Source organism: Paraglaciecola sp. QJM3NY_14, assembly GCF_056173245.1.
Genome location: NZ_JBWBUI010000002.1, coordinates 1 through 57,671, shown reverse-complemented (window position 1 = coordinate 57,671; position 57,671 = coordinate 1). Strand labels below are relative to the sequence as shown.

Below are 57,671 nucleotides of genomic sequence, written 5' to 3'. Positions count from 1 at the left end.
ATGGCGTTTGGCTGCATTTAAAGATGAACAGTGGGAACATAGTTTACCTATGCCCAACACAGTAAATCGCACACTTCGCGGTAAAAGTAACGAAGAAGTATATAAAATTTTAAGCTTAGAGCCGCTTCAAGGTGAGCACAGCAATCACGAGGCTGTGGTTATCTACCGTGATAAAAATAAACACACAGCATTCGCAAAAGCAACGAGTCAAAATGGTGTGAACTGGCGCGTATCAGATATCTACCTTTCGCTTAAAAACACCCGCATTCAGATGGATGTCATTCACGATGACTCTGGTGAGGGGGTAGAGCTTATACTAAATGTCAAAAAAGGCGCTTCTCAACGCTTATATTTGTGGCACGATGGGGCCTTTAGAGCTCCCCAGAAAGAGGAAGCAAACCTTGTTGCCCTTTCTGAAAGCACGATGGGCATATATGAATCTTTTGAAGCGGGAGGTTGGAATGCCGCATCTCCCAGAGGGTTTACGCCGGGGTTAAATGCTGCGCTTCCCAAGAATCTCATGTTCAATCAACTACAAAGTGAAGACGCATTCGATTTGGAAACAGAGGTTGTTCGCTCTGGTCAGTACGCAGCAAAACTAACATGGCATCACGAAAACCCAGCCGCTTATAATGGCGATCCTAAAAAGATGGATAACGTTGATAGAAAAGCCATGTTCCACGGCTTCAAAACGCAAAAAGTTCGAGGCGCAGAAGCTTGGTATGGTTTTAGCTTTTTCTTTCCACACGAGGGAACACAAAGTGAACCCAATGAGTGGCTATTTTTTCAAATACACGGCAGTGCTGATAAGCGGTTAAAAGAACACTCAAGAAACCCTCCATTTAGCTTAACCCTTACTGATAAAGGCATGAAAGGGAATTGGAAATGGGATCCACATGAGCTTAGCCCCACCCGCCAAGGCGACGGTACCTCATACTTTAAAATACCCGGCAGCAAAGCTGAATATCTAGGAAGATGGGTAGACTTCGTCCTGCATGTAAAAGTGGATTACTCGGACGAAAAAACTGGTTTTTTAGAGCTTTGGGTAGACGGGAAAAAAGTCCTCAATGAACAAGGTATTCAGTTTGGTTATAATGACGATAAAGGGATTTATCCCTCTTGGGGAATGTACTTCAATGGTGATTTAAGCGGTATGCAGAATGACCATTACCTCTATTTAGATGAAATACGTATGACAGACTATCCCAATGCAACTTACGAAGATGTCGCACCTGGGCAGTAAGAACTGGTGCTAAGGTAGTACAAGTATCAATTTAACGAGTTAATTACCTGTAAAGCTAGAAGAGGGTATACCTCTTTTTACTATTATCTTGAAAGAAAACATAAAGAGTGTCGTCAATGTCGTGTCTTGCTACCAGCTTACCCAAAGCATGCGTCGCAGAAGAAATTGCTGGGATAATAGCCCAATGGAGCGATTTTTTAGAAGTTTAAAAACGGAATGGGTAGCCACATCAGTACAATCGTGGTTTAACCGCAAACGAGTCAGATGAATAATTGTTGTCTATCACATGCTGGCTACAAACTTTCACCTAGATAGAGACGGTGAGCTTCACCGACCTCTCTCACTAATCGAGACATATCAACAAAATCAGTTAAGCCGGACGTTTTTGCATAGTACGGCCAGTTAGCTACGGTGGTAACCACTTTTTTTATTATCTTCTTTGCTTTAGCTTTGGGCACGTCTCCATGAAGTGCTACTGCAAGCAAATCATCAATTTTAATCTCTTTAACCTTACCATTAATGGTCATTTGGTGACGGCTTGTCCAACCCGCGCCATTGCAATAAGTGATGTCATACGCTGGCGACAGTGACCAGACTGATCCATCAGGAACGAAATGTTCTTTGTATGATCGTCTTGGTTGACAGCCACTACATTGAAGACCATACGAACATAGAACTGCTCAATCTCTATCGGTGATAACCTTTTTTAAATTCAGTCTTTACTTTCAAGACATTCACAGCATAAACATTAAAGCTCAAAACGCCCGCGAATAGAATGGTAGAGTACTTTTTCAAACTAAACATACTAACTCTCCGTTACTACAACGTTCGCAGCTCTACCTCACTCAGTGTATTATCAATACACTGAGTGGAGTTGTCGCTTTACTCGGAAACACCTAAATTAATAATTTGTAGATGAAGCGGTAGGGCGTTACCTGCGCCTTTCTCCATCAAATAGTAGTAGGCTTTGCCGTTTTCAATATGAATAGTACCGTGGTCAAATTTAACGCCCGTATTTTGTTGGTAAACCACCTCAAAATCGTTCGTACCGCCTTTCGCTTGTTCAACGAACGGGTAGCCATTTTTAAGCCCAATTATGAAAATACTATCGCCCGAGGTATAAATAGAATCTGCACCGGTAAAATCAGTCGTAACCGTAAAGCTCTCTGTATTGGCTGGTTTAAAGGCATGTATCGACACCTCTTTGTAGTCACTTCGCTTTGTATCTGTAGAACGAACGTGAGTGATAAAATGGAGATCGTCGTTCTCAGTAACCGTCCAATCAAATCCCGTTACAATGTGCACAGAATTCGACTCTTGATGATCGATATAATCGCCAGGCTCGAAGATTTTTATTTCATCAGAGTTAACCAAGGGCCAGGTTATGTCCTCGTCGTCTACATTTTTCCAGTTACCCAGACCATCTGGGTGATCTGAGTACGCGTAGTAAACGCCGTTCTGGTACTTATAACGGTCATTATTGTCCGCGCTACGTTGTTGAAACCCTACACGTAGCTTACCGTTTAAATACTTCATCTGACCATATAACCCCCAGTTGTACGCATTTCCATGAGTTTTTTGGTCTTTATGATTGAAAGGTGTAAAACGAGTCCACACTTGTTTTTCGGCGTCGTACTTATTGAAATAATAAGCACCATTGTTGTTGCCACCCCAACGCATGTAATGCAAAAGTTCGCCATCTTTACTTGTGTAAAATTTAGGGTATGTCAGCGCAGAAAAATTATCTTTGTCTTCTAAGTTACCTGTCATGGTCAGATGTTTGTAATCGTCGGCGCCCTGACTTACTACGCTGGTATCTTTGACAAACTGCTCTAATGTGAATACCTCATCCGGTGCATCCGCAGCACCAGGCAATGAATAAGAATAACGGAAGAAGTCGTCGACAAACCGTCCCTTAAATCTGCCGTTTTCATCATCATCAACATAGGCGTGCATATCGTACACCATATGGATAGTGCCATTTTTTGGACTCACGGCTAAACCAATGGTGTTGTGCGATTCACCTACTCGTGGGTCTCCTCGAAAGCCAGTGTGTCTATGGGGAAACTGAATGGTTTTAACATTGCCAGTTTTTGTGTTGAATCTGGAAAGCATAACATTACGTTCTTCTTTCCCGCCTTTGTACCACGTCATAAAAACGTAGTGTTTATAAGGCTTAACAGCATCGCCGTGAGCCGAAATGTTCCTTCCAAAAAAATAATCGTACTCTCGCCCCGTTGAAGGGTTTTCAAAGGTTTTGTGATTGAGCTTTTTGCCATCGAAATGAAGCGCGCCGTCGGTTATTTTAACCTGGCTCTCTAAAAATACTCCACTTGCTTTTTTCATACCTGAGGGTACAGCCACGTTATTACTCGTGGCGCAAGCGGTTAACATTGACAGTGCAACCACAACTTTAACTGACGCACTCAATTGGCAGGCTATACCACGTATTTTTAGATTTAACTTCATCAGATTGACTCGCTATAAATTTACAAGCAGTGTACATTTAATTAAAACCATTTTCACTCAATAGTAACCACATTCAATCAACTTAAAGTCAAAAAGGGTTATAGATGGAACAGTTAATTTTCAAAACACTGCTATTTTCTTCGCTACTTTCAGTATTGGTAAGTAACTTAGCGTTCTCGCAAGACATCAAGCATGGATTGCGCGATAGCGCTGGAAGACACATGATCCCGCGCGGCTACGTCGTAAATACTAATGACGCCGCGGGAGAAGTTAACTTCACTCAAGAAGACTATGCACGTATGGTACGCATGGGCGCCAATGTACAAGTTGTCAGGTTAGAATTAGGTAAGTTGAGTACATTTGGCAATTCGAAATTTCAACCCGAGTATTTAGCACGTTTAAAACGAGCTGTTCGCCTTGGTAGAGAGGCAGGGGTAAAAACCGTCTTTAAGTTAACTGTGTATGGCGCCGAGGGCTTTTCATGGCCAGATTTATACATTGATAACAATAATGCTCAAGAAACCTATATTAATGCGTGGCGACATATTTGGGATGCGTTTAAAGACAACAATGCGGTGATAGGCTACGACCTGGTAAACGAACCACGTAAAAAGGAATTAGCGCAAACCTATGATGAGCTCACCAGCGACTATTTAATACCGCTTTATGAAAACATTATTGATGCTGCATTACCATACAGCGATAAAAAGCTGTTTTTGATCCAAACTATTTTCATGAACAAAGGCGAAGCAATTAACAAAAATCAGTACGCTGAAATAAAGAAAAGAGTAAACCGTAAAAATATTGTGTTCGCACCACACATATACCAAGAGTATATCGACTACATCGCACCTACTATGGAAAGGTTTGATAAAGAAGCTGACCTACTTCAAGCGCCAATTTTGGTGGGCGAATGGGGGTTTCCCACGCTATTTACTACCGACAAATCAGTGGAGGAACAACTGCACTATATTGAATTTTACATTCGCACTGCAGAAATTTTTGACCAAATGGGTGTAGGTTCAATTAAAGCTTGGTTTCTAGGCAATCGTAGCTACCAGAATTTCTTGCCTGGCGGAGAATCAACCTGGGCGATTTTCTCTGATAAACAAGCCGACGGTACTGTAGAACGAAAATATATCACCGATATTATTGCTCGCCCCTATCCGCAATATATTGCCGGTGATATTAAAAACTTCATGTTTCATTTCGCCACCCGCACGCTAAATCTCAATGTCAAAACCGATAACAGCAAAGGAGCATCGAGAATATTTGTGGCAGCAGATCGCCATTACCCTGATGGATTCTCCATTCACGTAGGCGACGATATAATTCTTACACACAGTCCAATGAGAACAGGTTTTCGCGTGTATTCATCCAAAGCCAACACAAAACCCAGCGATTTTATCTGGGATGCAGATAGGCAGCAGCTGATTGTACTCGCATGGCCCACAGACCAAGCGGTAGTAAATGTAAGGATAGAACCAGGGATTTATAGAGAGCCAGATCCGGCTGCAAAAAATTAGGCTTAGTTACGAATATCTGATTATTTTGGCCTAAATAAATAGGCCTCTATTTCAGCGGTCTGTTAGCTATAAGATACAAGGCGGACGTTTCGGGTATGTCTAACAAAAGTCCGCTGCAGACAAGGAGCGGACATTCAGGATTAAAGGCTTTGAGCTTACGAATGGTGCCAATTTAAGGCATTTAATTTGGAGCTTATGCGGTCTTTTGCATTCTGTATGAACTAAACCGTTCACTAAACTGGCCTAATCTTCTTTGTATAGACTCTAATCTCACTCCCTTGAATCTTGACCTTGCCCACACAATCAGCATCCTCAAGCGCTTCTACAAGCCGATTGTTCACTTCAGTATATGGGATCGAAGGCCGCTTTCCGTAGTTTCCAAGAGTATTAATTGCAGATGGGAATAGCTCTATAGCCTCCATAACAGTTTTCCTACTCCAACGCTTCACGACTCTAATGAGAAGCTCTTTAGCTTCATCTTCGGCCCAATTCTCAAGAAATTTTTTGAATAGTCCAATACCAACGTCCTGATCTTTTACGACTAACATCAAACGCTGTATCACATCCATCGACAAGCGAGAATCATCAACCTTCAGATAATAAGGTGATACAAGATTAGATAACTCAGCACTCGTACCAAGTGTTTCAATATTCAATATGCCACTCAGCTCTATCTTGAAACTTTCTGGTAGTTCTTGATCTTGGAATAACTCAAGCGCAACATCATGCTGAATTGCGCCTGCATAGATATCGATTTCTTTTTGAAATTTTGAATAGTGTTGCTTGATCAGCGCAACCCGAAGCTCAGGATTATCTTCGGTCTGTTCATAGATTTCTTGGTTAAATGACAATAGGCCCCGCACGACCAACAGCAATTTCTTGCTGTTGGATACTCTCGGAAAACCTCTCCATGTCGTATTTAAACCAAGATTTAGTCTTTCATAAAAATTGTCTGAAACTTCGTCCAAGTTATAGATGAACCGTTTAAAATTACTTATCTGCTCATCACTTCCTTCGACTCTAAACTTATCATTTCGCAGTGCTTGGCTGGCTTTGTCCTGATTTATAAATGCAACTACAAGAGCATTGTCTACTTGCTGCGACATATAGCATTGGAATATCGTGCTCCACGTAGGAGCAACCTTATTTTCTTGCAGAAGATGTTGCCAAAGCTCTTCTCTAACATTGTCGAGACTCTTGAAAATGTGATTTTGATGGGAGATTACCCTTCTTTTCAAATCAGGGGATAGCGAATGATCCTGAATGATCATGCTGACCACCCAATCAGGCTCTTCTCGGTTTTGCTCATTACACAACATCACCTTTTCTAGATATTCCGCCAAATTATCATTCACATAAGAAGTGACGTTCTCATCACACTCACTGAGTAAGCAATATGTATGCGAATGTATCTCGCTGGTATCTTTCGCATTTAAAACGATCGCTACGTGTATGTTCAACATATTGATTTTAAAGAGAAGATGGGCATGAATAAAACCTAAAAGACTGGAATTTTCTGAAATCGATGATAGATCTGAGACTTTAACTCCAATAATCTTAAGCACATCGTAACTATTTTTTCCCGGAGCCGATACGCTGCTATTGGCGTAAATTGCCGCAAGGTTTTCTTCAAGATACCGCCTTAATTCATCTACCCCTTCATGATTCTCTATTAGATACATATCAGCACAATCCAATATTTTAGCTAAGTGCTGATCAGAGTTGCTCCCACCAATAACAGCAGCAAAATATTCGGTCCATGTTTCGAGTAATGCGTTACACAATTCTCTTAATCGTTTGCCTTTCTTAAAATAAAGCGAAAAGAAATCCAGAGTTTCACTCGAATCAAACGAATTTTTGACATAATTAAGCGCTAAAAGTCGCCCATTTTTTTCAGATTCAGACGAATACAACAGATAGTCAAACAAATACACATTTAACACATAATTACTGGAAAAGTCGCTGTTGTTCAGGCGTGCACATACTTCTTTTGGGTGATCAATGACTAAATCCGGTTTTGCCGCATCACGTGATTTCAATATGGTATTGAATAGCCTGTCATTAGCACTCCATCCGTCTCTTTCACGGAAGATAGCAATATATAGTGCATAATCTTCATTTAGATAGCCACTTAAGATAAGGAAACGAAACAATCTAATTGGTGCGACATCAGATGTATCTTCTCCTCGATCCTGATAGCTATGAAAAAAAACCTTCAGCTTAGATGTATATTGATTCATTGACTCTGGTGATTCTCGCAGGAAATCAGCTAATTTAAGCTGTTCTAACTCTTGAATACGCTCTTCAATATCAGCAATCTCACTATAGATCGCAGCCTTGACCTTATATGACTTTTTTCCTACTAACTTGACTCTTTCATTAAATGATAAATTAGCATCTAATTTATTCTCTATTACTGCGAATGACTTTCCGCTATCCCATCCCCCGTGATTTGCGTGTTGTGCAAAAACAATATTATTTATTCCCACAAGTGGTTCAATATCTTTGAAAAAATTCATTCCCGAAAACGGATAAAAATGATTATCCACTCTTACCCCCAAAACAGCGTTTTTTGAGTGTTTTATCAACTCTCCAACGTAAGAGTTTACTAACTCAGCTTCGGAACTTACGCGCTCATTATCTACTCTCTCAATTAATTCTTTTTTTTCTGATAACTCCGCCTTAAAAGCTGATTTTCTATGTTCCAAAAGATCCTGTTTACAATTTACCAACTCATAGAAAACACCTTCAGAGTCATGTAGCGCCTCAAAATCTTTACCGAACAAATTTTTATAAATCATAAGTGCCAGAAGAAATGTAGGATCAATATTCTTATCGTTAATCTCCTGAATGTAGATGACAAACTCATTAAAAACATTGTGTATTAGACGTGCATCATTCAAAAAATCAGACACGTCCCGTAGAAAATCTTGATTTAGAGGCCGCTTAAGTTCGGGTAATGATTTGCAGCGTTCGGTTATGACGTCTAGAGAGTTTGCTGTGCCAATCACAGGAATAACAGGGATGATAAAATCAAAAAACTTGGTTCTCTGCCGCTCATTAAATGTGGAGTCTTTTAATGCATACAAAAACTGCACATGTCTGCTGTTACTGACACTGTGACTTTTGTTAATAAGGGTATTGAGTTCACGCAACTTTGTGAATATATCGGGCGAGTCAAAACGATCAAGGTCTTCAAAGATGACTAAGTTATATTCGGTCTGCTCAAAGAAATAGAGTATCTCATCCACATGTTTATTGAGAATGGATGCTGAATCCACATCTTTTTCTACCTCAATATTTTTTAGCGATATTTTTTTGAACGATGCACCGAATGCACTCAAGTAAAAATGTTTAATCAACCACCAACTGCTAAAAATGAATGCCGTGACAAAAAAGAACAGCGCATAAAATGCACCACTCCACAGTGGTATTGAAAATATTTGTTTATTGTACTGAAAAAGGATCAACGCACCAATGACCCACAGCGTCATGGCCGTTGCGTTAATAATAGGTTTCTTGGGTGTTTTAATCCGCTTAAAACGAGAATATGGTAAGGCATCAGAAGGAGCACTGTAGATCATTTGCTGCAAAATACTGAGCTCAATTTCAGCTCCAGTGGGTTGCTCATTTTCAAAAGAAGCCAGTGAAATCTCTAGCAATTTCACATCCTCAGGACAGTTTTCTTTATACCCCTTTATTACACTACTTTTCCCCGAACCGTATGGCCCTGTGAGAGCAATGTTGTAGATATCTTTATCCTTAATGCCGAAATTTAACGCCGATTGATAAATGCAACCATCTTTACTACGTGATACGGGCGCTAGATCAACAAACCATTCGTGCTTTTTTTTATTCTGGTCCATGAAATCCCTTAACTAATATTTCCAAAAAATAGTCATCCTAGGGTGGATTGAAATGCACCCACTGAAAATAGCGGCTGACTAAAATATTTAATATAGCTGATCGAGTCCACTGGTTGTACTAGTGCACTGACTAACCTACATTTTTCTCTTTTAAAAGAATAACAACAAATAAGGCAAGGTGGCAGATACAAATTAAAGCCCTACCATTCTTACCAGTTTGTGGCAAAGCGACAGAACTCCCCTTCCAGTGTCCGCCACTTCGCTGGTTGCAGAAGTCGGCTTTTAGTAACGCCAGCGTCCGCTATACGTACGCTGCCGACCTTTGGTTGTTACTGACTGGCACCGGTAGACAAGAAGCAGCTATTCCACCCTTACCTATGGGTATCATGATTTTAATTATGTTTTAGCTTCAGCACACGGCAACAAACATGATTGGGGGCTATATGGAGACTTCAAATAAATGAAAATGGCCACAATTTGTGGGTGAAAGAACAAAACCATGTGCAAAGCCAAGTTGATTATTGTAATGCCAGCAGCCATTCTGATGTTAACGTTGGGCGAATTGGTTTACGCCGCACGTTTAGCCGTAGGACTATCTGAAAGACACTCGTGTAACTTGTAAACAGTAAACAGTAAACAGTAAACAAATAGGCTGCATCACAGGCTGCGAGCCTGTGATGTATTTAAGCCCTCATTTTGCGTAATACAGCAATAAGTCTTCAGCGGGTAAAGTTGGCTTAACTTTGTTGTAAATATCATCAGGTACTGCATTTTTACCAAAATGAGCCCGTGTTATGTGCAGCATTGGATAGGTTTTTGATTCATATGCTTGTTCAACAGTTTTCCAAATTTGTTTGTACTGCCAAGTTTTTTCACCGCGTAAATAAGGGTAAAAATAGCTAACTGCTTTTGGCAAACTTTGGCCTTGAGTTCCTTCAAAATGCCACAAATCCTCCCCTAACTTTTCCGCTAAAAATGCCACTTGTAACAGTGCTTGCAAATTCATCGATGTATAATTAACCGATTTTGTGCGTTTGAGCTCATGTGGTTGAGAACCGTCTAATTGAAATTGTTCTTCAATACGTTGTTTAGTTTCAGCTAAGTAACTTTTCGCTTGTGCTTGTTTGTTTAAATACATCATTAAACCAACAACTTGATAGTCATACCATGAACCGTGGTTGTTTTTACGTGTTCTTTCTAAGTTACCTAACTCACTGTTTAACAACCAAGTTAAATAGTCATCTAACCAAGTGTTTACCTTAGTAATAAAACGGTTATCAACTGTATTGGTGGCTTGCAACAGTTGCATGGCTGTTACCACATTACTGATGCCAGTCCACTCAATTATCCCAAATGGAGTACCATTGTTTGTACCTGGCCAGCCTTGCGCATAGTTTAGATGCGGATTCATTCTGGTTTTGGGGTTAACCATCCATGTATCGATATAATTTTGCATGCGTAGCAAGTAAGTTGAATTGTTGGTGTTGGTGTAGGTGTAAGCTAAAGTCAAGGTTTGTAATGCTTTTAGAAACTTTGACGAACGCGCTTGGTCGGTATGTTTTCCGCGTGTCATTGGGTTAACTTGACCATCTTTATTTATCCAAGGCAAGCCATCTGCCGTATCAGAATTTGGCCAAAAATACGGAGCTAAACTGAGGTAGTCTTGTTTATTACCGCTAGGCCCAGCGTTGGGTTTATTGAGCACTGATTCGATGGATTGTGTTAGATCTTTTTGCGCGGCTTTTTCATAAGTTTTGACCGCTGTGATATACGTTTTATTGCCTGCCAAAACTTGTTGTTGAATGGTTTGAATATGCTGTTTGTTGTAATAAATATAATCTGGTACAAAAGCGAAATTGCTTTTAGCTTTCTGTGAAGAGGGTGTTGTGTTGGTGCAGCTAAAAATTGCAAAACTCAATGCAAGAGCCAGCAAACTGGTGATGACAATTCTTATTTTTCTTTGCATGTTCACGAACATTATAACTGTCCTATTAAAATGAATGGAATTTGCTAAGCCACCAGCAAGCGGTTCACTACTGCTAGATTTGATTGAGCGGTTTTAATTGAGGCTGATAGACTGCGTTAAGGCTTGCTCAAGTTGGGTGAGTTATAGCCTACAACCCGTGCGAAAAGCACGGGTTCGGTGACAGTAGCTAAAGCTCGTAATGCTACATTGCCTTACAGCGATTCAATGCTTGCAGATAATAGTAGTCTCCGTAATTTAACGCCGAATTTAACTCATCATTTGCAGGAAAATTACCCGTCGCCTGCTTTAACAAGAAGTGGCCGTTTTCGCCTATAGTAGCCAAGTACGCAGGTGAAGATAGTGTGCGTAGCATTTTCATCGCAGCATCGTAGTAACGCTCTGACTCCGCCCCTTCAACAAATGTTGATAACTCTAGTAACGCACTTGCAACCAACGAAGCAGCAGACGAATCTCGGTATAGAGTTGTACCCTCGTGTTTTGGTGCATCGTAGTCAAAATAAGGCACCAGGTCGTCGGGCATATTCGGGTGGTTAAGAATATAGTTTGCGATACCTCGAGCATGCTCTAAGAACTTTTCATTTTGAGTAAATCGATATGACATTGTGTAGCCATACAACCCCCAGCCTTGCCCCCGCGACCATGAAGAATCGTCAGCAATGCCTTGGAAAGTTTGTTTCCAATTAGGCTTGCCGGTTTCCCTATTGTAGTTAACTAAGTGGAAAGAACTGTAATCATCACGGAAGTGATGCTCCATAGTAACAGTCGCATGACTGGTAGCAGCATTGCGATAAACTGGGTCACCGGTTATTTCAGATGCGCGATATAACAACTCCAGATTCATCATGTTGTCGATAATAACCGGGAATTCCCATGTTCCCCAACTCCAAGAATAGGTAACACCAATTTTGGGGTTGTAACGTTCCATCAACGTTTTCGCCGCGTTGACAATAACCGCTTCATACTCTTTGTTGTCTGTTAAGCGAAGGCCGTTTCCGAAGCTGTCATAGATGATAAACCCAATATCATGGGTTTTACGATTAAATTGATTTTTCTCTAAAGCAACGGTCCACTTGTCTGCCGTGTCTAGCCAACTTTTATTTTGGTTGTGTTCATATAGATTCCAGTAACTGCCAGCAACAAACCCGCTCGTCCACCCTAACATGGGCTCTAGCCTCGGCTTTCCCTGGCTATAAGACCTAGGAACTTTCTTAGGGTCGGTATACGTTTTTCTAAAGCCGTCGTATTGAATAGTTGCGTGATCTAATGCTGCCTCACAAAACTTAGCGTTGTTTTCCGGCCAATCAATCTTTTTAGAATAAGCAACTGAGTTAGGCACTTTTTCTTCTATGGCCGGCGCGCTAGCTTGCTTATCCGTAGCGCTGCATGCAGATATAATGCACGCGGCTAACATGGAAGTAATAATCTGTTGTTTTTTGTTCATCCAATACATACCGTTGTAACTAATCTTGCTCAACAGAATAACTAATAATCCAGATTGAATCATCAAAAACAATCATATTAGGTCATACGTAACTTTAAAAGCACATTTCTGATTCAGCGGATAACGGTAATGTGCGTCAATTATTGCATTACACCATTTTTATAAATTTATTCCTTTAACCATTTCACCTCATATTTTTGTACAGCGAATGAGGGAATAGTCTCTTCGATTGCAACTATCGATGCTTCGTTATTTCCTTTAGTACTATTGCGTTTCCAGTCACTCCACTTTAAGGAGTTAACCTTCCCGTACTTCTCACGCTGTTCGCGAAAGATATTTCGCCCTGTTTCATTTAAAGCATCGCGAATAGATGCAGTAGGGTGTGCATCGGCTTTACGCCACCCGCCTTCGCTTTCGACAATTGTGGATTTAGGAAAGTCTTTGAAGAACTGCTGCTCAATGTTAGTTCCGCTATCAATTTGCGCTACGCGATACTGAAACCTTGTGCCTGCTGGCTTGTCGACGCGAACACGAAGCTGAAGTGGTTCAGGTGTCAAATTATCCATGTTTTGGTTATTAAAACTGTAGGCAAGCACGTCAATTCCTTCATCCGCTTCTCTTTTCGTAAATATTCCATTAATCTTGTTCCCTTGAGGCGTCTTCGTAGCACTAGTGGTATTTTTATAGAGTTTGTTTCCCACCATTGAGAACAGAGCAAGCTGTGTCATTGCTTCGGGACTGTAAGACCCTCCATGCGCGTTTCCCCACTGAAAAATTTTCTTAATGTTGTGGGTTAGCATCATTTTGGCGAGCATGGCAAAAAACGCCGAATTATGTGAAGTTGCGACACTAACAAAACCTGCCCTCTTCATTTTAACAATGAATTTGTACTCATGAATTTCAAAGCTAGCTTCAGGATTATAATCTGCATGCTCCAATATAGGTGCGATTTGGCTAGCATAAATCTTCTCCATATCCATTTCACGGGGGTGGGTTATGTGAGGGTAGTAAGAAATCGCTAGGAAGTCATAGGGCACATTATTTTCTTTGGCCCAGGTGACGAAATGCGGTGCATAAGCATTTTCTTTGTTACCCGTATAATCAATATACCGGCTTTTATGAGAGGCCTCTCTGAAGTGAGTTCCTACTTTTGCGGTGGGAAGAACAGTTTTAACTGCCGCGACTGTATTGCGATAATGTTCAAAAAACTCTTCACGAGTGGCCGCCCAGTGTTGCGGCCGAGTATCTATTTCGGACCCCACTCTAAATCGCCATTTAAGCACTATTTCCTTACCGTATCGTTTGACCAGTTCGGTCATAAAGGCGCGTATATAATTGTTCCATGCTGTAGCATCATATGGTGGCAGCCCATTTCCATACACGCCCACTTTATCTTTCAATAAGTAGTGTTCACCGTCAGGCTCGTCAACAAATTTATATCCGCGCTGAAATGCCCAAGGTGGGTTATCCAATACAACCTGAAATATATCCCAGTCGCCATCTAACCAACTATCGAGTTTGACGAACGCAGCCTCAAAGTTATAAACATATTTCTCACCGTCCCATAAATAAGTATCGCCTGATAAATCCTGATTAAACCAGCCACCTAACATTCTGACTGTATTGACCTTAGGTCTGCGACCAAACGTTGCTGGTTTTGAATTTGGACTCCCCCTCTCCGTCCTTACAGCAACGTCGAAAAAATCATACACTTCGCCTATTTGTGAAATATCATCCGTGAAATCCGCAGCCAACGTTACTGGTATATTCGTATTATTAACGTTTCGCTTTTGATAAAACGATGGCGCATCGAGAGGAAACTTTACCTGCAGTAGTTCACGTAACTTTTCTTCTATTTTTTGCAAAGCTGGCTTTCCAGACTCATTAACCCGTGCAATTTCTGAATCTGTGTGATCGTATAACTCTGTAAACTTGATTTCCTGCGTAGCAGCATCTCGCCAATGGGTATATCGCCATTGACCGTCCGTTACTGTTACACCCATTATCTTGCCTCGGTTGAAGAGGCTATAAGCGGCAGGTTTGAATGATTGCTCGGGGTTGTCTATAAGAGACAGCATACTTTCTCCATCCACCTTTGGCATAGTAAGACCTGCTACTTCAGCTAGCGTTGGAAAAATGTCGATGTTTTCAACTAACGCAGACGAGATGCGATTTGATACACGGGCACTATGAGAAAGCTCTCGACTGACAATCAGCGGAACCCGGGTATCCAGTTCCATATTAGTATGTTTGTTCCATGCGCCATATTCACCTAGCTTGTAACCATGATCGCTCATCAACACAACCATGGTATTTTCTCGCAGTTGCATCTCTTCAAGCGCCTGCATTACTCTGCCCACTTGTGCATCCATATAACTCACCGATGCATAATATCCATGAATAAGCTTTTTGGTCAGTTCATCATCAACGTCGCCCTCTTTAGGAATACCACCATACATTCTAAGCTCGCCCCATTTTGTGAGCGCAAGGCGATACATGTCCTCTGGCTTATTTCTGCTGGGCACGGCAAATGCGTTGCTGTCATACAAGTCCCAGTAACGTTTCGGGGCGTTAAAAGGTAGATGAGGCTTACTGAGGCCTACGAACATCAGGAACTTGTCGTCTTTCACCTTTTCTAGTGTGCGTATGGCAGCACTGGCTACTTTTCCATCTTTGTAAAAATCGTCTTCTACCTCGCCGGCCTCGTATGCAAACCGTTTTTCTTTATTACCGTCAATGGCGTAAAAGTTATCCAGTTTTTTAATATGAGTAGACCAGTTGTCTGCATCGTCTGTTGTACTGTGATAAACCTTGCCAATACTAACCGTCTTATAGCCATTTGCTTTGAACAACTGCGGCATCGACATCACATCAGGTTGATTAGGTCTAAGCCGCCCGTCTCTTCTAATGGTATACAATCCTGTTGTCTCAGGTCGTAAGCCTGTCATTATACTCACGCGAGAAGGGCCACAGATGGCTTGTTGAGCGTACGCTCGGCTAAACTTTACGCCCTCGCTGGCCAGTTGGTCGATATTGGGGCTGTGCACCTGAGTGTGGCCATAAGCGCCCAAATCAGGTCGAAGATCGTCAACGAGAAACACTACAATGTTAGGAGACTTATTGGCTTGACTTGCATAAGCCATCGCGCTGACAAGTAGGCCCGAAAAAACTAAGATAAGCGTTGTGAAGTATCTAAGTACTAAATTCATTTTAATATCCCAATATTAATTAGCGTCTATTTTCCAAACACCCGGAGCAACATCTAATAAGACATATTTCGAGTTTTCAGACACAAACTTCACACCATCTACACTGTTTTTAGCTTGCCCAGTTTGCCATGCAACATTTCCATTTACGACTATTTTGCTGATTTTAAAATATTCCTTAGGCACTCCTACCCGGGCTACTGTATTACTAGGTGAATTGAGTTCAAGAGTAAGACTTTCTGATGTGCGACTTATTGTAAAATCGATGTCGCCTTGCACGCTGGGCACGCGTTGTTCAATCTGCTTCATGTGCACCATATTGGGCAAAATCTGATATGTTTTCCAAGCTACAGAAGTAGGGGCGATACCAGCAATATATTTACTTAATACAGTACTAGGTGCATTCCAGGCATGATTTTCTGTTCCTCCGCCATTCATGTATTCGGTTAACGTGGATCTGACTGGATTAGCTACCTGTTTGCCATACCGCTCTTTCATTCTCGACAGAGCATCACCGTAGCGCCCAGCTATTGCCATAGCGTTATAGACCATCCATTCAAAATGCGGGCTGGCAAAGTGGTTGAGTATCAATACATTGTCAACTACGGCGTCGTATTGGCTCTCGTCAGCTAAGCCAAACAAAATAGCAACTGCATTAGCCCGGTCGTCTTTAAACACCTCGGGGTTGCTACTGTAAAAACCATCATGCCAAAAAGTAGTGCTAAACGCCTTTTTTAACGCTGCTATGCGGCTATCGTAGAAACTCAGGTGAGTGTGATTATTCAGCGCTAACGCCATGTTGCGAGCTGATACTAGCGCACTGTAGTAAAGCGCATTTTGAATAACGTCATAATCAATGGTTTCTTGCGGGCCCCAGTCAGTCCATTTCCAAGCACCACTTCTAAATGTCGCTAAGCCATTCTCGCGGAGATCCCACAATGTGAGGTATTTATGTACATACGGATAGGCAAACTCAAGCGTCTCACGATCGCCGGTATTATAGTAATAATGCCAAATACCTTGCTCGACAAACTGTAAACTTTGTGCCGGTAATTCCCTGAATCGGCCAGGCCCTAAACCTGCGAAAATACCCGTTTCGCTGTCGCTGAAGGCAAGCGTTACTTTGATCGCTTTTTTCAGTAGGTCCCGCCCGGGTTTATCCATGGAGTAGAATAAGTAGCTTGCCTGGTCAGCTACATCACCAATCCACAAACCTCGCTCTCTATCCGGCGTATCCATAAAGTTATCGCGAGCACAAATGTATAAAGTATTCTCAGCCATCTGCCAAATACGGGTAAACCAGCTATCGTCAGTCTCAAAGTGCCCAGGAGTTGCGCCCACCCCTGTCCAGCGGTATTTTAGGCCGTGCACGGTGACACCTTTTGGGAAAGTATATTCTATAGTTCGAGCGTTAAACCATGAATAAGACTCAAACTGCTGTCGGCCTTTTTTTGTCGTGTAGGTGGTCTCAATCGTGTTAAGCCGCATATTAGAGTCAATATGCACCTGCAAGCCCTGCTCAGCCTCAATATCGAAATAGGGTGTAATATTTTTATTAAAATCGAGCACGCATTTAATTGTTTCACCATTGCTCACAAAAGGAAATTTGGATGCGGGATAGTTCTCGCAGCGCGTCAGACCATAGTTGTGTAAAATGGGGATTTCACTTGGAAAAAGCGCATTGAAAGGTGCTCTCGGCGGACGGTGTAGGCTCTTTGCGCTCGCCCAGCTAGTATCATCGTACTCGGTTTTATACCAAGCACCATCCGTCCAATCTCCCATGCTATTTCTGGCATCGTAATCAATGTTCCATGCCGCTACTCGATAGGGCGACTGCTTAGTTACTTTAGCGTTATAAGCCGAGTGAGGATTTACCTTCCATGAATCATCAGAAATAATTCGAGTATCACCGGCGTCAGCCTGAAAAATAAAGCCCCCTTTATTCGACGAAATATGAGTACCCTTTTGACCATTATCACCGTAATACCATACCAATGCCGCGATAGTGTTAGTACCTTCAGTCAGGTATTGACTGATATCAACTTCGTCATAGTACTTGTTCGATGCAATAGGGAAAAAGTCGGTACGTGGCGCTGGTGTTACTGGAGACGGCCCTCCCGTATAGCTTCCTTCGAAAACAACAAGCTTGCCATTAATCCATAACCAATATTTGGTGTCAGCGCTGATATAGGCAACGCTTGCTTCTGGTTGTTCGTCCAAACTAATTTCTTTACGAAATGCCATCCAACTATTTGGATCGGTAAATCGTTCTTTTGCCCAAATCCACTCTGCAGACCACTCAACCGAAGTAGCAGGAAGCGAAAAAGTAGAACCTAGTAGCACAAAGCTAGCAATTATTATTTTTCTTATGCGCATATTTATTGTCCATTGAAACTGTAAAAAATGAATTTATAAACTCTAAAACACTACATTGGCCTGCTGATGTCGCCCGATACCTGATAAGAGCCAGGCTCAAGCCACAGGTCAGTGTCAGGTAAAGATTCACCATTATGGGTCAGTGTTAGTCCAGTAAGGGACGGAAGCTTTAGTTCAGCGCGAGTATTTTTCGGTACGGTAATACTCATTGATAATTGGTTGGCGGCAATTGACCAAGCCACTTTAATATCGCCATTAATCGTTGGCACTGTACCTTGCAAGTTATTTAACCTAGTAGTGAACTGCGGGCTAATCTGAAAGGTTTTAAATCCAGGCTCTAGTGATCGAATTCCGAGCATACCTGTGTAGAACCACTCAGCCACTGCACCGTAAGCATAATGATTAAGTGAATTCATGTTAGCTTTATTGAAGCCCTCTTCGAGAGAGTATGAGTTCCAACGCTCCCAGGTAGTCGTTGCACCGTTGTTGATGGAGTAAAACCACGACGGATAGGTTTCCTGCAGCAAAATATCGTACATTAGTTCGCTATGACCATATTTTTGTAGCACCTGATGTAGCATTGGTGTGCCTAAAAAACCAGTACGTAAATGCCGATCACTTTCTTCTAACAAGGCTAATAGCTTTTCAACTGCTGTAGCTTGCTCATCTTCTGAAAACAATCCAAACGCCAGCGGCAACAAATAACTTGTTTGAGTAGTTTTAACATTGAGTTCAACGGTTTTTGGCGACTTGAGCCGTTTACCTTTCTCCCGTTTAATTTGCTTAGTCGTTGAGCTCACAAGATTGAGCGTGTCATCAAAAAAGAATGTTCTGAATTTTTGCTTAATGTTATTAAACAAACGTCGATATTGGTTTGCGTCGGATTCATACCCTAATATCTGTGCAGTTTTGGCCAAAATGTCCACAGAGCGCGCGTAATATGCGGTAGCAATTAAATCAGGATGCGTATCACCCGAAGCTCGTTCGTTTTCTGTAAAAGGCTGTAACCAGTCGCCGTAAGTGCCAATGTTGGAAATATAGTCAAAGCTATTAAACTCAGTGTATTTCACCCATCCCTTCATCATAGAATAATTGTCAGCGAGAACAGCGACATCTCCGGTATGTTGGTACAATTCCCACGGAACGATGGTTGCAGCATCTCCCCAAGCAGCGGCGGTTCCCTCAGTAAGAAACGGGCGAAATGGCACAAATTTGGGGATCATTCCATCAATGCCTTGCTCTTCTCTCATACTTTCTAGCCACGAAGCCCAAAAAGCATACACATCCGCTTTATATAGTGACGTACGGACAAATACTTGGGCATCGCCTGTCCAACCTAAACGCTCATCGCGCTGCGGACAGTCTGTGGGAATATCGAGGAAATTACCGCGTAATCCCCACGATACATTGCTAGACAGCGTATTGAGTTTGCTATGGTTACTTGAAAAATTGTCATAGACATCGAAATCAGAGTGAAGCACCTTACCTTTCACCCACTCCAGCGCTGGTGTAAATGTTTTGTCATACCCCGAAACTTCCACATAACGATACCCATGAAACGTAAATGTTGGCTGATAGGTAATTTGGCCGTCGGATTTGGGAACGTACCAATCGGTACTTTTGGCCGAGCGAAGATTTTTTACGTAGAACGTTTCTCCTTGCAGCGCTTCGGAAAATCGAATTTTTACTGTTTGATCTTTTTTTACGGGTAGCGTCACTTCCGGCACGCCTACCATGTTTTGACCCATATCGAAAATTGCCACACCGTCTTTAACACTTACAAGCGTTATGGCAGGAATAGTTTTCGTTACTCTAACTGGCGCATGACGCTTTGGCCGAAGTTTTACGTCAGGTTCATGCGGCTCAGCATAAACCCGCATCCAGCCATCGTTGGTAAACTCAGCGGTATTCCAGCTAGGTATTTCAAAATTGGCGTCATAGCGCTCTCCATCATAATTACCCGCAGTGCGAATGGGTCCTTGATCGGTTGAAAACCAACTATCATCAGTTACAACTCGCGATAATGTTCCGTCTGCAAAGGTTACTTCAAGCTGAGCAATGAGTCGAAGAGGTGTTACATAGTCCTGTTTGGTAGGATGAAAAATACGACCTTGCCACCCTTCAGCTAGTGCAGCACCGATAGCATTAGAGCCTTGATGCACTAGATTTGAAACATCGTAAGTCAGCGTCTCAATACGTTTATGATAGGGCGTCCACCCTGGAGTCATCACATCTTCACTGACTGCTTGGCCATTGATAAAAGGCTTAAATACCCCTTTGGCGGTGATATAAAGACGAGCTCGTTTAATGGGCTTATTCAGCTTAAAGGTTTTACGTAAATATTGAGGACGAAAATACTGATTATCTGGTTGCTCAATGGAGTTGGGGCTATGGACTATGGTGCGCTCATTAGTGTCTGGGTGCCCTATCCACCGAGCGTGCCAATCACTGTTTGTAAGCAAACCAGTCTCAATAGCCTGCGTTTCACTCCAACGTGAACTGTTGCTCTCTACATCCCACGTTTTTACTCTCCAAAATACACGTTGCCTAGAGTCTAGAGTTAACCTCTCAGCACTAACCCACGCATTTTTAGATGACATAACTCTTCCGCTATCCCATAAAATGTGTTCTGGGTCGAATGTATCGTAGGTAGACACTTGAATTTGATAACTATGTTGAGCTAACTGAGTAGACTCGGCGGGAACTTGCCAGCTAAACCGCGGTGAGCTCTCATAGTGACCAATTGGATTAACGAATCCTTCACCCACCGTAAGTGCTATTGGGGCGGGTAAAACCTTTTTTTCGTCGTTATTGGTTTTTTCTGGCTCTGCTTGTTGGCAAGCAGTAAGGAAGATAGTGAGCATGCAAAGTAGCATGTATCGGTAATAAGACATTATTGACCCAAATCAGAAGTTATATAATTAGAAAAGGCACCTAATTTGATTATTGATACCCTTAAAATTTAAATTCAATCAAATATAGTCAAAAAAAGTCTTAAATGTTAACTTTACGTAAAATGTCATTGCGCTAACTATTTACGCTCCACTTGATGCTAGTGCTGTTGGGGTAGTTTGAACTAACGCTATGAAATGTCTTATCGAAGCGGAAAAGAGAAGATATGGTGTCTCAAAGCATGCCGTCGCCCCATTCTAATCAAGGCTCTTTGAAACAAGTTTCAAACGCTTTTGCATCGTTGTTTGAATCAGAAAAACAGCGGCTGTACTCATACATTTATGCGTTTGTCTTAGACAAAGCCGCCGCCGATGATATTTTTCAGGAAACAAGCGTTATCCTGTGGAAGGAATTTGAGACCTTTGAACAAGGAACAAGCTTTAGAAAATGGTCAAATACCATTGTGTTTAATTGCGTAAGAACCTACCGTCGGCAACAAAAGAAATTAGTTTTAGGCTTGAGTGATGAATTACTTGAGCAGCTTATATCTTCAAGTTCCCATCAAGAAAATTCAGACGACAAGTGGCGTATACTGCAACATTGCGTTTCCCATCTCTCTGATTCTGCATATCAACTTTATTTCGGTTTTTATATAGAAAATTTGAGCGCCCAGGCACTTGCAGACAAGACCAGTCGTTCGATTTTTGGTATTCGCAAATCTATCCACTTGCTTCGTCGCACGCTCTTCGACTGCGTTGATAAAAAGAAAGCGGAGTACAACGATTGAATCGCTCTGAAGAGTTTAGTGAAGTTCGTACCATTGCAGATGAAATCTGTGCTGGCACAGTGACTCAAATACAGCTCAAAAAACTCGAAGCCCTGTTAACTAATGACGAGCAAGCTCAACAATTTTACCTTGATTACATCGAATTTCATGTCCATTTAAAATCAAGCACTATTCCGGATTTAGAGATAGTAAGACGCAAGACCGTCATTGACGAAGTTGTCGTTCGTCCCACATATGTGTCTAAACAGCTTCACGAACCTCCGCCTTACGATACAGTTTCACCAAAGAAAAAGAATAAATCAAAACACATGCTTTATTTTGCAGTGTTTTTTACCTTCTTATCTTTATTATTGATATACATAAACACACAGGCAGATCCACTCGCTGATGAACATTTTGTAGCAGAATTAGTCAGTGGAAGGCTATTGGTCGACGGCAATGGCAATGTCTATAACGACCATGTTTATCCCGGTATCTATAAAAGCGAGGGCCCTGTTGAACTTAGGTTACGCTCAGGTGATAGCTTAATATTTGCTTCACATTCACATTTCAAACTGTTCAATATTACCGATGTTAAGCTAGAGGGCGGAGAAATTAGCGTTACCTCCAATTCAAATAAGAATATCACCATTTCAACTGATGTCTTTGATATTGAGATGCATTCGGGCAACTTGACCGTCAAGATAGTGGACGATACAGCCACAGTCTCAACTGATACCGACGCTAAAATAATACCTAAAGCATGGCGACCAAGACACTTTTGGAACTTTGATGATGCTGGTGACAGAGTGATGGACTTCGTAGGAACCGCTGTCGGTGTTGCGGGTGATGGGGCTAAACGCGTTGATGGGCTTATCGGGAAAGGCGCTTTTTACTTTGATAACGGTAAGGATGCAAGAATCAACGTGGGCAGCGGAGGTGGTAGTGTGCCTGCGACAGGCTCTTTCTCCGTAATTGATGGCGTTACTATTGAGGCATTGATTAGGCCACTTTATAACGGAAAAGGCCCTACCAAAGGACGATATGGAGAAATTGATGAAATTTTTCGAAAAGATCAGAGTGATAAAGATCACAGAATGCTGCTTAGTTTTCAAAATGACCGCAACAAATCAATAGTAGTACCAGCTGGCAACTATGCAGAATCTATTAGCTTTGGTTTGTACATTTTAGGTCAAGGTTACCATGAGCTAAAACTCCCTTTAGATGGCAAAAACGGACGACCTACACTTCGACAGTTAAAAGATGGTAATTTTCACCATGTAGTAGCTACTTATGACGTTAAAAGCGGGCTCAAAGCAATCTATATCGATGGAAAAATAGGCGCGCGCTTTCAATATCCACCTGGATCCAAAGTATTAAGTGGTGGCGCAGGATTAGCCAATATTGGGAATTCTCCCAATGCTCAGGGACATGCTGCTGAGGCCTATGCGGGAACCATAGACGAGGTAGCATTTTATGATTTTTCCCTTCCCCCCTTTGTAATAAATCTTCACTACAAAAATGTTGTTATGGGCCTTAACTATTTCGGCAACCAGCCATCAGCAGAAGCGCTGCCTCTAAAAAGCTATATCGAGCTTTCTTCTAATAAAACACTAACGCTAAACAACACCACCGGCTTACCTGAGCGCGACGGTCATAACGAGCCAAAGAAATAAGCTCAGCTAACAGCCACTCAAGTGCTACAGGCTTTGCCCACTGACCTTAGCAAAGCCTGTAGCTAGAAACTTATATGATTATCACCAAACTCTTGCGACGTTGTTTTAACGGTTTTTTCACTATCCTACGACTTTCATATATTTGTCTGAAACAACGATGTCAAAATAATGTTAACTTTTATGACTGATTATGATTGATTTTGGCTGGTTTTTCTAGGTACTATCAACGACATCAAATTTCACTAGCCGATATCATTAAGAGGATTACGTGGAAATTAATAGACGAATATTCTTAGGTTCTATGTTGTACGTTGTTTCAGCATCCGTTCTACCATCAGAGCTAAAAAAGTCGCTTAACCTGACTGTCTTCAAATCGGATGCGACTTTTTTCGAAGCGGATCAGTTCACGTTACTTTACGATATTGCGGATATAATGATACCTCGTACCGACACCCCCGGCAGTATGGACACTCACGCCATACAGGTACTTGATGAATTAATGATATCTTGGGCAGCAACCTCGACACAGCAACAATTCAATCAATTCTTATCCGAATTTTTGTTACGCGCAAAATCGACATTTAATACAAGCTACTTTTTACTCGGTAGGGAAAAAAGGCAGAGCTTTCTAGAACTTATCGACGAGCGGGCTTTTGACAAGGATAAAAGCGACTTTGCTATTGCATATAAACGACTCAAAGCGCTCATTTTCCATATTCACTACTCATCTGAATCAGCTAACCCTAACTTCTTTCTTGTCCCTGGTGGTTATCGGGGCAGCCTTACTCAAGATGAGTTGAACGTTATCTACGAGAGAAAATACTTATGAACAACGACTATGACGTTATTGTTGTCGGTTCAGGAATTACAGGCGGCTGGGCGGCTAAAGAATTCTGTGAACGAGGGTTTAAAACTTTGGTTGTAGAGCGCGGAAGAAATGTAGAGCACCGAGGGCCTGAGTACAAAGATTTTCAAGCACCTTGGGATTTGCAAAACCGAGGAATGCCAAATGAATCGCTAGCTGAAGATGGTCACTACGCTACGCTTAGAAAAAAAGGGCACTTATATAAAACCGACGCGCTGCACTTTTTTGTTGACGATAAGAAGCACCCGTACAGTTTTCCTGAGGATAAACCTTTCATGTGGACCCGTGGATATCAATTAGGAGGACGTTCACTTACATGGGGACGCCAGGTACTGCGATGGAGTCCCATGGACTTTCAGGCCAATGCGAAAGACGGCCATGGTATTGAATGGCCTATCGGTTATGAAGATTTAGCACCGTGGTATAGCTATGTTGAGAAATTTATAGGCGTTTCAGCGAATAAAGATGGTTTGAAGACCCTACCTGACGGCGAGTTTCAGACGCCATGGGAAATGAGCTATGCTGAAAAATACATTTCCAATAATATTGCCAAAAAGTATACCGACAGACATCTCATTATAGGAAGAGCCGCTAATCTCACGTCCCCGTCTCAAGATCAAATCGCATTGGGTAGGGGCAAGTGCTTAGCGCGCTCATACTGTAGGAGAGGATGCAGTTTTGGCGCCTACTTTAGCTCTCAGTCTGCCACACTGCCTGCAGCTAATAACACGGGAAACTTAACCGTTATTACAGATTCAATTGTAGAGCGCATTAACTACGACGACGAGAGTAAGAAAGTATCTGGCGTTACCGTCATTGATGCCAATACGAAAGAGAAGCGACAGTACAAAAGCCGCGTTGTTTTCATGTGTGCATCGGCATTAGGCACGGTTCAAATAATGTTGAACTCTAAATCAAAAACGTTTCCAAATGGTATTGCTAATAGCAGCGGAATGCTGGGTCACTACATACTTGGCCACGTCACTGGCGTAGTCGCAGATGCTGATGTGCCCGTAAGCGAAGATAAATTTGCATTCGGACGGCGCCCTATTGCTACTTATATTCCGAACTATCGACATGAAAAACAAGCAGATGCGAACTTTGACAGGGGTTTTGGTTTTCAAGCAACTGCTCAAAATCGCACGTTCTCTCGGCCGAGTGCGAAGGAAAAAGGTATTGGTATTATTGCTAAGCAGAGTGTTGGTCAACCTGGCCCATGGCGTTTTAGAGCCTTTATGTATGGAGAGGTACTACCCTACTATGAAAACGTTGCCACGTTACACCCTGTCAAAAAAGACGATTGGGGCATGCCGTTACTCCATATCGATGCCGAGATAAAAGCCAACGAAAGAAAAATGATAAAACAAGCGGCTAAAGACATTCATGAAATACTAGAAGCCGGCGGCTGCACCAACATTAAGGTAAAAGCGACACCAGAAAACAAACATATTCCAATGGGTAAACAGGTTCACGAAATGGGCGGCGCGTGCATGGGAAGCAACCCAGAATCATCAGTCCTCAATGGCTGGGGGCAGGCTCACGATATACCTAACCTATTTGTTACCGACGGAGCCTGTATGGCGTCTAGCGCTACACAAAATCCATCGTTAACGTATATGGCAATAACCACACGAGCGGCAGACTACGCGTCAAAATTACTTCAAAGAAACATCATCTAAGGTGTGAATATGCCAAAAAGAATAATCAAAATATTAACCAATGTATTTAGACCGCTATTAACGATTCTCATACTCGCATGCCTTACATTTGTATCCTTGGCAAACGGTGATCAGCAGGAGAAACTTCCTCTCAAAGAAAATGTTATGGCCCAAATGGAAAAGGTTGCGAACTGGCAAATAGCCCGTACCCAGCATATGAAGCATGTTGGCCGTGCGAGAATGGGAGCTGAAGCTTACGGCAGATGGATTCAAGGGGCCTTTTACAAAGGTTTGACAAAGCTGGCTGAGCGCTCTGAAAATCCTTTTTACGAAACATGGATTGGTTATGTTGGTAACGACAACAATTGGAAGCTAGGGAAAGTTAAATACTTTGCTGATGACCATGTTATCTCCCAAACTAACCTCTGGTACTACCGTCGTCACGATAATAAAGATGCTCTAGCCCCGGTAAAAAGCACCTTTGATTGGCTTATAAAGCAGGCACCAAGCAATAGCCTTGAATTTGTGGCTGACAGAAATAAAGACAAGGTACACAACTGTCAATGGCGTTGGTGCTGGGCTGACGCGCTGTTCATGGCTCCTCCTGCATTCTTCGAGTTATCTTCTATAACCGGCGATCCGAAATACGCGAACTATGCCCACAAAGAATTTAAAGCCACTATCGATTACTTACAAGACCCGAAAACCAAACTTATCTTTAGAGATTCTCGCTTTTTCAATAAAAAGGGAAAATTCGAAGAACCAGTGTTTTGGTCACGGGGTATGGGCTGGGTCTACGCTGGTGTCGTTCACTCACTAGAAAGTATTCCAGTTGGCCACAAGTATCGTCCTTATTATGAAGCACTTTACCTTGAATTATCAAAAACCATAGTAGCGCTGCAAAAAGCCGACGGTGCCTGGCCTATGTCATTACTTGCAGGGGAAAACTATAAAGAACCCGAAACAAGTGGAACCGCATTTTTCACTTACGGGATAATTTGGGGAATGAACAACGGATTACTAGAAAGCGAAGCTTACTTACCTGCCGCAATGAAGGGCTGGAAGGTACTGTCGTCAGCCGTGCACCCCGACGGTAAATTTGGCTGGGTACAAGGCGTTAATGAAAAGCCCGACGTGGTGACAAAAGACGATTCTCAGCTGTTCGGTGTTGGCGCTTTTTTACTTGCTGGCAGCGCACTATATGATTTTTTAGGGAAAAAATGAGCTTGCGTCACTAGTATTGAGTCGTTTGCTGGGCAAGTGTTGGTGGCGGACTGTACTAGCAATTTCACCAACCCAAGAGAAAAGTCATCTGCCTTAGAAAGCGCTTGGCAGCAAGCTACCAACACAGAAAAAACGTTACGATTGCCATCGGAACCGACAGAGACGCAAGTGATGGCAAGACCAATCAAATCTATTAAATTCTTCGCTACGAATTTCACTGAAACTTTGTCGTCGAATCGATCTTTGTCACTCACGGATAGTTTGTCTTTCAGCTGGCATCATTTTCGCCTTAGTTTGCGCTATGAAATTTTTAACTCGAGAGACTTCACAATGTCATAAAAGTGCTCGATGAAAAACCATCAACAACTTAGATGTCGAAAGCAATCAACATAGCGAATTTTTTACTCATTCTATTCTGAAAGTAAAATCGTAAAGCTCTTACCAATCATGGTAAATTTTATTACCCCAAAAACAACTAATTTGTCTCTAATTTAGTGCGTTACTCCTAAAAAGGAAGATGCGTTACTCCTAACAAAAAAAGTTAGGAGTAACGGGGGGAGGAGGGTCAAAATTTCGAATCTTCCTTTTTAGGAGTAACGCGTCTTCCTTACGCTACGAGCCCGTTTTTCGTCTTACAAAAAATCTGAAATGCAGAACGCATAAAACTCGATGTTTCAGCGATTTTTTTGAAGTTTAATCAAACTGTGTATTCCGACTTTTAACGCTAACGAAAAAAGGCCGTTTTGAGTAAATGAAATGAGTTAAAAAACGTATTAAAAGGCAGGGTACTCAGTCAAAAAATGGTTGGAACGACCCATTAAAAGCTATGCTAAATAGTGACTCTGATCGATAAATTCAAATGACTTTGTCGAGCAACTTTATTCATCGATAAAGAGCTCATGTCGTGTAATTTTCAATTAACAAAAGCGGCCGCTTCACATATGAACCTAAGCTGAAATGCCAGAAAGAAGCGAAAAAAAATGCCTTAACGTTCACTTATTTTCAGAGGAAAATAAGCAACTAAATACTTAAAACGAGGTTTGACTTAGCATCTTTAACTAAGTGATAAATGGGGATGTATCGAGTGCTTCTGTCGCCACAATTGGATCTTGTTACGTATCCCATAAGGGCAAAATATACGTTATCGCATTAAGCGTTATGTTTTTTGCGCTAGCAAAATTATGAAATTCGCTAGCACCTATCTCTAAATTGGAGCCCTTATGAGCCATAAATTTAATACTTCTCGTTGCGCTTAACGCAGTTTAGTTGGCTTAAATATGGCGTCGTTCATATCTTGTATCGCGCCAAAAACGTTCACATTTAGAGCGTTTAAAAACCACATTTTTTATAATGAGAACGACTGAAGTTCAGCCTATTTTCTGAATGATTGAATAACTGTACAAAGTGAAAAACAGCGCCTTTTACGCTTAGTTGCTAGGCACTTTCGAGCAAAAATTTTGACTAAAAAATACTATTTCAAGCCGTGCCTCATGGCCCCCTTTTACCAACTAAGAGCACATACGAAATTGAAACTAGCGGCTAAATAACTATTCGTATTTTTTCTTTTTCTGGTGCCTGTACGGTGCTGAGAAAGCTGATTTAGTCATTATCTTGTCAATATTCATTAGGATTGAATTTTTAAGTCCTGTTATCGCAGCGACTTCTGGTAAAGTAACTAGACACTCATGTATGTTTAGGGCTAGTGCATCAATTTTGTTACTCGCAGATGAACGAGTAATGCCTGCTGAGAATGCGAGTTCCACCAAATCCTTTTTGACAGGAAAGCCTTTACTTCCTTTTAACTTCAAAGCCATATTTTTATCAAGTGTTGGGTAAATCAATGTATGAGTAACATCGTAAACAGGACTAAGCTTAATAGAGGTAAAATCAGGATTATATTGCAGCGAAAAATTTTTCAGGTGGGCATCACCATTTCCTATCAGACAGTTAAATGCAATAAGGTCAAACGTCTTTTCCACTTGGACAATGGAGTGAGTATTTAGAAATATCGCTTTCAATACATTTTCATAACTACCTAAGTATTTTTGGTCGCCTGTTTTTCCCATTAAAGTGGCCAAGTCTTCAATGCCTATTTTGATGCCCTGTTGGTCTATATCGAAACGTTCCACAATATAGTGTTCTAAGTTATCAGATAACCACACTTTAGGGGTGTCTAAACCACAGAACTCAGCACACTTCATGCATACAAATTCATTGACTGTTAATAGCGGAAATTCTTCGTCATAAGTTTTAACAATGAGATCTTTTTGCAGTAACGTCGAGCGAGATACCACAACCTTTGGCTGGACCCCAGCCGCCATGCCACCTAAATAGTATCTTTCTAACAGCTGAGGAAATAGCTTATCTTTCTCATCCCAATGAAGAATATCGTCTACGCAAATCGGTTCAGGTGGAGGTACGTTGATAGCTGAATCATAAGAAAGGTGGCCAATCCCCTTGTCACCCATCAGCGCCAAAAGATATAAATCGTCAACATCAGCATACCGCCTAAGCTTCTCTGATATGTATTTACGCAAATATCCTTCAGGCAGACTTTGAGTGAATACAGGATGAAGAGCGCCATAATTATATGCCTCATTTTTATAGGGCATTGTCAGGGATACTAGGTGCTCGTCATCGACATAATTGAAGCTATAGTGCCCAGCATGACTTAAATTTCCCGCATGATAATTGCCCGTTTTGACTTTGACCTTCTTCACTTTTGCAGGTAGCCGAGATAACACATCAGTCTTCGTCATATACCCCTGCCATGTTATCTAGTGATGGTCGCTGGGCTACGATGGGGCTGATCGTTAACTCAAACCCCAGCAAATTTAGATAGCGCTCATAAATTTGCAAGGAGCCTTGAAAATGCCCGTTCTCAATTCGTGACAATATAGCCCTATCACAGCTTAGTTTTACCGCTGCATCTGATTGGCTCATTTTCTGCCTTTTCCTCTCAGCTTTTAACGCGAGACCAATACTAATTCTACCCATCACCACCCCAAAAATGTGCTTATATAGTAACATTAAGTAATATATCCTGCTAACGTGCAAATATAAACACATTTAATGCGATTGATTGGTTTAAGGAAATGAAGGTCTGCATATTGTCTGGTGCAAGCTTACTGACAAATTGAACCTGTAATGGTCCATTGTCGAAATGCATGAATGATCAACTAAGCGTGACCAAAGAGAATTTATAAGCAGCAACGTAAGAAAAGACGACATTAACAAAACAGAAGTGGCATGCTTCAGCTGGTCTTAAGTCTATTTGGTAACACTCCCCTTTTCGATTTGCAAAACATACCGCGAATGTCCTACTCCCAAGAAACGAAGCGGTTTGATAGAGGTTGAAAACTCCAAAGACTTGGGTAAGAACACCACGATTATACATCCCATAAAAATCGTGTAACTAAGCAGCTAAATTCGTAAAGATTAGATGTGGGAGTAAAGACGGCTCTTTAACACAAAAAGCACGTTCAAGAGACTACTGCGCCAGTCTCCCCCTTGCCCTTTAACAATTTACCTATTTTGCTAAACAACCAATGACTAAGGCATGATCGAGGTATGAAAAGTGTTCACACTGTTTAGTTTAATGGACTGGACGAATAACCAGGAATTTCTCCTTATTTGGTTTTCAGACATTATGATGTGCAAATACCGTATCATTTGATATTCATACATTAAGTAACGTCAGCATAACAGCAATAATGAATCCTAGCGCCCCTATAGGGTAATCGTTATAAATGCCAGTTTACCCGGGGGGCCAGATATTCACTGAATAAATAGTCTTCATCACGCACCCAAGCACTGATGGTTGAATAGATCCAGTTGACCGATAATAAGTTCTAGCTTAATTGTGAGTTTAGGTATCTACATACATCACTCAAATGAGTCACGTTACCTTTAAGCATGTATTTTAAAGCAGATTCGTTATTAAAATGAGCATTAGGCTTTAGTGGCCATGCGTGAGCCTGGTCCTTCACCGAAAACAAAGTACCGAGAGCTTTGTAAATACGAATGATGTAGGAGATACGCTTCAATGTATCAGCTGATAAGTTGTCAACGTTGCCTGCTTTCATGTTACCAATAACCGATGTGGAATGAAGTCCTAGTAAGATGCGCTGCTCTTCAAGTGTAACATTCCACGCGTTAACGATATTGAAAAACACTGATGTCGCCACATGTGCTTCTTTCTCGAATTGTAAGGTTGAATGTTTATCTTTAGACATTATTTTGTTTCCATGTTGAATTCCATAAACTTTTATATGGCTCAAGGGCATATTGATATGGCTCAAGGGCATATTGATATGTCGCGCCGCAGTTAGCACAACTAAAATCTAAACAATAATATCAATGGCTGTGGTAGGCAATAGCTGTATATTCAGGCTATAAGCTAGGGGCTGTTTATAATTACCCCCAGGCTATGACGCCTTTTTCATGATAATTTATAGCCTCTAGCTGCAAAGTACGGTCACCCTAGACGACTTAATTTTCTTCACACAAGCAGTAAATGTTCACCAGCGGTGGAATCAAGTTACTTAAGGGTTATGTCCTCAAAGTAATGAGGCAAGAACAGTTGGCTCATGCAAATTCGATGAGCCAACATCTACAATGAACAAATCTTATTGCTTTCACACAATAACGTTTGTTCAACGGTAGAGTAATTAGATGAACATTACTCTTTGTAAACTCGCTTGATCGGGCCTTTGTCTCCAACGAGGTACATTCTACGCCAGTTACTTCGTTCAGGTTTCTCTGCCACTATGATCCGAGCATCAGGATGCGCGTTACGAATGAATGAACTTGCTGCTGAACCTGGACTATCTAGGTTACTTAAAGATTTAGGGCGCGACTGCTCATGTTTATCAGGCGTACCGGTAAAATCACCAAAACGAAGTAAATCTTCTCCTTTGTTAAAGTTCATCCCTGCATCATCGCTTTGCCACCAGCCCACGCGAGTCTTTTTCGTTATAGGGTCGATCCCGCTTATTAAAAAACGTACATTGTTTCCATTGGTTAAGAAATCGCCACGCCCGATGGGCAGGCCACTTTCTAACCGCCCTACCCACTTTTCCCCGTTCCAGGTGAAATGGCTAGCATGTTTAGGGCCGCCTATTTGCCATCCAATATCTTCACCAATGTACGCCGAAATATGTGGTTTACCCTGCGCATCAACTTTTGTTGTTCCGTTGAATGTCCACGACTCTTGCGTATCGACGACCAACGCTTTTTCATCAGCTGCTTCTTTAATAAGCGGGATGGTTATACGTTCATCCTCCACGTTACTCCAAACATTTGTTTGAGTATTAAATTTGGCGAAGTATAGGTTTTTGCGCTCAGTTGAATGCCCTCCACGGTTGTTACGAGGCGCGTCTTTATCCCAACAGTAGTGGTAGTCAAAACCGATAACTATTTCGCTATTTGAACCTTTTGCAGCATAGGCGTACCAACTGTCAGTTCCGAGGTTATCCGCGCGACGTTTGTACTTTAAAAACGAAATAGGAGCAGAAAATGTACGACCATTATCTACCGATTTTTGATAAACCCAATCACTTCGATGTGCGCCATGCCGATAAAACAGATAAATGTCACCGTTATCCATTTTTATCGCTTGGTTATAAGTACCGAAGGGAGGGATATTATCCAAATCTTCCCAGCTCGATATATCTAAAGGTTTGCTCGATACAGCATGCTTATTTTCGCCAGAGTGAGTACCCTCGCCGAACGCGTTTTTACCATGTAGTGCTTGAACCCCACCGTGGCCGCCGTAAAAGATATGAATAAAACCTGCACCATCAATAATGAGTGTTGGTTTCCCGTGACTGTCGATTTTTTTACTCAGATCTTTACCTAAGAGACTGGTTCCAGCTTTGAATGGCCCTGTCCAAGTCTTTGTGTTGTGATCATATGCCGCGACATAGGGATCTTCCTGCGCTCCTTGATAAGCAACATAGGTAACTCCATTTAGGTGCTCACCAGAAGGATGCTGGACAACGGCTACACCTTCACCCCACCCATTTTCAGCAAAAATTCTTTTTCAACCTTACCGTTAGCACTTTTTGCTAGACCAACATTTAGCAGCCCTAGCATGGTTATAGAAAGTAGAATATGCTTGATAGCCATGTGTACCTCATCGTAATAAAGAATAGTGAAAGTGTTCGCACAGCAAAACTAAGCGCTTTTTTGCATTCGCAATAAAAAAAGAACGCCTAGCAAATCAATTATAGTGTTTCGCTGATGCCACCATATTCTCGGACTCTAACCGAGGCGCTGACCACTTCAGCATTCGTGTATAACTATTGATCATCTCTTGCTTAGTTAAACCTTCACTTTTATGACCTGTCGAATTAAAATTAGAAACGCTGAAAGCTTTTACTACATCTAACGCTGCCTCTAACCAACGTTTAAAAATCTTTTCATTTTTGGAATCAGCGAAATTTGGCGCGCCAGGAGAATAACTCGTTATGAGAAGCCAAAGGCCTTTGCTGAGTTAATTCTGTCCAAAAAAGGTTTTTGTCTACACCATTGCTCAATGTTGCAAGCAGCTAACCCCTGTACCAACAATCCTTACTAGAGATGAATGACGGATAAACTTTCTTCTGTCTATTTTCGAATTCCTAAAGAACTGAGATTCACCAAACAGCAGGGTGATTTATAGGATAGGCCTATAGCGTGAGAAAAATCAGTAACTGCATTCCCTCAAGCCATCACTAAGTAAACTGCCCATAGTTATAGCAAGTCGGTGTATTTTTTTACACTCTTAAAACTATAAAGCTTTGCAAAATAGATTCTTTTGCAAAGCTTTTATTCAGATTCATTGCTTACATTAAAATGTAGCTCGCACTCCTAATAATGCGCGGCGACCAGTGTATTCATTTAAAATCACCCGCTCTCGCACATCAGCATACCTGATAGTATTAGCATCCAACACATTGCTAACGTCAAACGTCAATTTAACATTTTCGCTTAATGTGTAACCAAATCCTAAATCCAGCTGGCCGTAGTCATCAAAGTGCTCAGCTATACCGGCTCCCCCTGAGCGACGCACTAGAAATTTATCTCGCCAATTCCAAGATATTCTCGCCGAAAAACTCTCGTCTTCATAGAATGCAATTAAATTGTAAGAGTGAGGTGTGAACCCTTCTAAGCCTGTTCCAGGAGTCGCAGCTAAGGGTAAAGCATTATTGCCTATTGCAGCCTCATCGTCTTGACCGGTTACAAACGTATAGTTGGCTTGAATTCCTGAATTGCTAAGAAACCCCGGCAAGAAATCTAAATATACTAGCCCAGCAAGCTCATAACCTTGAATTGAGCCTCCATCACGATTTCGTTCAGCTGTATCTCGAAAGATGATTTCTCCAAAAGCAGGATGACTGAAACCAGAAGGAACAAGCTCAGTTGTTTCAGAAATGAATGTGTCTATGTCTTTATAAAATAAGGATATAGAGAACGCATTTCCATTGTCACCATAATATTCTAAGGAACCATCATATTGCCAAGCTTCGAATGGTTTAAGATCTGTATTATTCGATGAACGATTTGACAGTCCAAACAGCCCACTGAAACTTTGATTGGGTGTAATAGACCCCATGTTCGGCCGAGTAATAACCTTTGATACAGCAGCTCTAAAATCGACCTTATCACTGAGCGACAATTTGAAATTCGCACTTGGTAGTAAGTTTGAATAGGAGTTATCAGCCGAAAGTTGCTGGCGTTCCGTAGTGATGTAATCTAATCCTGATGTTGCTCCATCAGCGTCAACTGGATCGATACGAATTAACTCAACCGACGGCCCTGAAGCTGTGGTTTCAGTTTCGACATACCTAAGGCCGAAATTCGCAGCCCAAGGAAGTTCTTGAAATTCACCATCCAAATCCAGTCTTACATAAGCGCCATATGTAGTCTCTTGGACACGTCTAGCAAGATCTGGGCGAGCCTGTGAAGAACAAACGTCATTATTACCTGAGCCTTCTCTTATTGCCTGACAATACCCTTCCTTATCCGTTAACAGAAATGAGCGCGGGAAATCAGCACCCGAATCGCCTAATAAGTCAGGAACCGTTACCGAAGTGAAAATATCTTCAGGTAGAGAGAAGAAACGCCCCCCCATGTTTGGTCTTGGTCCATTAGGAACATTGATGGATTCCCAAGGAGCTTGAACACCGTCTGTAGGATCGAAATGCGCAACGAAGTTGTTGTCAGCGAACAAAGTTCCTGCTGATGTATAACCTGGGTCGAACGGACCGTCGGGGTTTGATGGACGATAGATTCCAGAGTTATAAGGCAACGCTGATTTTGTGCGCTCACTGTAGAACGCCCCACTCTTTAAGCCTCTCAAAGCACCGTGATCAAGTTCATAGTTAACGTCAAAACGCCCCTCCAACACTTCATCCTCTAATTCGATTGATGGGGTTAACGCTACATGGGCTCTCGCATTTGCCGGGTCAGCTAAGTCGAGAGAAGTAGACCAAGATGGTACATCACCATTTGTCCATGTAATGATGTTATTCTGAAAGTCAGGACTAGTTTGTCCAGCCAAAGGATTATCAATAGTTCCTGGCTGCAATGGATTGTTCCAAGGGTTATTATCTTTTATCGCTGGCTGCAATCGAGTCGCAGCATTAGTTGCTTCTGCGCGAGACCAAGACACATCAGCGGTAAATGACAAGCCATTATCTGAATATAGATATCCATTCCAACCGAGCGCCACAGTTTCACTATCGCCACCTCCCTCTTCAAATCGATAATCGACTGGACCAAATGTCTTAGTAAAAGAAGTTGCGGTTCCATTCTCATTTACTTCGACATCAGCGAAAAATGGGAACTGCAAGGGCGCATTAATACCTTGAGTCGTTGTTTCACGGCTAAAATCTACGTAAAGCGCGTCAATCGTCATCCCCATATTTTCATTCGGCTCATATTGATACGTGCTACTAACACTTAAGCGCTTACGATCATCAATAGTAAAGCTTTGCCCCATTTCTTGGGGAAATCTGAATTCAATAGATTCTTCGGAGTCTACAGTAGGGCCGCTATAATAAGCCCATGGCCCTCCCCGCGACTCTTCTAATCGCGAACTGCGGTCTTCATATGACACAGCGAGCAGAATCCCCATCTCGTCATCTGCGAATGTATTGCTTACTATGCCTGAAAAACGTGGCCCCCATTCCTCACCCAAATCTTGATATCTGCCTTGTGCAGAGCCAGACATATGTAAACCAATATTGTCTAATGGACGAGCAGTACGCATATTGATGCTTGCGCCTAGACTGCCATCCCATAAATCTGATGTAGGTGTTTTCACTACGTCAGCGCCAGTCAGTACTTCTGCCGCTAGGGCTTGGAAGTCAAATGCACGAGACAAATTTACACTAGAAAAGAATATATCTACTGCACCGACATCAATCGTCGCAATTGTTCGATTGTTTAGGCGTACGGTGTTAAATTCGGGTCCAAATCCTCGAACAGTAATTTTTGAGCCTTCGCCTGACTGCCGGTCGATAAACACACCTGAGACGCGCTGTAACGATTCAGCTATATTTTGATCAGGAAACTTACCTAAGTCCTCAGCCGTAATCGAATCAACTACACTTGCTGCATCACGTTTTCTATCTAAGGCCCCAGAAAGAGAAGACCGAATACCAAGTACCTGAACTATTTCCACCTCAGATTCTTCCGCCAAAGGCTGGGCGTAAGCATCACCGACCGAATACAAGGCCGAGAGGCAGGCCACGTATAATAGATTATGTTTGAGTGTATATTTCATTGTCCTTCCTAGAGATACGTCGACAGCGTTAAAAACTTGCCGAATTATTATTGTTAAAGGCGGTGGTCCCGCTTCTTTTATCCCATCTCTATTAGCAAATTTTCTTGTGTGAGCTCTACCGCACCTCGCCGGCCAAGATGCAGAACAAATCACTATATAACGAACCACTCACGGCAGTTTGAATTAGAAAAACTTCACTAACAGAGCAATAACAATATATTCACAATTTATTCAAAAGTAAACCTTTCCAATCATTATTAATCATTAACAGTTTAATTAAGTCGTATGATATTCACAAGGCTTCTATTTAACCGATTAAAAATAACCATAAGTTCAGGTAATTTAAACTTGGCTAAATAATCTTGTGGGTATTTATACACAGGTGAATCGCTGAGGAGATTGTCAAAGGATGAGCTTTAATGGGTGGCTAATAAAGAAGTACGAGAGAAGATTGGATTTCCCTCTCATACCTTTTTAGCTCAATAGGTAAAAGAATCGCCTTTGAACAGAATGAAAGTTAATAAATTTTCTAGACTTAAATAGAAGTCGAAGGATCAAAGCGCTTTAAGAGTAATGCCATAAAGCGCAAATAAAATTTCTACCTGAAGCGAATGTGGTCTCGGTTGAGATCACTAATTTTTGAGCAGCCCATAAGTCGCATGTCCCGCTCGATTTCAGCTACCAACAGTTTCATCGCCCGCTCAACACCAGGTTGACCTGCAGCAGCTAGTGCGAATAGATAGTAACGGCCTAGCCCTACTGCTTTAGCACCCAATGCCAGCGCCTTGAGTACATGGGTGCCCCGCTGAATACCACTATCAAAAATGACATCTATTTTGTCGCCCACCGCGTCTACTATTTCAGCCAATTGGTCGAAAGAGCTACGAGAGCCGTCAAGTTGACGCCCACCATGATTGGAAATGACAATACCTGTGCAGCCAATATCCACGGCGCGCTTGGCATCGTCAGCACTCATGATACCCTTTAAGCAGAATTCACCATCCCAGAACTTCACCATTTCCTCTACATCTTTCCAGTTCATTGAAGGGTCGAGCATATTGGTAAAATAGTCGCCAATTGAGCTAGCACCCTTACCCATGTCGATATGAGCGTCAAGCTGAGGTAAAGAAAACTTTTCATGTGTTAAGTAGTTAATTCCCCACATGGGACGAGTCGCAAATTGCCAAAGTCCTTGCAGGTTTAATTTAAATGGAATTGAGAAGCCTGTACGTAAGTCCCGCTCTCTGTTGCCGCCAGTGATTGAATCTACCGTTAGCATCATTACATTTACGTTGGACTCTTTTGCTCGCTGCATCATGGCGTTGTTAAGACCACGGTCTTTGTGAAAATAAAACTGATAAACTTGAGGCGTATCATATTGGCGAGCGATTTCTTCCATACTCACAGTACCGAGAGACGACACTCCGAACATAGTGCCATATTTTTGGGCAGCACCCGCAGTGGCTCGCTCCCCCCGGTGATGAAACAGACGCTGTAACGCTGTGGGTGACAAATAGACAGGTAAATCTAGTTTTTGCCCCATGACCTCAACGCTAAGATCGACATCTTTAACACCGGTTAATACCTGCGGAATAAGATCGCAGCTCTGAAAGGCTTCGGAGTTGCGACGCATAGTAACTTCATCGTCTGCTCCACCATCTATATAGTTAAATATCGGTCCAGGCAGCCTGCCTTTAGCTAGCTTTCTGAAATCATGGTAGTTAAAACAGTCGTGTAACATCATATACGTTTTTCTTATTCCGTTTGTATTTACAGCTTCTATTATTATTATTATCAATTCGCTTTTTGTAGGGTACAGATTTACTGGTAGAAAGCGGCTACCAATTCGCTTTAAACGATACCAGAGCCACTCGCATTCGGGTCGCGAGGACGGTCTTTGTCCATGCGTGTTCTGTAGTCAATCGAGCGATATACACCTATAGGATTTATCGCAGCCGATTGACGGTATCGAGCCATAGCTAATATGGGGGTAACGTCAACATTGAACGCCTTTTTAAGCTCCAATGAAGCCATCATCGCGTCGTTACTTTCCTGATAGCCGTAGAGCGATTCACGATCTACAAGCAATGCCTTTATATAAGAGCGCTGAACTTCGATTGCAGAGACAATGAGGCTTTCAATAGGATCCGTCACGTTATGAGATTGATCTAGCATGTATGAGGGGTCAAATTCAGCTTGCTGACGATACTCCGCATCAACCAATTCATTAAAAATCAAGAACTGCTGATATGGATGCAAAGAGCCGCTGTCCAAATCATCATCCCCATATTTACTATCGTTGAAATGAAACCCACCCAATTTTTTGAATTGAATTAAACGAGAAACAATCATTTCAATATTAGTGTTAGGGGCGTGATGGCCTAAATCGACAAGTGATTTACACTTAGGCCCCAAATGCATTGCTGCCAGTATATTTGAACCCCAATCCTGGATGACTGTTGAGTAGAAAGCTGGCTCGAACATTTTATGTTCGATATGCATTTCCCAGTCACTGGGTAAACCAGCATAAACTTTTTCCATGCTCGATAAGTAACGTTCAAATGCTTTTTGAAAGTGCTGCTGTCCAGGATGGTTAGAGCCATCGCCGACCCAAACAGTCAAACTATTTGCACCTAGTTGCTGACCATACCCTATGCAATCTAGATTATGTTGAATAGCAAGATCTCGTGACGATTGCTGCGTATTGCTCATGCTACCGTATTTATATGACGTTTCTTGCCCAGGTTGATCTTGAAACGTATTTGAATTTACTGAAACCCATTTAATGCCATACTCATCAGAGGTTTGCTTTAGTTCACTAAAGTCATCTACTTTATCCCAAGGGAAGTGTGGAGAAACACTGTCAGTACAACCTGATAACTCATTGATTACCGAACAATCCTCTAGTTTTTCGAAGATGTTGCGAGGCTCACCCTTTAAAGGGAAACGAGCGAAGCGCGTACCACCGGTGCCTGTCCCCCAAGAAGGGACGGCAATCTGAAACTTCTCAGCCGCTTCTGTAAACTTTTCGATATCTATACCGTCACGGCCTAACTTTTCTGCTAATGCATCATAATCAGACTTCAAATCTGTATAGAGTTCTTCGTTTTTATCTTTTATTAAAGATGATTCAATTCTTCGTAACATAATGTACTCCTAGCGTAGGAAGGCTTCGTGTAAACCACCGTCTACACTAATAATTTGGCCGGTCGTTTTGCTTAACTGACCGGAGACAAGTAAATATGCAGCTTCGGCCTGATCTTCGGGCGTTATGGGCAACTTGGTCAAAGTTCGTTGAGCATAAAACTCAGCTAAACTTGTACGTAAGTCTTCGGTTGTGTCAGATTCGTCAAATGGAATGTTGTATTTCGATAGCGAAGAAATCACCCGGTCTCTAGGAAACATACTACTTCCTTGAACAACGGTTGCCGGAGCAAGTGCATTCACGTTAACCAGAGGCGATAACGTGACAGCCAGTTCCCGCACTAAATGGTTTGCCGCTGACTTACTAGTGTCGTAGGCTAAAGAACCTTTCTTAGATACAGCACCATTTACGCTAGTTGTTAGCACCATCATGCCTTTGAGCTGTTGTTTTTCCCAAACTTTTTGAGCTTCAGAGGCAACAATATACCCCCCCTTGACGTTAACATTGAAACTCAGGTCGAATGCCTTGTCGTTTTTCGCTAAATCGTCACCCTCAGCAAGGAATACTCCCGCAGTCACAATGACCTTGTCGATACCACCGTAGGCTAGCGTAACGTTGGTGAACAATTCTTCTACCGTTTCACGTCTTGTAATATCCACTTCAAGCGCGATAGCAGGGCCGCAAGATGAAATACCTGATCCAGAAACGCCGATACCTTTACCGTAAATTTCTTCTAACTCTGCTGCGGTCGCCTTCGCATTGTCTAATCGCAAATCTGCGCATACAACATGAGCTCCCTCGCTGGCCACACGGTGAGCCACGGCTTTGCCGATACCGTCACCCGCCCCAATGACTACAACTACGTCACGAGCCAGCGGTGCTTCTTTAGGCATGCGCTGAAGTTTTGCTTCCTCTAGAGCCCAATATTCAATGTCGAAGGCTTCTTGTTGCGGAAGCGCCGTATATTCAGAAATCGCTTCTGCTCCTCGCATAACCTCGATCGCGCAATTATAAAACTCTGCAGTAACGCGTGATTCACTTTTGTTTTTGCCCCATGCAATCATTCCAATACTAGGTATTAACACTACTGTCGGACTCGGATCGCGCATCGCAGGGGAGTCAGGTCGTTTACACGCCTCATAATAAGACGTGTAATCAGCTCTGTATTTCTCAAGGGCTGCATCAAACTTCGTTACTAATTCGTCAAGTGAATCCGTTTCTGGATTGAAATCGACATATAGTGGCTTTATCTTCGTTCGAAGGAAATGATCTGGACAAGAGGTACCAAGCTCAGCAAGTCGAGGAGCGTCAACACTATTGACAAATCTTAGTGTCGCTTTATCATTTTGAAGCGTACCTATGTATTTAACATTTTTCGACAACTTGCCCCTTGCGATAGGCATGAAGTCGGTAAGAAGGCTTTTCGCTTCATCTTCGGATAACGACTGAACCTTTTGTCCGCCAAATGTGTTTTCACCCTTATCATGTTCTTCAATATAACGAGCAGCAGTTTCAATAACCCACAATGATGTTTCATAGCAGCTTTTGCTTTCTGAAGACCAGTTGGTATGTCCGTGTTGACCTAATAAAATACCCCATATGTCAGGATTCGCTTCATAGGTATCTTCACATACTTTTGCCGCTTCCCACCCGGGTCGCATCCAAGGAACATAGGCTAGTTTCCCGTCCCAAATCTTAGCGGTTAAAGCTTCTTGATCTTTACACGACGCCACAGAAATAACTGCATTAGGATGCAGATGGTCAACATGCTTTTCTTCGATCATTGAGTGTAGTGGAGTATCGATTGACGAAGCACGAGGGTTTAAGCAGAAATTACAATGCTTAAACATTCCCACCATCTTATCTTCACCAGCACTTTTGTATCCCTTTTCTGGATACTGCTGATACACGTTGTCTAATGCTCGAAGTTTATCTGCATATAATGATGAAAAATTTTCTTTTTTCGATGTTCTTAAATCACCACCTGAACCTTTAACCCACAAAACTTCAACTTGTTCACCAGTCAATGGATCCTCTTCGAACAACTTTGCAGACGTATTACCGCCACCAGTATTGGTAATTCTTTGGTCTTCGCCAAGCTTGTTCGATCGGTAAACGAGATTTTCTACAGGAGAAAGATTGTCAGCTTCTTCGTCTTTCCAAAGGTACTTAACATGCTTGTAATCATCAGGTTTGAAAGCCATGAATTAGTCCTATCTTATTAAATGTTGATTGTTAATTTAGTCCATTATGCTTGGACTCTGATTTATGCAATCACAATACATGTAGAATCCAATACTTGTCAATCATTTTCAATCACAAAGAACACTAAAATGACTATTTAACGAAGCATCGTGATTACTATTGATGCCTTCGTGACTAAATATTACTTTTCCGGCTTATCGCTTTAAACCAAGCATCTACGTAAGGCCTTAGTCCGACAAAGTCCGTCGTTGACACAGGCGAGACCTCTAAGTTGCTCACGTTTCCATTTTGATAATCAATTAATGAAGCTGCACCTAACACAGTTCCTGTGGCGTCAGTGGAGGCAAATACACTTTGTCCTGCTCTTAACTGGGCGACAAGACCACACAATAAAGGATTCTTAAGAAATGCACCTTCGATATAAATGGGGCCCTGAGCTTGAAGATCATCTAGCCTTTGGCTAATCATCATCGCGCAATACAAGGTCGCGATTGCTTGAGGCGCGGGAGGGGTCTTAGGGCATAGAAGTTGAGGGGTATAATTGCCAAAAGGGCCATTACCATCACTAAAATCAGGCGTCACCATCCATAAATTATCAATCGCACGCTGAATGTCAGACTCGGTGGGATTCATTTTGATATTGCCTCCCAATGTAGTGCATATTTTTTCATACTCACGGCCACCCATAAACCTAGCACAGCATACAGGATCACCGTTTATATCTACGTTAGCCAAGGTGTCCGGTTTGCTCTGTAAATGGCTGACCTGTCCATTAGCCTGCATTAATATAGTCCACGTACCTGTAGAAATTACGGTAAATTCTTGATCGTGTTTCAAGCTTAAATTTAGGTATCTCAGATAACTAGCGTTGCTGTCGTGAATTCCGCAATAGATTTTGCACGAAGTAGGTAAAGTAGTAGCCTGCGACACTTCTGGACTTATTTCACCAATGCAGTCCCACGCAGACTTGATAGAAGGAAATAGCTTTGTCCAATCATTTGCTATGCAAATTGAAGAATATTCTCGTTTGATTGGATTCCAAAGGTCGGTATGGCAACCTAAAGAGGTAACTTCCGAGCTCACATTTGCGCCCAATCTCCAAGCCCAATACTGTGGGTAAAGCAGTATCGATGTGACTTTCGCAAATTCAGTAGGATAAGATCGTTCTAGCCAAAACAGCTGCCTACCAAGGTTAAGTCCCGCGGGTAAAGAAGGTGAGAATGTTTCTTGAAAATTAGGCCGAGCTTCTTCGTAATCAGCACTAACTTCGTCTAGGCCGTCATATTCATAATCTAAAACAGGTATTACTAATGCACTCTGTCTATTTTTCTCACGCTCGTCTATCAATGCTGCGGTAGCACCATGTGTAGTAATAACAAGCCCTTCCACTTGCTTTGAATAGGTACAAGAGTGAAGAGTTTCAATCAACCATTCCCAAATACTACTAACATCGGCTTGAGGATATTGTCCGGCAATAGGAGCGTTTTTACAGCTGAAGCTAGCTACTTGTTGCTCCTCTTTCACAAACAATAATTTTATGTGTGTTTTTCCTATATCTAAAACAGCCTTCACTCTATTTCTACCCCTAAAACAAACAATTATTAAGCTCCTCTGATTAGTGCTATGTTGGTCTTTACGTGACTTAGCATTAATCCATTGAGCATCTCATGTGTGCTACATAACTGAACGCTCTTAAGAAAACGTAGCGTTAAATGAACAATGCGTAGAGTCCAGTGCATACGTTTAATTCTGTTCAAGTTGTAGAGCATTTATCTCTCGCTTAAACAGCGGTCTAACGGATTGAGCTCCAACCCCCGCAAAAGCTAAAAGAATATAAATGACAACACAGAGGGATTATATAACAGAAAATGATTGAATTTGAATATTTTTGATTGAATCTAGAGGTTTTAAAATATATCAGGTATATTTAATAAAATAGTCTTGCTATATAAATAGCGTAGCACTTTAAAAGGTTCAGGACCCCAAACATTTAAGTGGCTTCATGCTAAGAAGCCCTTTAATAAACAGGAGTCCTCCGTTCAATTAAACGGTGACAGCTTGGGCATCGACTACAATCACTTCGATGTCCCAACGGCGAAATTCTTCCAGTACTTTTTCATCGGCGCGGCTATCGGTAATGACAATATCAACGGCTTCTAAGCCGCAAAAAACTAAGTTGCTCTGTAGACCTATCTTGGTGCTATCAGCCAAAACAACTAACTTATCAGCTTGTTTACGTAACTTTTTTTCAGCGAGTATAAGTAACGGATCAGATTCCATCACGCCGTATTTACTGATACCGGGCGTGCCCATAAACATCATACTTCCGCGATAATTTTGCGTTGTATCATTTTCAAAGGAACTGAGAATTATACTTTGCTTCCTATACACTTCGCCGCCCGGCAAGGTGATTTGGTTTTGGCTGTTCTCAACCAAATCTTGAGAAAGAACAAATGAATTAGTAAGCACATTCAAGCGTTTTTCTCGAAGAAACTCTGCCATCATAAATGTAGAACTCCCCCCATTGATGATAATTGATTCACCGTCAGAGCATAGTTCGCAAGCAACTTTAGCTATTTGTCTTTTTATGTCGGCGTTTTTCTCTTTATCAATTAAAAACGCATTGCCAGATAGATAAAAGTTAGAAGTTGAGCCTGAATCAATGACTTGAGCTCCCCCTCGTATTTTTTTAATTTTCTTTTGCACAGACAACTTATTAAGATCTCGTCGAATAGTTGCCTCCGAAGCTCCTAGTTGAGAGCATAACTCCGGCACACTCGCAAATGTGGACTCCTCCAACACTTCTAGAATCAACTGTTGTCGCTGCTTTTCAAGCATTTTCACTTATCCTTTTGGCATTATTTGTTTCAATATAATCACCAAACCAGCCAAAATCAATCAAAAAAATTAATTCATGATTGATTTTGATAGGCGTTTTGTAACATTTTATTGTTTTAAACTAACTTAACGCAGATATTTCAATATGATCCATATCATCAAACTCTTGATTTTCACCGCCCATAGCCCAGATAAAACTATAGTTGGTCGTTCCTACGCCGCTATGAATCGACCAACTTGGAGAAGCAATAGCAACTTCAGGTGCCAATGGTAAGGTTTTGACCTCTTTGGGCTCACCCAGCATATGGAAAACGCGTTCGCTTTGCTCAAGCTCAAAATACATATAAATTTCAGTGCGCCTAAAATGAGTATGGGGAGGTTTGGTATTCCAGACACTACCCGATTTTAGCTCCGTAATTCCCATGACTAATTGACAACTATCAACGATCCCTGGGCGAATAGACTGAAAGATAGTTCTTTCATTAGACGTTTCCTGCGAACCAAGCTCAATTTTTTTTGCATCTGACTTAGGAACATACACAGTCTTGGTAATTCGGTGAGCGGGATAAGAGATCATGTAAAATTTTGCTGGGCTATTCGCATCTACAGAAGACAAAACAACGTTTTTACTCCCGCGTGAAACATAGAGGCTATCTTTCATTGCCATGTCATAGGTTTCACCATCTACCTCAACAGCACCTTTTCCACCAATGTTAATAATCCCTAATTCACGACGTTCACAGAAGTAATCAGCCGCCAACTCTTTGTGAGTTGGAATTTGAATGCTTTCCGATAAAGGCATTGCTCCACCAATAACCGCACGATCAACATCAGTATAAGTTAACGAAAGCGCGCCTGGAGTAAACAGAGGCTCAGTTAAGAACGCCTCTCTCAACTCTTTATTTGTCATACTGGGATAGCTTCGTTTGTTTGTTGAAAATAAAAAATTCATAAGACCACCTTATAGTCGTTGAAAATAAAGAATATGGACGCTGAGTTAACGAGCCATCCAACCGCCATCGACGAGCAGAACATGACCGTTCACATAAGAGGATGCTTCAGACGACAAGAATACTGCTGCTCCAGCTAAGTCATCTGGGGTGCCCCATTTGTCAGCTGGTATTCGACTGCTAATGCTTGCATAACGATCTTTATCTTGTCGGATGTTGAAGGTATTGTCCGTTTCAAAATAACCTGGTGCGATGGCATTTACTTGAATGTTGCTGTTCGCCCATTCATTTGCCAGTGCTTTTGTTAGCTGTGCCACACCACCTTTACTCGCAGCGTACGCTGGAACGGTGATCCCACCGGAAAAACTAAGCAGAGAGGCGATATTAATTATTTTGCCACTGCCTTGCTCGAGCATTTTCTTGCCCACTTCACGGCAAAATGTGAAGACGCCGTTTAAATTTACATTGATGACTTCGCTCCAGTCTGCATCCGAGAATTCGTGAGCAGGAGAGCGCTTAATAGTACCGGCGTTATTCACCAGCACATCAATGCGGCCATGGGTATCAAGGATTTTACCTACAGTATCGATTATTTCTTTAGTGCTAGATTGATCACAACCGTATCCAGCACATTCGATACCTTTTTCTTTTAATTGACTCAATGTAGCCTCAACACTTTTTGATGAAGATCCGATGGCTACTACTGTCGCCCCTGCCTCACCAAGCGCCATTGCTATCCCCTGCCCTAGCCCGCGGCTAGCGCCAGTAACAACCGCCACTTTGCCTTGTAAGCCGAATTTTTTAATTAAATAGTCTGACACGTCATGCTCCTAGTAATTTTTTAATGGGTAGGTCAAATTAGCCCTAACAGTTTCGGAAGAAATTCGCTGATTTGCGGGAATGCAATCGTCAATACCAATGCAATTAACATTGCTGCGTAAAGAGGAAGTATTGGTCTCATTATGCTGCTAATTGAAACCCGCCCAACGCTACAACCCACGAACAGAACACTACCAACCGGAGGAGTGCACAAGCCAATCGATAGGTTTAAAATCATCATGATCCCAAAATGCAAAGGTGAAATACCTAGCATTTCAGCAATGGGAAGAAATATTGGAGTGAAAATAAGCACTGCTGGCGTAACGTCCATAAAGGTACCTACTGCCAACAAGAGCAAATTCATAATTAATAGAATAATAAGCGCATTTTCCGACAGCGATAAAAGTGAGTTGCTGATGGTTTGAGGGATCTGTTCATACGACATCAGCCAAGACATTGCAGCAGAAGCGCCAATCAAAAACATGACAATAGCGGTGGTGTTTATTGTTTTTAGAAAGATTGGATATAAATCTTTAACGCGCAGTTCTTTGTACAATCCAAGAGATAAAACCAAAGAGTATATTACGGCAATAGCTCCTGCTTCTGTGGGTGTGAAAAAGCCACCGATAATCCCGCCTATTATCAGAACGATCAGAAATAAACAAGGAATAGCACCAATTAAGCTTGGCCAGAATTTTCCTATGCTTATTGTTTTGTCGGTTGTTATACCGTGGCGCTTAATATAAAAACTTGCGCCCAACATCAGTAGCACGGTCACTAGTAGACCAGGCAAATAGCCGGCGATAAATAATGCAGCAATAGACACACCGCCACTGGCTAGTGAGTAAATGATTAAAATATTGCTTGGTGGTATTAACATACCCGTTGTAGCAGCTGTGACCGTAACGGCGGTGCTGAAAGGTTTGTCATACCCCTCTTTTTCCATCGCAGGGATCATAAACCCACCAACAGCTGATGTTGCAGCCACCGCAGAACCCGAAATGGAACCAAACAATGCACAAGATATAATATTTACGAAAGCGAGCCCTCCGGGCAGCCTACCGACAAGCACTTTAGCAAACTCTATAAGTCGTACTGCGATGCCTCCCTGCCCCATCAAATATCCTGATAAAACAAAAAACGGAATCGCTAACAAAGCAAAGCTATCAACCCCCACCGATAAGCGTTGTGCTAAAGTCGTTAACGCGGGTAAAGTGTCAATAGTTAAAAGCATGGTAGCAAGGGTGGCTACGATAATACTTACTGCGATTGGAATATTTAGAACGAGTAAGATGACAAATAGGCCGAACAAAATTAACGATGTCATAACGCGAGCTCCCTCAGCTTATTGGAATCTTTCAGTTCAAGAAGACCCAATATGCTATACACGATAAATAAAAGGCCGCTAACAGGTGTAACTGCATACACCGCCCCCATGGGAAGCCCTAACACTGCTGAACGTTGTTCCAGTAATAAGGTGATATATGCCAGGTTCAAGCCGCCTACAACTAGTACGCTAATCGCAAATAGAATCACCAAGACATAGCCCATTTTTGCTACGAGCATTGATGTAGAACGAGACATCTTATTGACTAGATAATCAAATCCGAGATGGCTGTGTGTGTGAAACGCGTAAGCGCTACCGAGTAAGCTAATCCAGATTAGTAAAAAACGTGCAAGCTCCTCGGTAAAGGAGCTCGGATGAGGTAAAATAAACCGAGTAATTACTTGCCATGTTACATTAATGACTAACAGCGCCATCATTGACGCTAATAGAACTCGCAATACACGGTTTAAATTCACGATGAAACTCTTGAAAGTATTCACCTATCACCTCCTATGTCCCGAATTTTAGAAACCAACGCTTCCAATTCCGAGCCTTTCAAAGACCGATATATTGGCTGTACGCTTTTTTCAAATAGTGTTTTGTCAGCTTTAATTACTTGTACGCCAGCTTCGGTAACGATCTTCAAGGAATCCGCTGTTGATTTTTCCCATAATTCCCTTTGATACTCAGTAGCAGACTGCATCGCAGCTTCTAACCAACCTTTTTGTTCAGTGGAAAGCTTATCCCACAGATGTGTTCCGACAACGATCACATCAGGAATCGATGTGTGTTCATCTAAAATTAGGTACTTACTGACTTCGTAGTGTTTGGAATAAAAGAAGCTAGGCAGATTATTTTCTGCACCATCGACAACCCCCTGTTGCAAAGAAGTGTATAACTCACCCCAACTCACGGGCGTTGCAGCCCCCCCCATCGTGTTGACCATGGATACAGCCGTTTGGCTATTCATTACTCTAACCTTTAAGCCGGTTAGATCTTCTGGTGAAGTAACTTTCTTTTTTGTGGTGTAAAAACTTCGACTGCCAGCGTCAAAGTAACCGAGTCCTTTGAAACGAAATGGCTCGGCAGCATCAAGAAGCGCCTTGCCTACTTCCCCATTTAACGTTTGCCAATAATGGGTTTTATCGCGGAAAAGATAAGGAAGGCTGAAGATTTTCATTTCAGGGACAAATGTCTCAAGTGCGCTGGCAGAAACTTTTGTCATTCCCATGCTGCCAATTTGTATTAGCTCAAGTACTTCGCGTTCATCACCAACTTGCGATGATGGATATATCACTATGGTCATTTCTCCACCCGAAAGGCGCTCTAGCTCATCCTTCAGATAAACGAGTCCTTCGTGCACAGGGTGGTTAATATCAAGCTGATGCCCTAAACGAATCGCAACTTTGTCATTGTCCAATACTTCTTCACAACCAGATAATAGGATTACAGAAGTTAGAATCAGTAAAGAAATGAATCTATTGAGTTTCATAACTCCCCCTCAACCAAAGGGATATCTTTATTCACTATAGCGCCGATGTGCATAATGACTTGCGCCGCACAAAACTGCCCAGCGCGAATGCTACGTTCTAGCGAATAGCCCTTTGCCCTAGCCGCTAAAAACGCGCCATTAAACGAATCACCGGCTGCGGTCGTATCAACTGGACTCACTACATTGGGAACATCAAAAAATACGGTATTGGTTAAGTCTGCTAAATGAATACCTTCAGCGCCGTTTTTGACGATGACTTCGATTGCGCCTTTCTCTAACCAGCGTGCAGTGCAAGATGTTATAGAGTGCGGCCCATATAGCGCTATCTCGTCCTCCATGCTTAACAATGCAATATCAGTAACACCCATTATTTCGTCAAAGGTTTCAACCGCTTCCGAAATGGAGCTCCAGTTTTTTGCTCGGTAATTATTGTCGAATACAACTTGACCACCTGACGCTCGAAAATGACGTAGATATTCAAACAAGCGGCGTCTTGCTGGCGCTGAATAAAGTGACAGCGTAATACCGCTTAGGAAAATGGCGTCATACTTATCTAACTCGCTTAGTATTTCCGGAAACTCATCTAATAGAGCCCGTGCAGGCGAATTGGCTCGCCAATAATGAAAGTGACGCTCTCCTTGGTCGTCATTTTCAATTAAATATAGTCCAGGGACGGTGTTGGGAATTATCTTTACATGCTCTATTCCTACTCCTTCGGTACGCCAAGATTCAAGCATTTTAGAGCTAAAAATATCATCACTTAGGGCCGTGATATACTCGACCTCGCCATCACACCTAGCGAAATAAACTGCGGTGTTTAATGTATCTCCGCCATAACCAAGCAAGTAAGCACTACTCTCGCAGTTAGATAATTCAACCATGCATTCGCCAATTACCGCTAACCTCACATTCGTACCTATATCTACCCTATGAGCTTCATTTGGCGATTGTGACAACGCCTGATGTGCTCAAAAAAATCATTAAATAAATGTAAAATGATTGTATATGAATAAATTGCAATCAGCAATAATCATTATCAATCATTCAAGTTTCGTTATTACGATTGCTGTAGGCGCACATTTGATAGGAAAAGGATGGTATGTAATACCGGGGTTGATTAGCAGAGCGCATGCTAAAGTTAATAACTAGACGTTCACAAACGCTCTACCCAGGTGATACGCTAAAACGCTTAAAAACTGTTTAAAAAATGTTCTCTAGCCTTAACCTCTGGTGTTCTCGCATCTTCATAGTCATTCACATATTGAAGCGCTCGCTTATTGAGTGCGTCCGTGAGGTACTTATACTTTGGAAGATACGCTAGGTTGTTTCGCTCCAACGGATCATTCTTTAAGTCATATAGCTGTAAGTAATCATTCTTATAAAAGTTCACCAGTTTCCAGTGCTCTGTCCTGACGCCAAACATTGGCGGTATTGATGCACGCTTTGGTTGATACATATGCTCGAAGAAAAATTCTGTTCGCCAGTTATCCTCGGAATCTGCACCTATAAGAGGGACTAGACTTCTCCCTTGATAACTTGAAGGTTTGGAAACGCCAGCCATATCTAATATTGTTGGTGCAATATCGATATTAAGTGCCATTTCAGTTATTTTCTGACGCGTCTTCTGTCTTGGGTCCTTAATAATCAAAGGTACTCTTAAATCTTCTTCCCACCCGAACCACTTGCCGGCTAACTGACGCTCATTCAACGAGTAACCATTGTCCCCTGTGTAAATAATGATTGTATTATCGTCAACGCCTAGCTTTTTAAGTTGAGCAGAAATTGCCCCTACGGCTTTATCTACACTACTAATAGCTCTGTAGTGCCTTTTAATAATTCGCTGATACATTTTAGGATTGGCGAATCTATATTCCCATCGCACTCTAGCCATAGACCCTTTTAGAAACTCCGGCAACTCTTCAAAATCATGTTTCGTAGAATTGTTCGCGTCAGGAACAGTGACATCTTGATAATATTCCTCAAACTCAGGCGGATAGTGAAACTGGTCTACTTTATCTGTGTCATGGGCATGAGGGTTCCAAAAATTTACCGCGAGTACCCAAGGCTTGTTTGTATTGCTGGCATCTCGAATAAATTCATTAGCAAGATTTTGTATATAGTAGGTCTGAGGTATGTCTTTATCATTCCAGCGATTAGTTTTTGATTGAAGTAGTGGTTTAAAGTAGTCAAATTTGTCCTGATCAGCTCCGGACATTTTAATTTCGTATTTTCCGACAAAACCGGTGGTGTAACCAGCTTGCTTTAGCAAGGCCGGATACATATTGGCTGATTCGACCTCTCCTGTAGGTGGCCTGCTAAAAGTGTAGTCATGAGTCCGTTCCGTCAATCCAGTCAAAATGCTTATTCTGCTTGACGCACAAATCGGCGTGGTAACGAAAGCGTTTTCAAATACGATCCCCTCCTCGGCGATAGCATCAAGGTTTGGCGTTTGTATTAGGCTGTTTTTACTACCCAACAAGTCCCAACGATGATCATCAGCTAAAATGAAAACAATGTTGGGCGGTTTATTGGTGTCTTGAGGGGTTTCCTGTGCAGTCACTTTCAGACTCAGAAAAATCAGTAGTAAAAAGCAGAATAAGTTTAGAAAAAATGAATACTTCATATTCAATTTACCTCAGAAAATGGAGAGGCCCCATTGGCTCATTACCAAATAGGGCGAACCTAAAAGAAAGGCGTTACTGCTTAGCTGTATTCACATTGTTTGAATCGTCCACTGCCACATCGGCAGGTTTAGATCTTGCGATATATGCATATGTCGCACAGACGAAGTAGAGCATTGTTACAACAAATAACGCATTATGTAGGGTTGGCGAGCTACCTTCTGCGTACGCATACACACCAATAACTAAACAAGAGAACAATGACATAACGGCAACTATTGAAGCTATTTTAACGGCTAAAGCGCTTTTCACTTTTTCTTCTAAAGCGCTTTTGGTTTGTATTTCCTGAAGATATGTTTTCTCAAGTGTTTTCCGCTTTAACTCGTCCTGCTCTTCTATTTCAGATTCAGGGTAACGTTCTTTTGCTCCCAGAAACGCGGCAAGTAAGCAGTAAATGACCGTAGAGTATATCCAGATAGGTATTAGTAAGAAGAACAGATGCAATGAATTTGTTCTTTCTAATATATAACTCAGTATCAACGCTGAAATCCACGTTATCACCGCAGCATAATTGGTAGTATTACCTTTGTATTTAGACCAATATCTTGTTAAGCCTATTTTTTCGAAAAGCCAGTGCTCTGCGACGATAACTGCGCCAATAGGCGCCATCATTAAGCCCATAATACCCACAAAACCCAAAAGTTGTGAAAATACAAAAGGGAAACATGCAATGATTGTGGTCACTATGCCTACAACGACTGTGGATTTTTCTCTACTCCATTTGGGATTCAGCGAGCTGAATGCTAAACCTGCACGATAAATCGTAGGGTTTGACGTAGTCCAACCTGCAATAATAACCGCGATGATTCCACATGTGCCTAGCGCTTGGTAAGCTACAGCTCCTGGATCAAGGTTAGTAATAGACGTGTGTATGATAATGGCAGCGCCCGCCCCCATTATCCCAGCGCAAATCCACGCGAGGTAATGACCGATAAACATACCTAAAGCGGAAAAGAATCCGTATTTTGGATAACGAGCAAAACGCAGCAGTGTCATATCCCCCATACCGCCATGCATTGCTAAATTCGCAACCCATGCGAAAGCAGCGACGTGCCAAAGTCCTACTTCACTACTTGTTTTCACCCAAATTGATTCATTTGCCATAGTAAAGAAATCCGAGAATGAGGAAATACTCGAGATACCAGGCGTCGAGGCGATCAAAGCCGGTAGCATGAACAATGCCCCAACGATAAACATCAAGATCATCCAGGGAGCACATACCTCAGCAAACGCTGCTAGTTTTTCAAAACCCTTTACCGCCATGAAAACGACAACAGCACCGACAAAAAGCGCGACTAAGACAAACCTAAAGTCAGAGGGAAACCATTCTACTTGCGGTGGAATGTCTAACAGTATCCGTACTGCGGAGGCTGATACAGTTATCATAGCTCCTGCCAATACACTAAATAATATCCCGTTAACCACACTGTAGATTTTAATCGTTCCCTTTCCTGCAATCTTCTCTAGATAGGCATAAAGCGTTAAGCGTGTATCAGTGGCGATCGGAGCAGTTAAGAGCCCCCATGTAAGCACGGCCAGAAGGTTACCAAGAAGAAGTCCAATTAAAATATCACCAGCACCGACTCCCCAAGATACAAATAGGGCCCCGATTACAAACTCAGTTCCAGCGACATGCTCCCCAGCATAGCTTCCTGCGAACGCGCGAGCTGGCTGAAGTTTACCTGGGCTGATTGGTTTCGTTTCAAACTCATCTGAAGTAGACACATTTTCTCCATTATTTTTCTTTTAAGGCGCCTTTGAGTCACTTGAACGTAGGGAGCCACTTTTTACACGGAAGTAAAAATGATTGATTTTGAGCGATTATGACTTAAATGTTACATCCAATCAATAGAGTTGTTAGCGCAATGTTGTTAATAATGAGTTTCATACGAAAAAAGATAATATTTACAATATTAGACGTTAATTAAGATTAAAAAATTAATGCTCCGCACACTATCAATATTGATAAAATCCGATTTAAAACAAGCAGATATGTTTATTCCAAGCTAAAATTATCATTTATATTGTTGAAAGTTACGGCCATATAACATTAGGAAGTTACAATCGTTTTCTAGTGAATGGAGTCTTTTTACTAACACACAGTATCTATTGGTAGAAACGGCCTAAGATAAGTGTTGTAAATTACAACCAAATAACTAAAACCGCCCTCCCACTACCAATCTAAAAAACTAGGTTTCGTTACTGACCAAACGACCCGTTGTAAATTACAACCTAATGTATGAAACCAACCTCTCGATACCAATGTAAAAGTTCTAGGTTTCGTCACTGACCAAACGATGTGTTGTAAATTACAACTGAACACCTGAAACGAACCCCTCGCAACCAATCTAAAGTGTCTACTTTTAGTAGCTCACCAAGCAGAGTGTTGTAAATTACAACTGAACTCCTGAAACCGCCCTCTCGCTAACAATCTAAAATATCTAGGTTTAGTAACTCACCAAACGATGTTTTGTAAATCACAACTAAACGTTTGAAACAAATCTCTCGTTACCAATGTAAAATATCTAAACTTATCAACTGACCAAACGACCTGTTGCAAAATACAACCAAACACCTAAAACCGCCCTCTCGCTACCAATCTAAAATATCTAGGTTTGGTAGCTCACCAAGCAGAGTGTTGTAAATTACAACCGAACGTCTGAAGCCGCCCCCGACTGCCAATGTAAAAAACCTAGGTTTCGCAACCAACCAAACGATGTGTTGTAAATTACAACTGAATACCTGAAACGAACCCATCGCTACCGATCTAAAGTATCTAAACTTATCAATTGACCAAACGACCTGTTGCAAAATACAACCAAACACCTAAAACCGCCCTCTCGCTACCAATCTAAAATATCTAGGTTTAGTAGCTCATCAAGCAGAGTGTTGTAAATTACAACTGAATACCTGAAACGAACCCATCGCTACCGATCAAAAGTATCTAGGTTTAGTAACACACCAAACGGCCTGTTGTAATTACAACTCCGGGAAAATGAAACTACTGATCGGATTGCTGAGAAAATCCGAAACAGAAATAAATGGATATTAGGGCAAGTTAGCCAGTTGTAATTTACAACTGGCAGCTAATGGAAGTATTAAATAAGAATTGAAATAAAAATTAGCAAGAAAAAGGTAAAGAACTACTTAAATGCGCCAATTTGTTCCAGTGCATTGATAATTTCGTCTACATTACTACGATCAGGTAACCCAACAAAATTGAGGCTAATACGGTCCCCTACCCTCTTTGCTGTCATCTTTGAACCGTCTAAATATAACGTTTTAGCAATTGGATTTAACACATCAGAAACGTGTTTGATAACCGCTTTAAGGAACAGATTATCTTTCCTAGTTGGGTAATTCTCTTTAATAAAAGCAATTGCTTCTCGGACACCGGATTTATCTTTTTCATAAAGAGCTGCCACTTCAATCAATTGATTTAGCTTTACCTTGGTTACATCTAATAGGACATCCTGCATGTTCTCTTCTTCGTAAAAAACACGCGCTTTTAAACTACGAGATAGATTTCCTTTATCCCAACCAATCAATTCGGCTATTTCATTATTAGACAAAATACCATCTTTAACCAAAGGCAGAATGGAAAGCCAACGCTCATAAGGGGTAATATCTTGACGGTCTTCATTTTCTGACAACATAACTTTGGTGGCATCAGCGTCATTCAAATCACGCAAAAACGCCTTGAAAACGCCTACAGAACGACTGGCTTCAAACCGAACACGACCAACTATTAGTTCATAAATAATGCGACCATCCGCTGTAACTTTGTTCGTTTTTCTGACGATACCGGGAAAGTGTTGCCCTTCTTTAGTAATGGATCTTTTTATTTGCTGAACTTTTACTGTATCTAACGAACTAGTATGTCTATCGTGGTACTTGAACATGATGACTTGGTCATGCTCCAAATAAAGAATCGGCTCTTTTACGGACTTGGCCCGTTTTTCGGAGGTTCCCATTGCCAACTTTATCGCAGGATTTCGTGTCTGTGTTGCATTACCAGTTTCTGGATTAACAACCTCAACATGTTCGCTATCGGTTTTTTTATCATTGAGCTTATCTAACAAACCACCAATGTTATTTCTACGCTTAACCATCGTATCCACTCCTTCTGGTTAGATCTTTGATAATTTCATTAAAGAGGCCACGCATATTTTCAGTGATTCGCTTATCAGGTTTCTCAGACTCCCAAGGAGTTTGAAAAACAGCAGAAGAGTTATCAATCGATTCAGAATGTAACATTTGATTAGAGTACATATGAGAATCCAGCACAGCTTCCATTACTTCCATAAACTCTCTGGCCATGGAATTACGACGGTCATACATAGAGACCATGACTTTAATACTATTAAACGTTTTACCTTGCGCTACTCGTCCAACATATTCGGTAGCCGTTTCAAGGAACTGACGAGTACTAACAAAATCAAGCATTCTAGGAGGGCAGGGGATAATGATGTTATCCACTGAAAGTAAGGTCTGAATACCAATAATTCCTAGACTTGGTGGAGCATCAACAAAGATAAAATCAAATTGGTCTTTAATCGTGTCCACACCGTCCCTTAAGCGCTGGAAATATTCGAGCGCTTCATCTGCCGATCCGCCACTAATCTGTGAAGCAGCTTCAAACTCTGAACTACTCAAATGTTGATTAGCAGGGATAATATATAAATCGTCAAAATGAGTAGGCTTTATAGCGTATTCGAGGGAGTTCTGTTCTCCGTAGAGCGTGTAGGGCAGAACAGTTTCATCTTCAGAAATCTCTTCATCAGCAATTATACCGAATAACGCAGTAGAGCTTGCTTGTGAATCCATATCTATTAAAAGCGTTTTAAAACCCTGTAAAGCGGTATACTGAGCAATATTAACAGCTGTCGTAGTCTTACCAACCCCTCCCTTAAAGTTATAAAGAGCAGTGGTGATGCCAAGGAAACTTTCAGGCGATTTGCGCTTAGCTTTAGGAACGATCCCAAAATGGTTGCGAAGAGCGTTCACTTGCTCCAAAGTATACCCAAGACGTCTACCAGTATCTGGGTTAAGATCAGGCTTGCTGATAATTCCCTGTTCTTCAGCCTTGTATAAAGTCGTAGTACTCTTTCCAATTAAGTTACAGACCTCTTTAGTCGAAAAAAGCCTCATTTTTCTTCTAGAGTGCGGAGCAATACCTTGGTTGCGAGCATGTTGGATAAGCGTATCCATAGCTTCTGTAACTTCTTTAAGTGATGATTCAGCCAC

37 protein-coding genes (1 of these 37 running past the window's edge) are annotated in these 57,671 nt (G+C 41.8%); 7 read left to right on the top strand and 30 right to left on the bottom strand.

Annotated features, from left to right (window positions below):
- Nucleotides 1-1,243 carry the 3' portion of a heparin lyase I family protein gene (locus tag AC0VYA_RS22140; RefSeq protein WP_475491182.1) on the top strand. The gene continues 1,322 nt to the left of window position 1, outside the view, so 1,243 of the gene's 2,565 nt are visible here — the last part of the coding sequence; its start codon lies beyond the left edge, outside the window; the stop codon is at nt 1,241-1,243.
- Between the two features lie 293 nt (nt 1,244-1,536).
- Here the strand turns inward: AC0VYA_RS22140 and AC0VYA_RS22135 are convergent, their stop codons facing one another.
- From AC0VYA_RS22135 to AC0VYA_RS22125, 3 genes are all read right to left on the bottom strand, one after another.
- Nucleotides 1,537-1,770 (bottom strand): hypothetical protein, encoded by a 234-nt coding sequence (locus AC0VYA_RS22135; protein WP_475491181.1) that lies wholly within the window; start codon nt 1,768-1,770, stop codon nt 1,537-1,539.
- A complete protein-coding gene (locus AC0VYA_RS22130; protein ID WP_475491180.1) occupies nt 1,767-1,907 on the bottom strand; it encodes a hypothetical protein in 141 nt (46 codons plus the stop codon). The genes AC0VYA_RS22135 and AC0VYA_RS22130 overlap by 4 nt, the downstream gene beginning before the upstream one ends.
- A gap of 218 nt (nt 1,908-2,125) precedes the next feature.
- Nucleotides 2,126-3,589: a BNR-4 repeat-containing protein gene (locus tag AC0VYA_RS22125; RefSeq protein WP_475491191.1), complete on the bottom strand. Its 1,464-nt coding sequence runs from the start codon at nt 3,587-3,589 to the stop codon at nt 2,126-2,128.
- Between the two features lie 227 nt (nt 3,590-3,816).
- Here AC0VYA_RS22125 and AC0VYA_RS22120 point away from each other — a divergent pair, with 227 nt between their 5' ends.
- Nucleotides 3,817-5,238, top strand: coding sequence for a cellulase family glycosylhydrolase (locus AC0VYA_RS22120; RefSeq protein ID WP_475491179.1), 1,422 nt, complete (start codon nt 3,817-3,819; stop codon nt 5,236-5,238).
- Nucleotides 5,239-5,471: 233 nt separating this feature from the next.
- On the opposite strand, the gene AC0VYA_RS22115 is transcribed toward AC0VYA_RS22120, so the two are convergent.
- The 6 genes from AC0VYA_RS22115 to AC0VYA_RS22090 form a co-directional block, all read right to left on the bottom strand.
- Complete coding sequence (locus AC0VYA_RS22115) at nt 5,472-9,104, bottom strand: YobI family P-loop NTPase (RefSeq protein ID WP_475491178.1); 3,633 nt, start codon at nt 9,102-9,104, stop codon at nt 5,472-5,474.
- A 691-nt stretch (nt 9,105-9,795) separates the two neighbouring features.
- Nucleotides 9,796-11,070: an alginate lyase family protein gene (locus tag AC0VYA_RS22110; RefSeq protein WP_475491177.1), complete on the bottom strand. Its 1,275-nt coding sequence runs from the start codon at nt 11,068-11,070 to the stop codon at nt 9,796-9,798.
- Nucleotides 11,071-11,272: 202 nt separating this feature from the next.
- A complete protein-coding gene (locus tag AC0VYA_RS22105; protein ID WP_475491176.1) occupies nt 11,273-12,532 on the bottom strand; it encodes a glycoside hydrolase family 88 protein in 1,260 nt (419 codons plus the stop codon).
- Between the two features lie 167 nt (nt 12,533-12,699).
- Complete coding sequence (locus AC0VYA_RS22100) at nt 12,700-15,741, bottom strand: sulfatase (RefSeq protein WP_475491175.1); 3,042 nt, start codon at nt 15,739-15,741, stop codon at nt 12,700-12,702.
- 15 nt (nt 15,742-15,756) lie between these two features.
- Entirely contained in the window at nt 15,757-18,114 is a 2,358-nt protein-coding gene (locus AC0VYA_RS22095) for an alpha-L-rhamnosidase-related protein (RefSeq protein WP_475491174.1), read from the bottom strand.
- Nucleotides 18,115-18,164: 50 nt separating this feature from the next.
- Nucleotides 18,165-21,008 (bottom strand): alpha-L-rhamnosidase, encoded by a 2,844-nt coding sequence (locus AC0VYA_RS22090; protein ID WP_475491173.1) that lies wholly within the window; start codon nt 21,006-21,008, stop codon nt 18,165-18,167.
- Between the two features lie 224 nt (nt 21,009-21,232).
- On the opposite strand from AC0VYA_RS22090, the gene AC0VYA_RS22085 reads away from it, so the two are divergent.
- The 5 genes from AC0VYA_RS22085 to AC0VYA_RS22065 all read left to right on the top strand — a co-directional run bounded on the left by AC0VYA_RS22085 (nt 21,233) and on the right by AC0VYA_RS22065 (nt 27,195).
- Nucleotides 21,233-21,793, top strand: coding sequence for a sigma-70 family RNA polymerase sigma factor (locus AC0VYA_RS22085; RefSeq protein ID WP_475491172.1), 561 nt, complete (start codon nt 21,233-21,235; stop codon nt 21,791-21,793).
- Nucleotides 21,790-23,448, top strand: coding sequence for a LamG-like jellyroll fold domain-containing protein (locus AC0VYA_RS22080; protein WP_475491171.1), 1,659 nt, complete (start codon nt 21,790-21,792; stop codon nt 23,446-23,448). The genes AC0VYA_RS22085 and AC0VYA_RS22080 overlap by 4 nt, the downstream gene beginning before the upstream one ends.
- A 268-nt stretch (nt 23,449-23,716) precedes the next feature.
- Nucleotides 23,717-24,277, top strand: coding sequence for a gluconate 2-dehydrogenase subunit 3 family protein (locus AC0VYA_RS22075; RefSeq protein ID WP_475491170.1), 561 nt, complete (start codon nt 23,717-23,719; stop codon nt 24,275-24,277).
- Complete coding sequence (locus AC0VYA_RS22070; protein WP_475491169.1) at nt 24,274-25,992, top strand: GMC oxidoreductase; 1,719 nt, start codon at nt 24,274-24,276, stop codon at nt 25,990-25,992. The genes AC0VYA_RS22075 and AC0VYA_RS22070 overlap by 4 nt, the downstream gene beginning before the upstream one ends.
- 9 nt (nt 25,993-26,001) lie before the next feature.
- Complete coding sequence (locus AC0VYA_RS22065) at nt 26,002-27,195, top strand: glycoside hydrolase family 88/105 protein (protein WP_475491168.1); 1,194 nt, start codon at nt 26,002-26,004, stop codon at nt 27,193-27,195.
- A 1,547-nt stretch (nt 27,196-28,742) separates the two neighbouring features.
- Here AC0VYA_RS22065 and AC0VYA_RS22060 read toward each other — a convergent pair.
- From AC0VYA_RS22060 to AC0VYA_RS21960, 21 genes are all read right to left on the bottom strand, one after another.
- The gene (locus tag AC0VYA_RS22060) at nt 28,743-29,954 is read right to left on the bottom strand and encodes a type II toxin-antitoxin system HipA family toxin (protein WP_475491167.1); all 1,212 of its coding nucleotides are present in this window, start codon (nt 29,952-29,954) and stop codon (nt 28,743-28,745) included.
- The gene (locus AC0VYA_RS22055; RefSeq protein WP_475491190.1) at nt 29,941-30,192 is read right to left on the bottom strand and encodes a helix-turn-helix domain-containing protein; all 252 of its coding nucleotides are present in this window, start codon (nt 30,190-30,192) and stop codon (nt 29,941-29,943) included. Before AC0VYA_RS22055 ends, AC0VYA_RS22060 begins: the two co-directional genes overlap by 14 nt.
- 854 nt (nt 30,193-31,046) lie before the next feature.
- Nucleotides 31,047-31,430 carry an antitoxin Xre-like helix-turn-helix domain-containing protein gene (locus tag AC0VYA_RS22050; RefSeq protein WP_475491166.1) on the bottom strand — a complete coding sequence of 128 codons (384 nt, stop codon included), beginning with the start codon at nt 31,428-31,430 and terminating at the stop codon, nt 31,047-31,049.
- A 446-nt stretch (nt 31,431-31,876) separates the two neighbouring features.
- The gene (locus AC0VYA_RS22045; RefSeq protein WP_475491189.1) at nt 31,877-33,232 is read right to left on the bottom strand and encodes a BNR-4 repeat-containing protein; all 1,356 of its coding nucleotides are present in this window, start codon (nt 33,230-33,232) and stop codon (nt 31,877-31,879) included.
- Nucleotides 33,199-33,324, bottom strand: coding sequence for a hypothetical protein (locus AC0VYA_RS22040; protein ID WP_475491165.1), 126 nt, complete (start codon nt 33,322-33,324; stop codon nt 33,199-33,201). Before AC0VYA_RS22040 ends, AC0VYA_RS22045 begins: the two co-directional genes overlap by 34 nt.
- 703 nt (nt 33,325-34,027) lie before the next feature.
- On the bottom strand, nt 34,028-36,967 hold the full coding sequence (locus AC0VYA_RS22035) for a TonB-dependent receptor (RefSeq protein WP_475491164.1): 2,940 nt from the start codon (nt 36,965-36,967) through the stop codon (nt 34,028-34,030).
- A gap of 598 nt (nt 36,968-37,565) precedes the next feature.
- Nucleotides 37,566-38,711, bottom strand: coding sequence for an alpha-hydroxy acid oxidase (locus AC0VYA_RS22030; RefSeq protein ID WP_475491163.1), 1,146 nt, complete (start codon nt 38,709-38,711; stop codon nt 37,566-37,568).
- A 107-nt stretch (nt 38,712-38,818) separates the two neighbouring features.
- Nucleotides 38,819-40,114 carry a sugar isomerase gene (locus tag AC0VYA_RS22025; RefSeq protein WP_475491162.1) on the bottom strand — a complete coding sequence of 432 codons (1,296 nt, stop codon included), beginning with the start codon at nt 40,112-40,114 and terminating at the stop codon, nt 38,819-38,821.
- Nucleotides 40,115-40,123: 9 nt separating this feature from the next.
- Nucleotides 40,124-42,316 (bottom strand): bifunctional rhamnulose-1-phosphate aldolase/short-chain dehydrogenase, encoded by a 2,193-nt coding sequence (locus tag AC0VYA_RS22020; RefSeq protein ID WP_475491161.1) that lies wholly within the window; start codon nt 42,314-42,316, stop codon nt 40,124-40,126.
- Nucleotides 42,317-42,491: 175 nt separating this feature from the next.
- The gene (locus AC0VYA_RS22015; RefSeq protein ID WP_475491160.1) at nt 42,492-43,889 is read right to left on the bottom strand and encodes an FGGY-family carbohydrate kinase; all 1,398 of its coding nucleotides are present in this window, start codon (nt 43,887-43,889) and stop codon (nt 42,492-42,494) included.
- Between the two features lie 471 nt (nt 43,890-44,360).
- The gene (locus tag AC0VYA_RS22010) at nt 44,361-45,155 is read right to left on the bottom strand and encodes a DeoR/GlpR family DNA-binding transcription regulator (RefSeq protein ID WP_475491159.1); all 795 of its coding nucleotides are present in this window, start codon (nt 45,153-45,155) and stop codon (nt 44,361-44,363) included.
- Nucleotides 45,156-45,276: 121 nt separating this feature from the next.
- Nucleotides 45,277-46,107, bottom strand: coding sequence for a 5-dehydro-4-deoxy-D-glucuronate isomerase (gene kduI, locus AC0VYA_RS22005; RefSeq protein ID WP_007992174.1), 831 nt, complete (start codon nt 46,105-46,107; stop codon nt 45,277-45,279).
- Between the two features lie 45 nt (nt 46,108-46,152).
- A complete protein-coding gene (locus AC0VYA_RS22000; protein WP_007992172.1) occupies nt 46,153-46,926 on the bottom strand; it encodes a glucose 1-dehydrogenase in 774 nt (257 codons plus the stop codon).
- A 32-nt stretch (nt 46,927-46,958) separates the two neighbouring features.
- On the bottom strand, nt 46,959-48,251 hold the full coding sequence (locus tag AC0VYA_RS21995) for a TRAP transporter large permease (protein ID WP_475491158.1): 1,293 nt from the start codon (nt 48,249-48,251) through the stop codon (nt 46,959-46,961).
- Nucleotides 48,248-48,751: a TRAP transporter small permease gene (locus AC0VYA_RS21990; RefSeq protein WP_039992904.1), complete on the bottom strand. Its 504-nt coding sequence runs from the start codon at nt 48,749-48,751 to the stop codon at nt 48,248-48,250. Before AC0VYA_RS21990 ends, AC0VYA_RS21995 begins: the two co-directional genes overlap by 4 nt.
- Nucleotides 48,748-49,743, bottom strand: coding sequence for a TRAP transporter substrate-binding protein (locus AC0VYA_RS21985; protein ID WP_475491157.1), 996 nt, complete (start codon nt 49,741-49,743; stop codon nt 48,748-48,750). The genes AC0VYA_RS21990 and AC0VYA_RS21985 overlap by 4 nt, the downstream gene beginning before the upstream one ends.
- The gene (locus AC0VYA_RS21980) at nt 49,740-50,651 is read right to left on the bottom strand and encodes a sugar kinase (RefSeq protein ID WP_007992168.1); all 912 of its coding nucleotides are present in this window, start codon (nt 50,649-50,651) and stop codon (nt 49,740-49,742) included. Before AC0VYA_RS21980 ends, AC0VYA_RS21985 begins: the two co-directional genes overlap by 4 nt.
- A gap of 281 nt (nt 50,652-50,932) precedes the next feature.
- Complete coding sequence (locus AC0VYA_RS21975) at nt 50,933-52,366, bottom strand: sulfatase-like hydrolase/transferase (protein WP_475491156.1); 1,434 nt, start codon at nt 52,364-52,366, stop codon at nt 50,933-50,935.
- 73 nt (nt 52,367-52,439) lie between these two features.
- Nucleotides 52,440-54,149 (bottom strand): purine-cytosine permease family protein, encoded by a 1,710-nt coding sequence (locus tag AC0VYA_RS21970; protein WP_475491155.1) that lies wholly within the window; start codon nt 54,147-54,149, stop codon nt 52,440-52,442.
- 1,418 nt (nt 54,150-55,567) lie between these two features.
- Entirely contained in the window at nt 55,568-56,536 is a 969-nt protein-coding gene (locus AC0VYA_RS21965; RefSeq protein WP_475491154.1) for a ParB/RepB/Spo0J family partition protein, read from the bottom strand.
- On the bottom strand, nt 56,529-57,671 hold the full coding sequence (locus tag AC0VYA_RS21960; protein WP_007992394.1) for an AAA family ATPase: 1,143 nt from the start codon (nt 57,669-57,671) through the stop codon (nt 56,529-56,531). Before AC0VYA_RS21960 ends, AC0VYA_RS21965 begins: the two co-directional genes overlap by 8 nt.

What these genes read in the sequence shown, in the direction of transcription:
- AC0VYA_RS22135 (WP_475491181.1), bottom strand. Translation starts at nt 1,770, where the DNA reads ATGACCATTAATGGTAAGGTTAAAGAGATTAAAATTGATGATTTGCTT.
- AC0VYA_RS22130 (WP_475491180.1), bottom strand. Translation starts at nt 1,907, where the DNA reads ATGGTCTTCAATGTAGTGGCTGTCAACCAAGACGATCATACAAAGAAC.
- AC0VYA_RS22125 (WP_475491191.1), bottom strand. Translation starts at nt 3,589, where the DNA reads ATGAAAAAAGCAAGTGGAGTATTTTTAGAGAGCCAGGTTAAAATAACC.
- AC0VYA_RS22120 (WP_475491179.1), top strand. Translation starts at nt 3,817, where the DNA reads ATGGAACAGTTAATTTTCAAAACACTGCTATTTTCTTCGCTACTTTCA.
- AC0VYA_RS22115 (WP_475491178.1), bottom strand. Translation starts at nt 9,104, where the DNA reads ATGGACCAGAATAAAAAAAAGCACGAATGGTTTGTTGATCTAGCGCCC.
- AC0VYA_RS22110 (WP_475491177.1), bottom strand. Translation starts at nt 11,070, where the DNA reads ATGCAAAGAAAAATAAGAATTGTCATCACCAGTTTGCTGGCTCTTGCA.
- AC0VYA_RS22105 (WP_475491176.1), bottom strand. Translation starts at nt 12,532, where the DNA reads ATGAACAAAAAACAACAGATTATTACTTCCATGTTAGCCGCGTGCATT.
- AC0VYA_RS22100 (WP_475491175.1), bottom strand. Translation starts at nt 15,741, where the DNA reads ATGAATTTAGTACTTAGATACTTCACAACGCTTATCTTAGTTTTTTCG.
- AC0VYA_RS22095 (WP_475491174.1), bottom strand. Translation starts at nt 18,114, where the DNA reads ATGCGCATAAGAAAAATAATAATTGCTAGCTTTGTGCTACTAGGTTCT.
- AC0VYA_RS22090 (WP_475491173.1), bottom strand. Translation starts at nt 21,008, where the DNA reads ATGTCTTATTACCGATACATGCTACTTTGCATGCTCACTATCTTCCTT.
- AC0VYA_RS22085 (WP_475491172.1), top strand. Translation starts at nt 21,233, where the DNA reads ATGGTGTCTCAAAGCATGCCGTCGCCCCATTCTAATCAAGGCTCTTTG.
- AC0VYA_RS22070 (WP_475491169.1), top strand. Translation starts at nt 24,274, where the DNA reads ATGAACAACGACTATGACGTTATTGTTGTCGGTTCAGGAATTACAGGC.
- AC0VYA_RS22065 (WP_475491168.1), top strand. Translation starts at nt 26,002, where the DNA reads ATGCCAAAAAGAATAATCAAAATATTAACCAATGTATTTAGACCGCTA.
- AC0VYA_RS22060 (WP_475491167.1), bottom strand. Translation starts at nt 29,954, where the DNA reads ATGACGAAGACTGATGTGTTATCTCGGCTACCTGCAAAAGTGAAGAAG.
- AC0VYA_RS22055 (WP_475491190.1), bottom strand. Translation starts at nt 30,192, where the DNA reads ATGGGTAGAATTAGTATTGGTCTCGCGTTAAAAGCTGAGAGGAAAAGG.
- AC0VYA_RS22050 (WP_475491166.1), bottom strand. Translation starts at nt 31,430, where the DNA reads ATGTCTAAAGATAAACATTCAACCTTACAATTCGAGAAAGAAGCACAT.
- AC0VYA_RS22040 (WP_475491165.1), bottom strand. Translation starts at nt 33,324, where the DNA reads ATGGCTATCAAGCATATTCTACTTTCTATAACCATGCTAGGGCTGCTA.
- AC0VYA_RS22035 (WP_475491164.1), bottom strand. Translation starts at nt 36,967, where the DNA reads ATGAAATATACACTCAAACATAATCTATTATACGTGGCCTGCCTCTCG.
- AC0VYA_RS22030 (WP_475491163.1), bottom strand. Translation starts at nt 38,711, where the DNA reads ATGATGTTACACGACTGTTTTAACTACCATGATTTCAGAAAGCTAGCT.
- AC0VYA_RS22025 (WP_475491162.1), bottom strand. Translation starts at nt 40,114, where the DNA reads ATGTTACGAAGAATTGAATCATCTTTAATAAAAGATAAAAACGAAGAA.
- AC0VYA_RS22020 (WP_475491161.1), bottom strand. Translation starts at nt 42,316, where the DNA reads ATGGCTTTCAAACCTGATGATTACAAGCATGTTAAGTACCTTTGGAAA.
- AC0VYA_RS22010 (WP_475491159.1), bottom strand. Translation starts at nt 45,155, where the DNA reads ATGCTTGAAAAGCAGCGACAACAGTTGATTCTAGAAGTGTTGGAGGAG.
- kduI (WP_007992174.1), bottom strand. Translation starts at nt 46,107, where the DNA reads ATGAATTTTTTATTTTCAACAAACAAACGAAGCTATCCCAGTATGACA.
- AC0VYA_RS21995 (WP_475491158.1), bottom strand. Translation starts at nt 48,251, where the DNA reads ATGACATCGTTAATTTTGTTCGGCCTATTTGTCATCTTACTCGTTCTA.
- AC0VYA_RS21985 (WP_475491157.1), bottom strand. Translation starts at nt 49,743, where the DNA reads ATGAAACTCAATAGATTCATTTCTTTACTGATTCTAACTTCTGTAATC.
- AC0VYA_RS21975 (WP_475491156.1), bottom strand. Translation starts at nt 52,366, where the DNA reads ATGAAGTATTCATTTTTTCTAAACTTATTCTGCTTTTTACTACTGATT.
- AC0VYA_RS21965 (WP_475491154.1), bottom strand. Translation starts at nt 56,536, where the DNA reads ATGGTTAAGCGTAGAAATAACATTGGTGGTTTGTTAGATAAGCTCAAT.